At 68.3% G+C, this 57,671-nt stretch carries 52 protein-coding genes; 24 read left to right on the forward strand and 28 right to left on the reverse strand.

Features of this window, described 5'->3' with window-relative positions:
• Positions 1–94: 94 nt before the first annotated feature.
• The 11 genes from ACXMYJ_RS17745 to ACXMYJ_RS17795 form a co-directional block, all read right to left on the reverse strand.
• Complete coding sequence (locus tag ACXMYJ_RS17745) at positions 95–376, reverse strand: transposase (protein WP_460358070.1); 282 nt, start codon at positions 374–376, stop codon at positions 95–97.
• A gap of 67 nt (positions 377–443) precedes the next feature.
• Positions 444–704, reverse strand: coding sequence for a helix-turn-helix domain-containing protein (locus tag ACXMYJ_RS17750; RefSeq protein WP_152515856.1), 261 nt, complete (start codon positions 702–704; stop codon positions 444–446).
• An 80-nt stretch (positions 705–784) separates the two neighbouring features.
• Complete coding sequence (locus ACXMYJ_RS17755; RefSeq protein WP_152515855.1) at positions 785–1,060, reverse strand: helix-turn-helix domain-containing protein; 276 nt, start codon at positions 1,058–1,060, stop codon at positions 785–787.
• A gap of 163 nt (positions 1,061–1,223) precedes the next feature.
• Positions 1,224–4,322 carry a replicative DNA helicase gene (locus ACXMYJ_RS17760; RefSeq protein WP_460358073.1) on the reverse strand — a complete coding sequence of 1,033 codons (3,099 nt, stop codon included), beginning with the start codon at positions 4,320–4,322 and terminating at the stop codon, positions 1,224–1,226.
• 494 nt (positions 4,323–4,816) lie between these two features.
• On the reverse strand, positions 4,817–5,272 hold the full coding sequence (gene rplI / locus ACXMYJ_RS17765) for a 50S ribosomal protein L9 (RefSeq protein ID WP_260756081.1): 456 nt from the start codon (positions 5,270–5,272) through the stop codon (positions 4,817–4,819).
• A gap of 11 nt (positions 5,273–5,283) precedes the next feature.
• Complete coding sequence (rpsR, locus tag ACXMYJ_RS17770; RefSeq protein WP_260756082.1) at positions 5,284–5,550, reverse strand: 30S ribosomal protein S18; 267 nt, start codon at positions 5,548–5,550, stop codon at positions 5,284–5,286.
• Positions 5,551–5,586: 36 nt separating this feature from the next.
• A complete protein-coding gene (locus ACXMYJ_RS17775) occupies positions 5,587–6,096 on the reverse strand; it encodes a single-stranded DNA-binding protein (RefSeq protein WP_260756083.1) in 510 nt (169 codons plus the stop codon).
• 111 nt (positions 6,097–6,207) lie between these two features.
• Positions 6,208–6,498 carry a 30S ribosomal protein S6 gene (gene rpsF, locus ACXMYJ_RS17780; protein ID WP_260756084.1) on the reverse strand — a complete coding sequence of 97 codons (291 nt, stop codon included), beginning with the start codon at positions 6,496–6,498 and terminating at the stop codon, positions 6,208–6,210.
• A gap of 135 nt (positions 6,499–6,633) precedes the next feature.
• On the reverse strand, positions 6,634–8,247 hold the full coding sequence (locus tag ACXMYJ_RS17785; RefSeq protein WP_460358078.1) for a glycosyltransferase family 87 protein: 1,614 nt from the start codon (positions 8,245–8,247) through the stop codon (positions 6,634–6,636).
• Positions 8,244–10,865: a transglycosylase domain-containing protein gene (locus tag ACXMYJ_RS17790; protein ID WP_460358081.1), complete on the reverse strand. Its 2,622-nt coding sequence runs from the start codon at positions 10,863–10,865 to the stop codon at positions 8,244–8,246. Before ACXMYJ_RS17790 ends, ACXMYJ_RS17785 begins: the two co-directional genes overlap by 4 nt.
• Entirely contained in the window at positions 10,858–11,292 is a 435-nt protein-coding gene (locus tag ACXMYJ_RS17795; RefSeq protein WP_260756087.1) for a DUF5318 domain-containing protein, read from the reverse strand. Before ACXMYJ_RS17795 ends, ACXMYJ_RS17790 begins: the two co-directional genes overlap by 8 nt.
• A gap of 112 nt (positions 11,293–11,404) precedes the next feature.
• On the opposite strand from ACXMYJ_RS17795, the gene ACXMYJ_RS17800 reads away from it, so the two are divergent.
• The 3 genes from ACXMYJ_RS17800 (at position 11,405) to ACXMYJ_RS17810 (ending at position 14,093) form a co-directional block, all read left to right on the forward strand.
• Positions 11,405–12,283: a DUF1707 SHOCT-like domain-containing protein gene (locus ACXMYJ_RS17800; protein WP_260756088.1), complete on the forward strand. Its 879-nt coding sequence runs from the start codon at positions 11,405–11,407 to the stop codon at positions 12,281–12,283.
• 119 nt (positions 12,284–12,402) lie between these two features.
• Positions 12,403–12,948, forward strand: coding sequence for a PadR family transcriptional regulator (locus ACXMYJ_RS17805; RefSeq protein ID WP_260756089.1), 546 nt, complete (start codon positions 12,403–12,405; stop codon positions 12,946–12,948).
• A 56-nt stretch (positions 12,949–13,004) separates the two neighbouring features.
• Entirely contained in the window at positions 13,005–14,093 is a 1,089-nt protein-coding gene (locus ACXMYJ_RS17810) for an inositol-3-phosphate synthase (RefSeq protein WP_260756090.1), read from the forward strand.
• Positions 14,094–14,202: 109 nt separating this feature from the next.
• On the opposite strand, the gene ACXMYJ_RS17815 is transcribed toward ACXMYJ_RS17810, so the two are convergent.
• A complete protein-coding gene (locus tag ACXMYJ_RS17815; RefSeq protein ID WP_460358086.1) occupies positions 14,203–15,405 on the reverse strand; it encodes an enhanced intracellular survival protein Eis in 1,203 nt (400 codons plus the stop codon).
• A 65-nt stretch (positions 15,406–15,470) separates the two neighbouring features.
• Here ACXMYJ_RS17815 and ACXMYJ_RS17820 point away from each other — a divergent pair, with 65 nt between their 5' ends.
• On the forward strand, positions 15,471–16,379 hold the full coding sequence (locus ACXMYJ_RS17820; RefSeq protein WP_460358089.1) for an alpha/beta fold hydrolase: 909 nt from the start codon (positions 15,471–15,473) through the stop codon (positions 16,377–16,379).
• On the opposite strand, the gene ACXMYJ_RS17825 is transcribed toward ACXMYJ_RS17820, so the two are convergent.
• Positions 16,353–18,260, reverse strand: a complete 1,908-nt coding sequence (locus ACXMYJ_RS17825) for an Ig-like domain-containing protein (RefSeq protein ID WP_460358091.1) — start codon at positions 18,258–18,260, stop codon at positions 16,353–16,355. The genes ACXMYJ_RS17820 and ACXMYJ_RS17825 overlap by 27 nt on opposite strands.
• A 275-nt stretch (positions 18,261–18,535) precedes the next feature.
• Here ACXMYJ_RS17825 and ACXMYJ_RS17830 point away from each other — a divergent pair, with 275 nt between their 5' ends.
• From ACXMYJ_RS17830 to ACXMYJ_RS17855, 6 genes are all read left to right on the forward strand, one after another.
• A complete protein-coding gene (locus ACXMYJ_RS17830) occupies positions 18,536–20,629 on the forward strand; it encodes a PhoX family protein (protein ID WP_460358093.1) in 2,094 nt (697 codons plus the stop codon).
• Positions 20,630–20,710: 81 nt separating this feature from the next.
• On the forward strand, positions 20,711–21,517 hold the full coding sequence (locus ACXMYJ_RS17835) for an LLM class F420-dependent oxidoreductase (RefSeq protein ID WP_460358096.1): 807 nt from the start codon (positions 20,711–20,713) through the stop codon (positions 21,515–21,517).
• Positions 21,518–21,569: 52 nt separating this feature from the next.
• Positions 21,570–22,232, forward strand: coding sequence for a GntR family transcriptional regulator (locus ACXMYJ_RS17840; RefSeq protein ID WP_460358099.1), 663 nt, complete (start codon positions 21,570–21,572; stop codon positions 22,230–22,232).
• Positions 22,233–22,293: 61 nt separating this feature from the next.
• The gene (locus ACXMYJ_RS17845; RefSeq protein WP_460358102.1) at positions 22,294–24,090 is read left to right on the forward strand and encodes an ABC transporter substrate-binding protein/permease; all 1,797 of its coding nucleotides are present in this window, start codon (positions 22,294–22,296) and stop codon (positions 24,088–24,090) included.
• Positions 24,090–24,830, forward strand: coding sequence for an amino acid ABC transporter ATP-binding protein (locus ACXMYJ_RS17850; RefSeq protein ID WP_260756096.1), 741 nt, complete (start codon positions 24,090–24,092; stop codon positions 24,828–24,830). The genes ACXMYJ_RS17845 and ACXMYJ_RS17850 overlap by 1 nt, the downstream gene beginning before the upstream one ends.
• Positions 24,831–24,912: 82 nt before the next feature.
• Positions 24,913–25,353, forward strand: coding sequence for a MarR family winged helix-turn-helix transcriptional regulator (locus ACXMYJ_RS17855; RefSeq protein WP_460358105.1), 441 nt, complete (start codon positions 24,913–24,915; stop codon positions 25,351–25,353).
• Between the two features lie 4 nt (positions 25,354–25,357).
• On the opposite strand, the gene ggh is transcribed toward ACXMYJ_RS17855, so the two are convergent.
• Positions 25,358–26,698, reverse strand: coding sequence for a glucosylglycerate hydrolase (gene ggh / locus ACXMYJ_RS17860; RefSeq protein ID WP_460358108.1), 1,341 nt, complete (start codon positions 26,696–26,698; stop codon positions 25,358–25,360).
• Positions 26,699–26,753: 55 nt separating this feature from the next.
• Between ggh and ACXMYJ_RS17865 the strand changes: the two genes are divergently transcribed.
• Complete coding sequence (locus ACXMYJ_RS17865; protein ID WP_260756099.1) at positions 26,754–27,419, forward strand: SDR family oxidoreductase; 666 nt, start codon at positions 26,754–26,756, stop codon at positions 27,417–27,419.
• Between the two features lie 11 nt (positions 27,420–27,430).
• Here ACXMYJ_RS17865 and ctaD read toward each other — a convergent pair whose 3' ends face one another.
• Both ctaD and leuS read right to left on the reverse strand, forming a co-directional pair.
• On the reverse strand, positions 27,431–29,176 hold the full coding sequence (gene ctaD, locus ACXMYJ_RS17870; RefSeq protein WP_460358112.1) for an aa3-type cytochrome oxidase subunit I: 1,746 nt from the start codon (positions 29,174–29,176) through the stop codon (positions 27,431–27,433).
• An 84-nt stretch (positions 29,177–29,260) separates the two neighbouring features.
• Positions 29,261–32,161 carry a leucine--tRNA ligase gene (leuS, locus tag ACXMYJ_RS17875; RefSeq protein ID WP_460358114.1) on the reverse strand — a complete coding sequence of 967 codons (2,901 nt, stop codon included), beginning with the start codon at positions 32,159–32,161 and terminating at the stop codon, positions 29,261–29,263.
• Between the two features lie 175 nt (positions 32,162–32,336).
• On the opposite strand from leuS, the gene ACXMYJ_RS17880 reads away from it, so the two are divergent.
• Positions 32,337–33,287 carry an LpqN/LpqT family lipoprotein gene (locus tag ACXMYJ_RS17880; protein WP_260756101.1) on the forward strand — a complete coding sequence of 317 codons (951 nt, stop codon included), beginning with the start codon at positions 32,337–32,339 and terminating at the stop codon, positions 33,285–33,287.
• A 74-nt stretch (positions 33,288–33,361) separates the two neighbouring features.
• Positions 33,362–33,733, forward strand: a complete 372-nt coding sequence (locus ACXMYJ_RS17885; RefSeq protein WP_460358117.1) for a hypothetical protein — start codon at positions 33,362–33,364, stop codon at positions 33,731–33,733.
• A gap of 13 nt (positions 33,734–33,746) precedes the next feature.
• Here the strand turns inward: ACXMYJ_RS17885 and ACXMYJ_RS17890 are convergent, their stop codons facing one another.
• Complete coding sequence (locus ACXMYJ_RS17890) at positions 33,747–34,352, reverse strand: YqgE/AlgH family protein (protein ID WP_260756103.1); 606 nt, start codon at positions 34,350–34,352, stop codon at positions 33,747–33,749.
• Positions 34,353–34,472: 120 nt separating this feature from the next.
• Here ACXMYJ_RS17890 and ACXMYJ_RS17895 point away from each other — a divergent pair, with 120 nt between their 5' ends.
• Positions 34,473–35,756 (forward strand): MFS transporter, encoded by a 1,284-nt coding sequence (locus ACXMYJ_RS17895; RefSeq protein WP_460358120.1) that lies wholly within the window; start codon positions 34,473–34,475, stop codon positions 35,754–35,756.
• Positions 35,757–35,766: 10 nt separating this feature from the next.
• Positions 35,767–36,552 (forward strand): TIGR03084 family metal-binding protein, encoded by a 786-nt coding sequence (locus tag ACXMYJ_RS17900; RefSeq protein WP_260756105.1) that lies wholly within the window; start codon positions 35,767–35,769, stop codon positions 36,550–36,552.
• 18 nt (positions 36,553–36,570) lie between these two features.
• On the opposite strand, the gene ACXMYJ_RS17905 is transcribed toward ACXMYJ_RS17900, so the two are convergent.
• Positions 36,571–37,071, reverse strand: coding sequence for a pullulanase (locus ACXMYJ_RS17905; protein ID WP_260756106.1), 501 nt, complete (start codon positions 37,069–37,071; stop codon positions 36,571–36,573).
• Positions 37,072–37,077: 6 nt separating this feature from the next.
• Positions 37,078–38,529 (reverse strand): CCA tRNA nucleotidyltransferase, encoded by a 1,452-nt coding sequence (locus tag ACXMYJ_RS17910; protein ID WP_460358124.1) that lies wholly within the window; start codon positions 38,527–38,529, stop codon positions 37,078–37,080.
• Positions 38,530–38,614: 85 nt separating this feature from the next.
• Here ACXMYJ_RS17910 and ACXMYJ_RS17915 point away from each other — a divergent pair, with 85 nt between their 5' ends.
• The 8 genes from ACXMYJ_RS17915 (at position 38,615) to ACXMYJ_RS17950 (ending at position 49,300) form a co-directional block, all read left to right on the forward strand.
• Complete coding sequence (locus tag ACXMYJ_RS17915) at positions 38,615–39,400, forward strand: NUDIX hydrolase (protein WP_260756108.1); 786 nt, start codon at positions 38,615–38,617, stop codon at positions 39,398–39,400.
• Positions 39,397–41,805: a DUF6049 family protein gene (locus tag ACXMYJ_RS17920; RefSeq protein ID WP_460358128.1), complete on the forward strand. Its 2,409-nt coding sequence runs from the start codon at positions 39,397–39,399 to the stop codon at positions 41,803–41,805. Before ACXMYJ_RS17915 ends, ACXMYJ_RS17920 begins: the two co-directional genes overlap by 4 nt.
• A complete protein-coding gene (gene murJ, locus ACXMYJ_RS17925) occupies positions 41,798–45,280 on the forward strand; it encodes a murein biosynthesis integral membrane protein MurJ (RefSeq protein WP_460358131.1) in 3,483 nt (1,160 codons plus the stop codon). Before ACXMYJ_RS17920 ends, murJ begins: the two co-directional genes overlap by 8 nt.
• A gap of 86 nt (positions 45,281–45,366) precedes the next feature.
• Positions 45,367–45,951, forward strand: coding sequence for an RNA polymerase sigma factor SigM (gene sigM, locus ACXMYJ_RS17930; protein ID WP_260756111.1), 585 nt, complete (start codon positions 45,367–45,369; stop codon positions 45,949–45,951).
• A gap of 53 nt (positions 45,952–46,004) precedes the next feature.
• Complete coding sequence (locus ACXMYJ_RS17935; protein ID WP_443189222.1) at positions 46,005–46,613, forward strand: hypothetical protein; 609 nt, start codon at positions 46,005–46,007, stop codon at positions 46,611–46,613.
• 91 nt (positions 46,614–46,704) lie between these two features.
• Positions 46,705–47,700 carry a thioredoxin-disulfide reductase gene (trxB, locus tag ACXMYJ_RS17940; RefSeq protein ID WP_260756113.1) on the forward strand — a complete coding sequence of 332 codons (996 nt, stop codon included), beginning with the start codon at positions 46,705–46,707 and terminating at the stop codon, positions 47,698–47,700.
• Positions 47,697–48,026, forward strand: a complete 330-nt coding sequence (trxA, locus tag ACXMYJ_RS17945) for a thioredoxin (RefSeq protein ID WP_260756114.1) — start codon at positions 47,697–47,699, stop codon at positions 48,024–48,026. Before trxB ends, trxA begins: the two co-directional genes overlap by 4 nt.
• Positions 48,027–48,109: 83 nt before the next feature.
• The gene (locus tag ACXMYJ_RS17950; protein ID WP_260756115.1) at positions 48,110–49,300 is read left to right on the forward strand and encodes an N-acetylmuramoyl-L-alanine amidase; all 1,191 of its coding nucleotides are present in this window, start codon (positions 48,110–48,112) and stop codon (positions 49,298–49,300) included.
• Between the two features lie 9 nt (positions 49,301–49,309).
• Here ACXMYJ_RS17950 and ACXMYJ_RS17955 read toward each other — a convergent pair whose 3' ends face one another.
• The 9 genes from ACXMYJ_RS17955 to rpmH all read right to left on the reverse strand — a co-directional run bounded on the left by ACXMYJ_RS17955 (position 49,310) and on the right by rpmH (position 55,546).
• Positions 49,310–50,059 carry an acetyltransferase gene (locus tag ACXMYJ_RS17955; protein WP_460358135.1) on the reverse strand — a complete coding sequence of 250 codons (750 nt, stop codon included), beginning with the start codon at positions 50,057–50,059 and terminating at the stop codon, positions 49,310–49,312.
• 217 nt (positions 50,060–50,276) lie between these two features.
• Positions 50,277–51,281, reverse strand: a complete 1,005-nt coding sequence (locus ACXMYJ_RS17960) for a ParB/RepB/Spo0J family partition protein (RefSeq protein WP_460358137.1) — start codon at positions 51,279–51,281, stop codon at positions 50,277–50,279.
• Entirely contained in the window at positions 51,278–52,234 is a 957-nt protein-coding gene (locus tag ACXMYJ_RS17965; RefSeq protein WP_260756118.1) for a ParA family protein, read from the reverse strand. Before ACXMYJ_RS17965 ends, ACXMYJ_RS17960 begins: the two co-directional genes overlap by 4 nt.
• Complete coding sequence (rsmG, locus tag ACXMYJ_RS17970) at positions 52,234–52,920, reverse strand: 16S rRNA (guanine(527)-N(7))-methyltransferase RsmG (RefSeq protein WP_260756119.1); 687 nt, start codon at positions 52,918–52,920, stop codon at positions 52,234–52,236. The genes ACXMYJ_RS17965 and rsmG overlap by 1 nt, the downstream gene beginning before the upstream one ends.
• A gap of 87 nt (positions 52,921–53,007) precedes the next feature.
• A complete protein-coding gene (locus ACXMYJ_RS17975; RefSeq protein WP_443189226.1) occupies positions 53,008–53,574 on the reverse strand; it encodes a Jag family protein in 567 nt (188 codons plus the stop codon).
• 36 nt (positions 53,575–53,610) lie between these two features.
• Complete coding sequence (gene yidC, locus ACXMYJ_RS17980) at positions 53,611–54,654, reverse strand: membrane protein insertase YidC (protein ID WP_443189235.1); 1,044 nt, start codon at positions 54,652–54,654, stop codon at positions 53,611–53,613.
• A gap of 43 nt (positions 54,655–54,697) precedes the next feature.
• A complete protein-coding gene (yidD, locus tag ACXMYJ_RS17985; protein ID WP_260756121.1) occupies positions 54,698–55,027 on the reverse strand; it encodes a membrane protein insertion efficiency factor YidD in 330 nt (109 codons plus the stop codon).
• Positions 55,024–55,383 (reverse strand): ribonuclease P protein component, encoded by a 360-nt coding sequence (rnpA, locus tag ACXMYJ_RS17990; protein WP_260756122.1) that lies wholly within the window; start codon positions 55,381–55,383, stop codon positions 55,024–55,026. Before rnpA ends, yidD begins: the two co-directional genes overlap by 4 nt.
• Before the next feature lie 19 nt (positions 55,384–55,402).
• Complete coding sequence (gene rpmH / locus ACXMYJ_RS17995) at positions 55,403–55,546, reverse strand: 50S ribosomal protein L34 (protein WP_003930923.1); 144 nt, start codon at positions 55,544–55,546, stop codon at positions 55,403–55,405.
• 599 nt (positions 55,547–56,145) lie between these two features.
• Here rpmH and dnaA point away from each other — a divergent pair.
• On the forward strand, positions 56,146–57,633 hold the full coding sequence (gene dnaA, locus ACXMYJ_RS18000; RefSeq protein ID WP_260756123.1) for a chromosomal replication initiator protein DnaA: 1,488 nt from the start codon (positions 56,146–56,148) through the stop codon (positions 57,631–57,633).
• Positions 57,634–57,671 lie beyond the last annotated feature (38 nt).

A 57,671-nucleotide genomic window follows, 5' to 3' on the forward strand; every position in this document is an offset into this window, starting at 1 on the left:
GCTGAACCAGATACCCAGACACGGGCGTCATGAACACTAAAGATAACCATTCCATGACGAAATGCACTGACCCACAGAGGGTGTGTCGCCTACATCAAAGACAAGCCCTCAAGGGGCCGTAGATAACACGGTCCAAACGTAATTCGGCATTCTCTTTGCGTAACCGTTCTAACTCGGCACGCTCATTAGCATCGAGCACCGCGTCAGTATCCGCGCCGCCGGCGCGTTGTTGGGCCAGGCGCACCCACCGGCCCAGCAACTGCTCACCGACCCCGATCTCATGGGTATAATGGGCGATCGGCCGACCCGTCTCGATCACCAGGCGGGCAGCCTGCTCCCGGAACTCCGGGGTGTACTTCTTACGCTTGCCCGACATACGGACATTCTTCCCGCCCAGCAGTCCCACCAGTCAGGTGTCCACCCCCAGGCGTCAAGCTCAGGGGTTATTTGATGCCCTCAAGCAAGTCAGAAGCCGTCACGCCCAGCGCCTTCGCAAGGTCTCCAAGTCGCTCGTAGAGAAGCCCCCGCCGACCAAACTCGACATCGATGATGATGTTCCTGGAGACGCCGGACTTGAACGAGAGTTGCTCCTGCGTCAGCCCGCGTTCGATTCGAAGTTCGACGATGCGAGCACCTACTGCCCGCCGACGCTTCTCCCAAACTTTCACGCGTTTGGGATCGTCCTGGCTGGGGCGGGTCGGCACGTTCTTAAGTTATCAGGCGTGGCCGCTGGCGGGCGGAATCTACTCGGCGCCTCCGCGGCAAGGTTCACGCCCTCTGATTGCTACTCCATGCCCTCGACAAGTTCAGAAGCACTCACGCCGAGCTCGTTGGCGATATCGATCAAGCACTCAAAGGTGACTCCGCGCCTACCACTTTCGACAGCTTTCAGGACGCCGGCCAAGAGCCCGACTCGCCGGCCCAGTTCCTCCAGACTGAGTCCACGCTCTTCTCGCAAGCGCGTGATGCGCAATCCGACGTAACGACGTCGGCGCTCCGAAACTCCCGCGCGGCCGGTTCTCGTCGAGGAGTCCGGTTCGCCTTCGTTGACTTCGCCCACTCGCCAATCGTAGCCCTACTAGTAGGGCATTCAGCCCGCGCGGCCAACCCCTTTCGCGCCAGGCGCCCACGGGGATGTCGTCTCATAGTCGTGTCATATATGACATCGACATGACGCTCATCGCGAGAATATGACACTGGTCTTGAGAATCTACAACTACCAACTACTGCTTCGCCATGTTCGCGAACCGCGACAGATGCAGCTGATGCGCAACGGTAATCGTCTTCGTCGGGCCGTTACGGTGCTTGCCCAGAATCAGGTCTGCCTCGCCGCCGCGCGGGTCATCCCGCTCGAACGCATCCGGCCGGTGCAGCAGAATTACCATATCGGCATCCTGCTCGAGGCTGTTGTGAAGCGAAATCCCTTGTGCCACAAAGTTATGTGTGCCAGGAACGGTTCCGTCGTACACGTCGTGCTCACCGATGCTGGTGATCTCGACGATCCTGTCCCAGAACACATCGTTGGTCGCCAAATCGTGCAACTCACTGTCTTCCAACACCGCAGCAGCCCGGTGCAGCCTGCTCCGGCTCGGCGAGTGCTTCCACATGGTGGACCCACAGAACTGCGTCTTCATCGCCTCGGCGAACTTGCGGTGCGTCATGCCACGTTCCGACAGACTGGCGCGCACCTTCTGCCAAGCCTCCAGCGGGACCGTGTCCGTATTCGGGTTCCGCGTCCGGCCGGCCAGATTCTCGACGACCTCCCTTGCCGCCGAAGCCTTCACGCCATGTACACCGATGTGGTTCAGGAACCGCGTCTGATTCTCGGCCCCCGAAACGACGAGGTGCCAGCAATCGCGGTAGCCGGCCTTCTTGGTGCGCACGATCGTCGAGCCGACGCCGAACCGCAGCAGCAACTGCATGACGTCGTCGACCAGCTGCCGGCTGGTCGACGCGTAGTAGACCCGACCGATGCCCAGCTTCGCGTCCCATCGCACCGAACCGTCGGTCGCCCAAAGGTGTTTCAGGAATAACGCCACTTGATCGTCAGGGAGCGCGAAAACTTCAGCAGGCACGAATTTCTCGTAGCTGCGCTTCCCGAAGAGCCCCAGCTTGTCCAGCCACGCGGCAATCGGGTTCCGCTTGCCGTGCGTCAGCCGGTACGGCGACGGGAGCCGCAGCGTCGTCACCCGCGCAGCCGCGTACTCGTCGCGGATCGGCGTGACGCCGAAATGCGCCGCCGAGATCTCCACCGCGGCCAGATTCGCCTCGTCCACCGACGCATACCGGATCGGCTGCCGCTTGACGCACGAGCCGTCGCCGATCATGTGCGCCAGCATCACCACCTCGGAATCATGCATCCGCTGCGTCTGCACCGGCTCGGGGACCCGCCTTGGCGCCGCCACGCGGGCACCGACTGCCAACTCGCCCAGGGGCATCCAGCCGTCGAGCGTCATGAACGGGTGGTTAGCCGTCGCCTCGACCTCACGGCCGGACGCCAACCGCACTTTGAACACCTCTTTGTGCCCGCTGTAGAACACGTTGGTCATCGGCCGGGCGACCATCCGCTGGCGCTCATCCAGCGACCACACCAGCGGCCGCTCGCCCGTGCGCATCAGCTCACCGAACGTGACCTCAGCCCCGGTGTCCGCGCGCAGAATTCGCGTGTTCGCGGTCAGGCAGCCCGACTCGCGGAGGTCCGACACCTGGGGACGTTTGTCGGTGCGCTGCTCGGGACCACGGTTCAGCTGACTGATCGCGATCACCGGAACGTTGAGCTCCTTGGCCATCAGCTTGATGCTGCGGGAGAAGTCCGAGACTTCCTGCTGGCGCGATTCGTACTTCTTGCCCGAACTCATCAGCTGCATGTAGTCGATGACGATCATCCGCAGCCCGGCCTTCTGCGAGAGTCGACGTGCCTTGGCGCGGATCTCCATCATGGTCAGGTTCGGCGAGTCGTCGATGTACAGCGGCGCTTCGCTGATCTCACTCATCCGCCGCGCCAGCCGGGTCCAGTCGTCATCGCTCATCCGGCCCGAACGCATGTCGGCCAGCTTGATCTTCGCCTCGGCCGACAGCAGCCGCATGACGATCTCGGTCTTGCTCATTTCCAGCGAGAAGATGACGCTGGGCAACTGGTGCTTGATCGAGCAGGACCGCATGAAGTCCAGTGCGAGCGTGGAGTTGTGGGTGGGCACCATGCCGCGGCCGGCCAGGTACAGGTGCTCGGCGTTGTCGACCTGGACGCAGCGCACCGGCACCGTCGGGATCCGCCGGACCCCGGTGATGCCGACCGCGACGCGGCCCGGCGCCAGCAGCGCGCTGTTGCCCGGTGCACTCGCCGTCGGAGCGGCGGTCACGGTGTCGGCGACCGCGCGCAGCATGCCGGTCGTGCGGATGCCGTGGCTGGTCGGCCACTGGTGCATCTCGTCGGCGACGATCGTCGTGCCGTCCGAGAACTCGATCTCAAAGCAGGGACGGCCCAGCAGGATCTCGGTGGCCGCGACCACCCGCGTCGGCCTGCCGTCGGCGTCGAGCAGATAGTCACCGACCGAGACCGCGCCCATGGTGGTCCACCCGGACAACGTCGGCAGCGGCGTGTCCAGCGCGAGCGCTTTTCCGACACCCGGGCGGGCCGCCACGATGATCATCTGACCCGCGTGCAATCCGTTGGTGACCTCGTCGAGTTCGACGAAGCCCGTCGGCACCCCCTTGGAGATACCGCCCTCGGACGCGATCGCGTCGATCTCGTCCATCGTCGGCTGGAGGATCTCCTCCAGAATCACGAAGTCCTCGGCCGCGCGGCGCTCGGTCACGTCGTAAATCTCGGCCTGCGCGCGGTCGACGATGTCGTTGACGTCGGCCCCGTCGGCACCGGCGTAGCCGTACTGCACCACCCGGGTGCCGGCCTCCACCAGCCGGCGCAACAGCGCCTTCTCCGAGACGATCTCGGCGTAATACCCCGCGTTGGCCGCGGTCGGCACCGTCGAGATCAGCGTGTGCAGATACGGCGCCCCACCGACACGGCGCAGCAGACCGCGCCGGTCAAGCTCGGCGGCCACGGTGACCGCGTCGGCCGGCTCACCGCGGCCGTACAGATCCAGGATCGCGTCGTAGACGAGCTGGTTGGCCGGTTTGTAGAAGTCACCCGGACGCAGCTTCTCCAGCACGTCGGCGACGGCGTCCTTGCTCAGCAGCATGCCGCCCAGCACCGCCTGCTCGGCGGCGGGGTCCTGAGGAGGCTGCCGGCCGAAATCCTCACCGGGAGGCGGCTCCATCTCGCCGCGATCTCCGGGCCGACCCAAGTCATCTACGACGGCCACGCCGAGACCCACCCCCTTTTGATCGCGATCGAACGCACATTCGACAACGGCATGTCGCGACTGTAAATCCGGCCTCCGACAACTGGCTCGTCGACGGCAGATCTGCACCCGCGACGGCCAACGCTAGACGTTGCTGGGCGGGAAGCAAGTCGCCCCTGTTGATGAAGCTGTGGATGGAGTGTGGATAGCTCAGGTGGGCCATGTTGAGGCGCTGGGGAGAACCTGTTGATAACTCACTGCAACAGCCTTGTTTACGCAGATGAACGCACCATAGGACGGTCGAACAGCTGTGGATGGGAAATCGCCCGGCGTGTCGTGCTCGGTTTCGGTCTCGGGCGTGTTGCGTTGCATCGCGGGGACCAGAAGGTTAACAGCCGGTGCAGTTCGCTGGCTTTGCTTTGCCCGGAAAAGTTCGCCACCGGATACGGCTACGGCCGGGCGAAGACCCCTAGGGGTCCCCACCCGGCCGTTTGACAGCGGAGCCGGTCGGCCGGCTAGCTCGCTACCACGTTCAGCGACAGCGAGGCGTTCACCTCGGGGTGCAGCCGCACCCCGACGGTGTGCGTGCCCGTCGTCTTGATGTGCGCCTTGGGCAGGCTCACGGTCCGCTTGTCGAGGTTCGGGCCGCCGGCCTTCTTGATCGCCGCGACGACGTCGGACGCGGTGACCGAACCGAACAGCTTGCCCGAATCACCGGCCGCCTTGACCGACAGCTCGACATTGTCGAGTCCCTCGATCGCCTGCTTCAGTTCGTTGGCGTGCTCCAGGCCCTTGACGCTCTTGAGCTCCTGGGCGCGGCGGATGTCCTCGGCCTGGCGCTGGGCGCCACGGGTGGCCACGATCGCCAGCCCACGGGGCAGCAGGTAGTTACGGCCGTAGCCGTCCTTCACCTCGACAGCGTCACCGGCGACTCCGAGGTGTTCCACCTCGGCAGTGAGAATCAGTTTCATTGTCGTGGTCCTTATCGCGTCGACGAGCTGAACGGCAGCAGGGCGACCTCGCGGGCGTTCTTCACCGCGATCGCGATATCGCGCTGGTGCTGAACGCAATTGCCCGTCACCCGGCGGGCGCGGATCTTGCCGCGCTCGCTGATGTAGGTACGCAGCAGCTGCGTGTCCTTGTAGTCGATTACCTGGTTCTTGCCCTTCTTCGAGCAGAACAAGCATTTGCGAGTCTTGACCGGCTTCTCCGGAGCCGGGCGCCTCTTGGTTGAGGAGGACTTGGCCATATGTCTATCTCTTTCTGAGAATCACTGATTGGTATGTCAAAAGGGCGGTTCGTCGTCGGCGCCGCCGAACGAGCCCGATGCGGGCGCACTGCCCCACGGGTCCTCGGCCGGCGCGCTGTTGGCCGCGGGGCGCGAGTTACCGCCCCCGCCGCCGCCGAATCCGCCGCCCCCGCCGCCACTGCGGCTGGCTTTGTTGACCTTGGCGGTCGCGTAGCGCAGCGAGGGGCCGATCTCGTCGACCTCGAGTTCGACAACGGTGCGCTTCTCACCCTCACGGGTTTCGAAGGACCGCTGCTTGAGCCGACCGGACACGATCACTCGCGAACCGCGGGTGAGGCTCTCGGCCACGTTCTCGGCGGCCTCACGCCAGATGTTGCAGCGGAGGAACAGCGCTTCGCCGTCCTTCCACTCATTGGTCTGACGGTCGAACGTCCGCGGCGTGGAAGCCACGGTGAAGTTCGCAACCGCGGCACCGGACGGCGTGAAACGCAGTTCCGGGTCAGCGGTCAGGTTTCCGATAACAGTGATGACGGTGTCACCAGCCACGAGATCCTCCTGGGCGTGTAGTCAAAGCGGCGTATTCGTACAAGTGCAGTCGCAGGCGAGCCTACGGAACTGCACCGACGTACACATAGGTGTCGCCCGACGTGAAACGGACTAGTGCTTGTCGGTCCGCATCACCTTGGTGCGCAGCACGGACTCGTTCAGGTTGAGCTGGCGGTCCAGCTCGGAGACGGTCGCGGGCTCGGCCTTGACGTCGAGCACGGCGTAGATGCCCTCGGCGTGCTTGGCGATCTCGTAGGCGAGCCGTCGACGGCCCCAGATGTCGACCTTGTCGACACTGCCGCCGTCCTTGCGGATGACGTTCAGAAACGTCTCCAGCGACGGAGCTACGGTGCGCTCGTCAAGTGTGGGGTCGAGAATGACCATGATTTCGTATGGACGCATGAGAAACCCATCACCTCCTCTGGTCTTGTCGGCCACGGCGTGTCCGTGGCAGGAGGGTCGCCTGCGTCGGCAACCGGCCCAGGCTACAGGAACGGGCGCTGATCAGCGAAATCGCGTCAGTCGACCTGACCGCGGTCAGCCCGGATTCGCTGCGGCCGGCACACGATCGGGCGCGCTCCGGGGCCGTGGGCGCAGCCAGTCCGGCAGCCAGCGCGGCGGCGCGTCGGGCGCACCGTCGAACACCCCGCCGGCGGGATCGTCGACCCCGCCCTGGCGGACCAGGTCCTGCTCCGGCCGGTAGATCTGCCGAATCACCAACCCACACAAAGTGATCACCGCGACGTCGCGCAGCAGCACCGTCGCGGTGAACGCCTGCTCGGGCAGCCCCATGTTCTGCTCACCGAACAGATACAGCATCCGCGGCACCCACACGAGCATGTCCACGGTCATCCACGCCAGCAGGATCCGGCGGTGCGGCAGCGCCAGCACCGCCAGCGGCACCAGCCACAGCGAGAACTGCGGGCTCCACACCTTGTTGGTGAGCAGGAACGCCGCCACCACCAGGAACGCCAGCTGTGCCACCCGGGGCCGCCGCTCGGCGGTCAGCGCGATGTAGCCGATCACGATGCAACACGCCGCGAACAGCGCCGCGCTCGTCATGTTCAGCATCACCGGCGGTTCCCAGAACCCGAGGTCCTGGTCGAAACCGCGCCACCCGGTGAACGACTTCACCACGTTGTAGATCGAGTCCATGTCGTCGCCGCGGCGGGTGTTGAGCCGGAAGAACTCCGACCATCCGCGCGGGAACAGCACCATGATCGGCAGGTTCACCACCAGCCAGGCGGCCACCGCGGCCACCGCCGCCTTGGCGACCTCCCGCAGACGTCCGGTCCGCACCGCCAACACCGTCAGCGGGACGAGCAGCAACAGGGGGTACAGCTTGGCCGCCACACCGAGGCCGATCAGCACCCCGGCCAACACCGGTCTTCGCCGCGCCCACGCCAGCAGCGCGCACGCTGCGAAAGCCGTTGCCAGCGCGTCGAAATTGGTGAAGATCTGAAAGATCACGATCGGTGAGGCGGCCAGCAGCGCGGCGTCCCAGATCCGTCGCGTGCCCGCCAGCATCGCCGTCGCCCACAGGGTGGTCAGCCACGCCAGCGCCAGCCCGAACGCGGCGATGTTGAAGAACATCACCACCTCGGCGATCACCGGCACCGACACCAGCTTCGTCAACGCGGTATACGTCTTCGCCACCGTCATCGACAGGTACTGGTAAAGCCCCGTCAGCACCGGATACTCCATGTACCGCACGGCGGGCTCGCCGTCGTACTGCACGTGCGGCTTACCCTGCGCGTCGGTCTCCACCCAGCTGGACTTGTACGGGAACTTGCCGAGATTCAACAGCTCCGCGGTGTACAGCGGGACCGTGTCGGAGTAGCACAACTGGTAGTAGGCGCGCTGGTTCTCCCAGTTGCCCACGCGCTGATCGGCGGTCCCGGTGCCGGTGGTCTGCAGACAGGCGGCCTTGGTCGAGTAGCCCAGCGCCAGGAACACCAGCGCGATGATCATCATCACCCGCAGCGGGGTCATGAACCGCGAACGGCCGATCAGCGCGTGCCTGCCGACCGGACCGCCGACGGTTCCGGACAGGGCAGCGCCCAGGGTGTCGGTGCGGCTGGGACAGTCCCGGCAGTCGAGGCTCCGTCGGTCTTCGGCTGGCGGAGCCGGCGACTCGGGTTCGGCCGTCACGGGGGCGGCAGCGGACCCGGCGGCGGAGCGCCCGGCGGCGGCACCGGCGCACCCGGCGGCACCGGAGCGCCGGCCGGCCCCGGCGGAACAGGTGCTCCCGGCGCGCCGGCCTCTGGCGCCGGCGCTCCTGGCGGCCCGACCGGAACGGTGGTCGGCGGCCCCCACGGGATCGTGATGCCCGGCGCGATCTCCAACGTCGGCTGGATCACCGTCTCCGACGGCGTCGGCGGCGCGGTGGTGCGCGGCGGAGGCGGGGCCTGCGGCACGCCGGCGTATCCGCCGATCTCCTCAGGCTTCGGGAAGGACTCGTTGTCGGTGCCGTCGAGTGCACCGTCCATGGTCGCCTTCCAGATGTCGGAGGGCAGTCCGGAGCCGTAGACCGGCGAACCCCATTTGTTCTCCAGCGGTTTGGTGCCGTCGGTGGTGCCCACCCACACCGCGGTGGACAACGACGGGGTGAATCCCACCATCCACGCATCGCGGTTGGCGCCGGTGTCGCCGAGCTGGTTGGTGCCGGTCTTGGCCGCCGACGGCCGGCCACCGGCCAGCGCGTGGCCGTTGGAGTACGCGGCGATCGGCTGCATCGCGGCGACCGCGTTGTCGGCGACGGCCTTCTCGATGCGCTGCTCGCCGGAGTTGTCCTCCTGGCCGGCGTCAAACAGCACCGTGCCCTCGGCGTTGACGACCTTCTGCACGAAGTGCGGCTTGCGATACACCCCGGACGCGGCGAGCGTGGCGTACGCCGAGGCCATGTCGATGACGCGGGACTGGTACTGCCCCAGCACGACGCCGTTGTTCGGCGGCCCGCCCTGGCCGTCCTCGGACAGCGTGTGCTCCACGCCCGGGAAGCTCTCGGCGATGCCGGCCGCGTGCGCGGCGTCGGCGACGTCCTGCGGTCCGTTCTTGAGCTGCAGCATCAGCCGGTAGTAGCTGGTGTTCAGCGACCGCTTCAGCGCTTCGGCGATGTTGCAGGTCCCGCAGCTGCTGCCCTCGACGTTGGAGATCTCGATGCCGTTCACCTCGACGGGCGAGCTGTCGACCTGATAGCCCAGACCCATCCCCTGCTGCAGCGCCGCGACCAACGCGAACACCTTGAACGACGAACCCGTCGGCAGACCGGCCTGCGCGAAATCGAAACCGTTGGCGTCCGAGCCGCCGTAGTAGGCCTTGACGCCGCCGGTCTTCGGGTCGATCGACACGACCGCGGTGCGCATGTCGGGGTCCTGCCCGTCCATGTACTCCTCGACCGCGTCGACCGCCGCGGACTGCATCTGCGGGTCGATCGTCGTGGTGATCTGCAGACCCTCGGTGTTCAGGGCCTGCTCGTTGATGTCGAAGATGTCCATCAACTCGTTGACCACCTGGCGTTCGATCAGCCCGTTCGGTCCGGTGGTCTGGTTCTGGTTGACGGCCTGGTCGGGCGGGATCGTCGGCGGGAACACCTGCGCGGCCCGGTCCTGTTTGGACAACGCGCCGATCTCCACCATGCCGTCGAGCACCCAGCTCCAGCGCACCGCCGACGCATCCGGATCCACCGCCGGGTCGAGCACCGACGGCCGCTGGATCAGAGCCGCCAGAAGCGCACCCTCGGACACGTTGAGCGCCTCGACGGGCTTACCGAAGTAGGCCTGCGCGGCGGCGGCCACCCCATAGGCCCCGCGGCCGAAATAGATGATGTTCAGGTACGACTGCAACACCTGGTCTTTGGACCACTCGCTGGACATCTTCGTCGAGATGACCAGCTCCTTGGCCTTGCGGATCAGGCCGCCGACCCCGGATCGGGCGTCGCCGACGAGCGCGTTCTTGACGTACTGCTGCGTGATCGTCGATCCACCCTGCAGATCGCCGCCGAAGATGTTGTTCTTGGCAGCGCGCAGGAAGCCGGTGAACGAGAAGCCCGGGTTGGAGTAGAAGTCGCGGTCCTCGGCGGCCATCACCGCGTCGCGCACGTGCACCGGGATCTGGTCGATGTTGACGTCGACGCGGTTGCCCTCCGGCGGGACGATCTTGGCGATCTCACTGCCGTCGCCGGCCAGGATCGTCGACACCTGCGCGGTGCGGATGTCACCGGGCTTCGGGACGTCGACGATCATGTACGCCATCCCGAACGTCAACAGCGGCAGCACGATCAGCAGCGCCGCGGCCACGATCGACCCACGGCGCACCCAGGTCCAGTTGATCTGCTCGCGCAGGCTGCGGCGCGGGCCGGTCGGGCCTCCGCCGGCCGGACCGTACGCGCCCCCGGGTGGCGGGGGCGGCGGTGTATTCGGCGGGCCGGAGCTGTGCCGCGCCGAGCGTCCGCCGGGCCTGTTCTGCTCCTGTCCGCCGGGCCTGTTCTGCTCCTCGCGTCCGGGGGCGGGTCTGCGTCGTCCGTCCAGCGCGCGCTTGACGTCGTCGATCGGGTCCCGCAGCGGCGGGGCGCCGTCCCGCACCGGCGGCAGCACGGTGGTACGGCGGTCGTCGGGGGTCGGCGCGCGGCGCACGCCGCCCTGACCGGCCGGCCGCGGCGGAGCGTCCCGACGGGGCGGCGGCGGTCTGCGTGCGCCCAGACTCTCAGCCGCCCTCTGCCCGTCGCGAGGGCTGTCGGGAGACCGGTCGTGGCGCCCGTCGCTATTCACTGGCGGTGCGCGCAGTGCCGCGCGCGGTCTGGGTGCGACGCGGACCGCGGGAGCCCTTGGGGGGCGGTACCGCGCCGAGCACATACGACTTGACCAGGTGATTCCAGCTGCACGTGCGGCATACCTCCACCACGTGTACGGAGAATTCGTCGAAGCGGGTCGCGAGCAGGACGAGCTCCTCGGCGGTCCGCGCGGAGCCGGACACCGCGCCGAGGTGGTCACCGAACACCCACGACACCAGGGTGAGTTGTTCCTTGCGGCAGATCGGGCACATCACCGAACTGGGCTTGCCGTGGAACTTTGCAGCGCGCAGCAAGTAGGGGTTGGCGTCACAGACCTCCGAGACGCCGGTGCGGCCCGAGTACACCTCGGCCAGCAGGGACCGCCGCCGCAGGGCGTAGTCCACCACCTGTCGCTGCAATCGCACGAAGACCAGAGTACGTCGGCGGCTCGGGCACCGAGGCTCGGCGTGCGCCCCGCGACGGCGTCAATCGTGTCCGGCCTGCGCTGTCGACGGCTCAACTCTTACGATCTTGGTCGTGGCTTCGGGGAGCTCTGGACGACGGACGTCGTGGACACGGGCAAAAGACAGCGACCGCAACGAGACATGCCAGATCCTCGACACCGCGCTGGCCGAGGGCCAGCTGTCGATGGCCGAGCACGGCGAGCGGGTGAAGTCGGCAACCACGGCGTCCACGCTGGGCCAGTTGCAGGACCTGGTGTCGGATCTTCAGACCGGCAAGTCCCTCGATGTGCCGGTGATCACCAAGATCGTCAACCGTGCCGACCCCGGCGTGCGGATCAACTGGGGTATCAAGGCCGCGATCGCCGGCGTGCTGGTGATACTCGGGATGGCGATCGGCTGGGGGCTCTACGGCAACACCCCGTCGCCGCTGAACTTCACCTCCGATCCGGGCGCGAAGGCCGACGGCATCCCGGCCACGGTGCTGACCCCGCCGAAGCAGCTGCAGTCCCTGGGCGGGTTCAACGGACTGTTCGAGCAGATGCGCAAGAAGTTCGGCAGCACGATGGGCTACGAGCTCGACATCCACTCCGACATGGCCTACCTCGACCGGCCGGATCCGCAGGACAATCGGCGCAGCCAGACCTACTACTACCGCGGCGGGTGGGGCGAACCCTCGGGATCGCCGTCGACCGTCGACGCCGACGACAGGCTGGTCGACCTCGCCAAGTTCGACTTCGAGAAGACCCTGGGGGTGCTGCGCGGCGCACCCGACACCGTCGGCATCTCCCGCGCCGACGTCACCGACACCTGGTTGCGGATCAGCCCGTCGGAGGACCCGGCCACCCCGGATGCGGTGATCGTCGAGATCATCGTCAACAGTGACTTCGGCAACGGCCGTATCGAGCTGTACCCGGACGGCACACCGCTGGCCATCTGGCCCGCGAACCGCTGACCAGCACGAACCGTGTTTTGGGTGGCTCGCTATAGCGCTCAATATATCGGCGCGATACACTCGCCCGAGGTGTTGAACCGTCGTAGCGACGCATCAGAATTGCTGGAGGAGGTGCCTGGATGCTCGAGCTCGCCATCCTGGGCCTGCTGCAGGAGTCCCCGATGCACGGCTATGAGCTGCGCAAGAGATTGACGGGCCTCCTGGGAGCGTTTCGTGCGTTCTCCTACGGCTCGCTGTACCCGGCGCTGCGCCGCATGCAGGCCGACGGGCTGATCGTGGAGGACGCCGCCCCCGAGGGCACCGTGAAGGTCCGGCGGGCGCGCCGGGTGTATCAGCTGACCGAGGCCGGGAAGCAGCGGTTCACCGAGCTGGTCGCCGACACAGGTCCGCAGAACTACTCGGACGACGGTTTCGGAGTTCACCTTGCATTCTTCAACCGCACCCCGGCCGAGGCCCGGATGCGGATCCTGGAGGGTCGCCGCCGCCAGGTGGAGGAACGTCGCGAAGGCCTGCGTGAAGCCGTGGCGCGGGCGAGCAGCTCATTCGATCGGTACACCCGACAGCTCCACCAGCTGGGGCTCGAGTCCAGCGAGCGTGAAGTCAAGTGGCTCAACGAGTTGATCGCGGCGGAGAGATCGGCGCAGGGACGCGCCGAACAGACGTGAGCATTACGCGCAGCCACCAGTAATACGAAAAACAGTAGGACAGAGGAGAAGCCGTCATGACCGCAAGCAATGACGTCCGGGTCGCGATCGTCGGCGTGGGCAACTGCGCGTCCTCGCTCGTACAGGGCGTTCAGTACTACAAGGACGCCGACGAGAACGCCACCGTTCCCGGCCTGATGCACGTCAAGCTCGGCCAGTACCACGTGCGCGACGTGAAGTTCGTCGCCGCGTTCGACGTGGACGCCAAGAAGGTCGGCTTCGACCTGTCCGAGGCGATCTTCGCCTCCGAGAACAACACCATCAAGATCGCCGACGTACCGCCGACCGACGTCGTCGTGCAGCGCGGCCCGACGCTGGACGGCATCGGCAAGTACTACGCCGACACCATTGAGATCTCCGACGTCGAGGCCGTCGACGTGGTCAAGGTGCTCAAGGACGCCGAGGTCGACGTGCTGGTGTCCTACCTGCCCGTGGGTTCTGAAGAGGCCGACAAGTTCTACGCCCAGTGCGCCATCGACGCCGGCGTCGCGTTCGTCAACGCACTGCCGGTGTTCATCGCCTCGGATCCGGTGTGGGCCAAGAAATTCGAAGACGCCGGCGTCCCGATCGTCGGTGACGACATCAAGAGCCAGATCGGCGCCACCATCACCCACCGCGTGATGGCCAAGCTGTTCGAGGACCGCGGCGTCACGCTGGACCGCACCTACCAGCTCAACGTCGGCGGCAACATGGACTTCCTGAACATGCTGGAGCGTTCGCGGCTGGAGTCCAAGAAGGTCTCCAAGACCCAGGCCGTCACCTCGAACCTGTCCGGCTCGCTGGCCGGCAAGATCGAGGACAAGAACGTCCACATCGGCCCGTCCGATCACGTGGCCTGGCTCGACGACCGCAAGTGGGCCTACGTCCGCCTGGAAGGCCGCGCCTTCGGTGACGTGCCGCTGAACCTGGAGTACAAGCTCGAGGTGTGGGACTCCCCCAACTCGGCCGGCGTGATCATCGACGCGGTGCGTGCCGCCAAGATCGCCAAGGACCGCGGCATCGGCGGCCCGATCGAGGCGGCCTCGGCCTACCTGATGAAGAGCCCGCCCAAGCAGCTCGCCGACGACCTCGCCCGCGTGCAGCTCGAGAAGTTCATCGAGGGCTGACCCCTCCTTTCGCCGAAATCGCATTCCACGCGGCCTCCACTCGGATTTCGCCGCATGGAATGCGATTTCGGCGTTTGAGGGCGGGGCAGAAGCCGGCGAGAAGTTCTGGCTAGAAGTTGAAGCCGAGTTCGGCGGGCACCTCCGTGGCGAACGCCGCGTCCAGCGCGGCGAGGAGCGCGGGATCGCCGCACCGCAACCGCCCGGCGGCGACGAACGCCGAAGCCCGGTGTGCGCCGAGATAGAGACTGCCGAGCACCGACAGGTCCAACTGCACGTCTGCGGCGGCATCGGTGGGCACACAGTGGGCGCTACCGTCACGCACCTCGAGGGCGAACCTGCCGCCACCGCCCAGCCCGTCGTCGGAAACCTCAAGCACCACAGCCAGATCCGCGGAGTACGTGCGCGCCCGCAGCACCTCGGGGATGTCGAGCATCCGCAACCACAGCCCGTCGTGGCTGCCGCGCTGATGCACCAGACGCGGATTGGTCAGCAGGTACGGCAGCAGCTGGTGCGGGTGTCCCTCGACGTCCACGGTCGCCATCAGGTCCAGTCCGAGCAGCACCCGCCACACAGCGATGTACGCGTGCTCGGTCACGGCCGCCAGTTTGGTGACCTCGACGCGGTCCTTGCCGTCGCCGCTGTGCACCCGGTACATCGCGAAACCGTCGGGGTGCAGCAGACAGAACAGTGCGCTGCCCCCGTTGCGGGCATGCTCCCGGTCGGCGAACACCTCGTCCCACAGCCGGGTCGGCGTGCGCAGCCCGCCCGGTGTCTGCAACCGCCACCGCTCGTAGACGTCCTCGATGTCGGCGCGGTGCTCGGACGCGCGCACGATCCGGACGCCGCCCGGATCGGGCACGTCCCGATGGACGCGCGCCCGGGTGCGGTCGACGGACAGGCTCTGCCACACCGTGGCAGGTCCGTATCCGAACCGGCCGTAGATCTCTGCCTCGCTGGCCTCCAGCCCGGCGATCGGGTATCTGCCCATGCGCCGGTGCAGCTCACCGAACATGCCGGTCAGCACACCGCGGCGGCGGTGCGTCGGCGCGACCGCAACGAACGACACTCCGGCCATCGGCAGCACCGCGCCGCCGGGGACGGTCAGCTCGAGGTCCAGGATCAGGGCGACACCGACGACGTCGGGACCGTCGCACGCGACCACGGCGCCGTCCGCGGGCACCAGCGAACGCCACACCTCGGAGCTCTCCGGCGGCTGCCAGACACCGAAGCCCGTCGCGCCGATCAGGGCCATCGCCGGCCAGTCGGCGTCGTGCGCGGTACGGAACGTCAACGCGGTCGGTGAATGCGGCACTGCCCGACGGTGTCACACCGGCACCTTCTGTCGCACCCGAATTTTGCGGGTCGTACTGTCAGGCCATGGCAGAGATCCCCGACGAAGCGTTCCTTACTGCCGTCACCGACCTCGACGAGTTCGCGCTGCTGCCCGAGAACGCCGAGCAGGTCGGTGCGACGACGGTGCCGTCGGCCGAGCGTATCGACGCCGGGCCCGTGAGCGCGATCCGGTACGGCGACGGCGCACCGCGCGTGGTCTTCCTGCACGGCGGCGGGCAGAACGCGCACACCTGGGACTCGGTGATCGTCGGCCTCGGCGTCCCCGCGCTGGCCATCGACCTGCCCGGCCACGGCCGGTCGGCGTGGCGGGAGGACGGCGACTACGGCCCGAAACTCAATGCGATCGCCGTCGAGCCGGTGATCCGCGACCTCGCCTCCGACGCCGACCTGGTGGTCGGGATGTCGCTGGGCGGGCTGACCGCGCTGCGCGTGGCGGTGACCGCGCCCGAGCTGGTGCGCCGCCTCGTGCTGGTCGACGTGACACCGTCGGCGCCCGAGCGGCACACCGAGATGACCGACGCGCAGAAGGGCACCGTCGCGCTGGTGCAGGGCGACCGGACGTTCCCGTCGTTCGAGGCGATGCTCGAGGTGACGGTCGCCGCCGCCCCGCACCGTGACCGGAACTCGTTGCGGCGCGGGGTGTTCCACAACGCCAAGCGCCTCGAAGACGGCACCTGGACGTGGCGCTACGACAGCATCCGCCGGGGCGAAGGTTTCGAGAACCTGTGGGACGACGTGCCCCGCCTGACCACCCCGACCACCCTGATCCGCGGCGCGAACTCGTTCTTCGTCAACGACGACGACGCCGACGCGTTCGCCAGGACCGCACCCGGCTTCCGGCGGGTGCACATCGTCGAGAACTCCGGTCACTCGGTGCAGAGCGACCAGCCGGTGGCGTTGATCGAGCTACTGCGCGGCGTGCTCGCCGGCTGACTTCCTGCGCAGCCGGCCCAGGAACACCACACCGAGCAGCGCCATCGCGAACGGTGATGTCTGCGGGTCCAGCTCATCCACCTGGTAACCGAGGTCGCGCAGGATGCCGAGCTCGATCGCGCTCAACACCCGGACGCCCGGGCCGGTGTCCGTCTGGGCATTCATCATCAACTGGTCGTCGCCGCTGAATGTGAAATCGTCGAGGTGGCTTCCCGAACTGCCCTCGTTCCACGGATCCGGGCTGAAGATCGGGACCAGCCCCCCGTACGCCTTGACGGCGTGGTACCCGCCGAACCACATGCCGCCGTCCTCGCCGGTGAGAATCGGGTCGAAGTCGCTGTCGAAACGGTAGCGGCGGTTGATCGGCCGCCGGCCGTCCTCATTCACGACGAAGCTGTCGAAGACAGTCCAGTAGGTGTTGTCGTTGTCGCCGGCCTCGCCGATCAACGACAGGAACCCGAACGAGTGCAACAGCTCATGCATCGCCGTCGAGGCGAAGTCGAAGTCGCCGTCGTCGACGTCCTCACCGAGCCCCCACCCCGCGCCGAAGTTCCAGGTGATCCGGCCATCGGCGGCACTGCCGTTGGAGTCGTAGCCGGTGAGCAACTTGTTCTGCACCACCGTGCGCCAGAAGCCGGCGCCGGTCCGGATCAGGTTGCTGCCCGCCGAGGCCAGCGTGGACGACTCGGCGTCCTCCATCCCGGTGACGTTGTAGGTGAGCACCACCGGCTTACCCACGACGAAGTACACGATCAGCGCATCGGCCGCGTCCTGCAGGGCACCGCGACGGTCCTCGGTCCAGTACTCGGCGCCGGTGTTGTACTGGAAGTCGAACTTGATCGCGCCCTGGTTGATCAGCGGGCTGACCCGGGTGCCGATCGGGCGGAACAGATCGAGCAGGTTCATGTGCAGGCCGACGTCGATCGCCACGACGCGGAACGTGTCGACACCGTCGAAGTCCGAATCCGGTGTGTAGGTGTAGGTTCCGTCCTGGTTGAGCTGCAACGAGCCTTCCCGCGGCGCGCGCACGACCCGGTACACCAGGCGGTCGCCGTCCGGGTCGACCGCTGCCAGCGTGCCGGTGATCGCCCCGGTCAGCTTGCCGGTGATCTGGATCGGCTCCACCGTGGGTGCCTGGTTGAACAAGGCGCGTCGCATCGCGAGGAAGTTGGCCTCCATCCGCGCCTTGGTCTCGCCGTCGACGTCCCGCGAGTCGATCCAGGCCCGGGTGTCCGCCGTCCACTTGTCCAGGAAGTCGCCGACGATCTCGCGCCACGTGCGCCGAGGTGCGGGCACCGTGGGCGCGGACAACTGCGCGCTGACGAACTGTGCCGACGAATCGTGTTGCGCCGCTCCGGTTTCCACGGCCGGTGCATCGTCGGTGGGCGCGGGCGATGCCGGCGCCACTGATTCATCGGCTGCCTGGCGATCGGACCCCGGCACCGGCTCGGCGGGTGCGTCAACGACGACGGAATCGGAGTCCGCGACGGTGTCGGAGGCGGCGTCCTGGGCGTCGGTGTCGTCGCTCGCGGTGCCACCGGTGGTGTCACCGTCGGGGATCTCGGCGGTGTCGTCGATGACGGCCTCGTCGTCGTCTTCACCGGCCGGCCCCTCGACGTCGGTGTCGACGTCGGTGTCGTCGGTGTCGTCGGTCGCGGTCTCGGTGTCCGTGCCCGTGCCCGTGCCCGTGCCCGTGCCCGTGGTATCGCTCGCGGTGCCGTCGCGTTCAGCCGCGTCCGACGTCGACGCGCCCGCGGACACCGCGGACGTGTCGCCGGTCTCCGCGCCGGCGACGCCGACCTGCGGGCTCAACAGCGAGTACCCCAGCAATGCGGCGCCCATCCCTGCGGATGCGGCGCCGAGCTGCAGCCACCGGCGCACCGCGAAGCCCTCGGCTCGGCGAGCGTGGCGAGAGCGCCGTCCTGGCTTCTGGTTTCCCCGCGCAACAGTCACTATTTACCCCCCCGTTATTTGAGTCGGCAGGAACGATACCCGGTTGTGAGGCCGGGTGGAGCAAATTCGGCTGCCATATCGCGCCACGCGTCGTCGAGTGTTCACCTGCGCGTTGCCTTCCGCTGGCCCGGTTCCAGTAACTTCCCGCTGGTCCGGCCGCCCAGCCCGCGGCCGGAGTTCACGTCGAAGGGATACCCGAGGCCATGGCGCTCGTGCCGCTGAACCTTTTCCTCACCCACAACGGGAAGTCCAAGCGCCAACGCGTGACCTGCGTGCACAAATGCGGCGACGCGTGCTCCAAGCCGGTGCCGAACACGAGCGACAACGAGTACTTCGGCGACATCGCCGCGGCCGTGTCGCGGCGGTCGCTGCTGCACGCGGGCGGAGTGGCGGTGCTGGCCGTGGGCACCGGCTCGGTTCTGGCCGCGTGCTCGAACACCTCCGCGCCGGCGCCGACCTCCTCCTCGGCGACCGCGGCGCCGTCCGCACCACCGGCCGGGATGAACTTCGCGTCCGTCGCGCCCAACAGCGACGACGCCGTCGTCGTCGCCGACGGCTACCGGCAGGCCGTGGTGATCAGCTGGGGCGACCCCGTCCTGCCCGGCGCACCCGAGTTCGACGTCCGCAACCAGAGTGGCGCCGCCCAACGCGGCCAATTCGGATTCAACAACGACTTCGCCGGCCTGCTGCCCATCGAGGGGCAGCCCGGTCACTTCCTGCTCGTCACCAACTTCGAATACGCCACAGCGCAATTCATGTTCCCCGGCTACGACGCGGATGCTCCGACCCGCGAGCAGTTCGACATCGAGATCGCGTCGATGGGGATGGGCGTCGTCGAGGTGCAGCGCATGCCCGACGGCGGTCTGCGGCCGGTGATGGGCCGCTACAACCGGCGCGTCACCGCCGACACCCCGTTCACGATCACCGGTCCCGCCGCGGGCACCGATTTCGTCAGGACCGCCGCCGACCCCGAGGGACGCACCGTGCTGGGCACCATCGCGAACTGCGCCGGCGGTGTCACCCCCTGGGGCACCGTGCTTTCCGGGGAGGAGAACTTCCACACCTACTTCGGCGCACCCGAAGGGACCGCGGCTTTGGGACCGGTCGACGCCGATCGCCACGACCGCTACGGCGTCACCCTGGAACCGTCGGAATTGCGTTGGGAGAACTTCGATCCCCGGTTTGATCTGGCCGCGACACCCACCGAGGTGAACCGCTTCGGCTACGTGGTCGAGCTGAACCCGTGGGATCCGGAATCCACACCGGTCAAGCATTCGGCGTTGGGGCGGTTCAAGCACGAGGGAGCCAACATTCACGTCACCGCGGACGGCACCGTGGTCGCCTACACCGGCGACGACGAGCGCTTCGACTACATGTACAAGTTCGTCTCGAGTCGCAAGATGCGGGGCGGCGCAGGAGCGGCAGGAGGTGGGTACGACCCGGCCGCGATGGCGCACAACATGGGGATCCTGGACGAGGGCACGCTGTATGTCGCGAAACTCTCCAGCGACATCCCCGCCGGTGACATCGACGGCTCCGGGGACCTCCCGGCGACGGGGGCGTTCCGCGGCACCGGGACGTGGATTCCGTTGCTGCGCTCCGGACCTGACGGTGCCGAGTCGCTGATCGAGGGCATCACTGCCGCGGAGGCCGCGGTGTTCACCCGGATGGCTGCCGACAAGGCCGGCGCCACCAAGATGGACCGCCCGGAGGACTTCGAGGCCAACCCCGCCACCGGCAAGGTGTATGTCGCGCTGACCAACAACAGCAAGCGCGGGGCATCCGGTGAGGCGCCCGCAGACGCGGCGAATCCCCGTAACGACAACAAGAGTGGGCAGATTCTGGAGATCACCGACAACCACGCCGGCACCGACTTCACCTGGGAACTGCTGCTGGTCTGCGGTGACCCGGCCGCGGCCGACACGTATTACGGCGGCTTCGACAAGTCGAAGGTCAGTCCGATCTCCTGTCCGGACAACCTCGCTTTCGACAGTCACGGAAACCTGTGGATCTCCACCGACGGCAACGCGCTGGACTCCAATGACGGCCTGTTCGCCGTCGCGCTGGACGGACCGCACCGCGGTGAGACCAAACAGTTCCTGACCGTGCCGCTCGGCGCGGAGACCTGCGGGCCCGTCGTCACCGACGAACTGGTCACGGTGTGCGTGCAGCACCCCGGCGAGAGTGACGAGAACAGCATCGACAGCCCGCAGTCCCGCTGGCCCGAGGGCGGCAACGGAACCGCGCGGCCATCGGTGGTGGTGGTGTGGAAGGACGACGGCAATATCGGTGTGTAGGGCGGCTTTCGGCGCGCCGCGTACCGGGGCCCGCTGGGGCCGTGAGTTTGTGTCCTCTCGTCGCGGGAAACTCGGGAGGCCATGACCTCCCCGAACCGCTCGCTCCGTATCGGCGTGCAACTGCAGCCCCAGCATTCCCGGCGTTACGACCATCTCCGCGACGCGCTGCGCCGCTGCGAGGACATCGGCGTCGACGTCGCCTTCAACTGGGACCACTTCTTCCCGCTCTACGGTGATCCCGACGGCGCGCACTACGAATGCTGGACCATGCTCGGCGCGTGGGCCGAGCAAACCTCGCGTATCGAGATCGGCGCGCTGGTCAGCTGCAACTCCTACCGCAACCCGGAGTTGCTGGCCGACATGGCCCGCACCGTCGACCACATCTCCGACGGCCGGCTCATCCTGGGTATCGGCTCCGGCTGGAAACAAAAGGACTACGACGAATACGGCTACGAGTTCGGCACCGCGGGCAGCCGGCTCGACGACCTCGCAACCGCGATGCCGCGAATCGAAGCCCGGATGGCCACGCTCAACCCCCAGCCCCTCCGGGATATCCCGGTCCTGATCGGAGGCGGCGGGGAGAAAAAGACCCTGCGGTTGGTCGCCCAGCACGCCGACATCTGGCACTCGTTCTCCGACAGCGAGAGCTACCCGCGCAAGGCCGACATCTTGGCGCGCCACTGCGCCGACGTCGGCCGCGACCCGGCGGCCATCGAGCGGTCCGCCGGTGTCGAGGGGCGTGACCACGAGGCGTTGGTGAACAACGCCGAGGCGCTGCGCGCACTGGGCATCACGCTGCTCACGGTCGGGGTGAACGGCCCCGACTACGACCTCGGCCAGGCCGAAGCACTGTGCCGCTGGCGCGACCGGACCGACGCCGGGGCCTGAAGCTGCGGATCCGCCCCAGCGGGGGTGGGCGCCGTGAGACACTGGCGCCGCCATGCCCAAGAAGTACGGGGTGAAGGAAAAGGATCTCGTGGTGTCCCACGTGGTCAACATGGTGCTGACCGGCCGGCTCAGGTCCGGAGATCGCCTGGACCGCAACGAGATTGCCCACGAGCTCGGATTGAGCAGGGTTCCGGTCCAGGAGGCCGTCGTACAGCTCGAACACGACGGGATCCTGTCCACCCGCTACCACCGCGGCGCGTACGTCGAGAGGTTCGACGAGGCCACGCTGCGGGAGCATCACGAGCTCTACGGACTCCTCAGCGGCGCGGCATCCGCGCGCGCGGCGGCCGCCGCCGACCCCACGGTGCTCGCAGAGCTGGAAACCGAACTGGCGCAGATGCGCGACGGCCGGGACGCCCGGCAGTTCGACCTGCACGCCAACAGGTTCCGCACCATGATCACCGACACCTACGCCGGTCCCCGGCTGCAGGCCACGATCGAGTCCTCGCAGACCTTCATCCCACACGCGTTCTGGCAGTCCTACACGCAAGGCCGCGACCGGCTGCTGCCGTCCTACGAGGCCGAGCTGGCCGCGATCCGCGCCGGCGCACCGGACGCCGCGCGGGCCGCATGCGCCGGACGCGCGGAGGTGATGGCCGCGATCCTGCTAGCTGAGCTGGTACGGCGCGGCGTTTTCGGTTGCGGGCTCGTCTAGAGACGGCTCTCGCTGAGCCGAATCCGCCGCCCCGCTCGGGCTGGGCGCTACGTTGCTTGGAATGAACTGCTTGCGGGTACTGCGCACGACCGTGAAGAGTTTCGTCCTGGCGTTGATCATCGGAATGGTCGCAGCGATGGCCATGGCCGCGCCGGCCGGGGCGCAGGTGGACCAGTGCACCCCGCCGGGCATCGAGAGCGCCAGCGCGCTGCCCACCAACCTCGCCGCCGCCGCGAGCGGACCCGCGGCGGACAAGTACACCACCGCGACCGTGCAGCCGCTGGAGTCCGTCGACGTCAACGCGCTCGGCCTCGGGCAGCCGGGCGTCCTGACCGTAGGCACCCTGTCCGACGCACCGCCGAGCATCTGCATCAACTCTGCCGGGCAGTTCACCGGCTTCGACAACGAGCTGCTGCGAGCCATCGCCGGCAAGCTCGGCCTGCAGATCAACTTCGTGGGCACGGAGTTCTCCGGGCTGCTGGCGCAGGTGGCCTCCCGCCGGTTCGACGTCGGATCGTCGTCGATCACCACCACCGAGGCCCGTCGCCGCACCGTCGGTTTCACCAACGGCTACGACTTCGGCTACTTCTCCCTCGTCGTCCCGAGGGGTTCGGCCATCACCGGGTTCGACCAGTTGGCGGCCGGACAACGCATCGGCGTCGTGCAGGGCACCGTGCAGGAGGCCTACGTCATCGACACGCTGGGCCTGCAGCCGGTGAAGTTCCCCGACTACAACACCGTCTATGCGAGCCTCAAGACCGGGCAGATCGACGCGTGGGTGGCGCCGTCGCAGCAGGCGCAGGGCACGGTCCAAGCCGCCGATCCGGTGGAGATCATCGAAAACACCTTCAGCCTGGACAATTTCATCGCCTGGGCGGTGGCGTCTGACAACCAGCCGCTGATCGACGCGTTGAACTCGGGCCTGGACGCGATCATCGCCGACGGCACCTGGGCGCGGCTCTACACCGAGTGGGTGCCGCGCGCACTGCCGCCGGGCTGGAAACCGGGATCCAAGGCCGCACCGATACCGCAGCTGCCCGACTTCAACACCATCGCCGCGGAGCGCCAGAACGCGCAGGGCCCGGCGGCCCCGGTGCAACCGAAATCGACGCTGTCCCAGCTGGCGGCGTCGTTTCTGGATTGGGATCTGTACAAGCAGGCCATCCCGGACCTGTTCAAGACGGGTCTGCCCAACACCCTGATCCTGACCGTCGCGGCGAGCGTCATCGGGCTGATCCTCGGCATGGCGCTGGCCATCGCGGGCATCTCGAAATCACGATGGCTGCGCTGGCCCGCGCGGGTCTACACCGACATCTTCCGGGGCCTGCCCGAGGTCGTGATCATCCTGCTGATCGGGCTCGGCCTCGGCCCCGTCGTCGGTCATTTGACCGGGAACAATCCGTTCCCACTCGGTATCGCCGCCCTCGGGCTGATGGCGGCCGCCTACGTCGGTGAGATCTTCCGGTCCGGTATCCAGAGCGTGGATCCCGGGCAGCTGGAGGCCTCCCGCGCACTGGGTTTCAGCTACGCGACCTCGATGCGGCTGGTGGTGGTGCCCCAGGGTGTGCGGCGGGTACTGCCGGCGCTGATGAACCAGTTCATCTCGCTGCTGAAGGCGTCCTCGCTGGTCTACTTTCTCGGTCTGGTCGCCCACCAGCGTGAGCTCTTCCAGGTGGGCCGTGACCTCAACGCCCAGACCGGCAACCTGTCACCCCTGGTGGCCGCGGGGTTGTTCTACCTTGCGCTGACGATCCCACTGACCCATCTGGTGAACTACATCGACACCCGATTGCGCCGTGGCCGCAAGCGTGACGAAGAGGACCCGCTGGTGCTCGCCACCTCCCAGGAGATGAACTGATGCAGACCGAGACGCAGCCGGTCTCGTTGACCGCCAAGGACATTCACCTGTCATTCGGTAAAACCGCGGTGTTGCGCGGCGTCGACCTGGACGTGGCCGCGGGATCCAGCACCGCGGTGATCGGACCGTCCGGATCGGGCAAGTCCACGTTGCTGCGCACCCTGAACCGGCTCTACGAACCGGACCGGGGCGACATCCTGCTCGACGGGCGGTCGGTGCTGCGGGACAACCCGGATCAGCTGCGGCAGCGCATCGGCATGGTGTTCCAGCAGTTCCAGCTCTTCCCGCACCGCACGGTGCTCGACAACGTCACCCTGGCCCCGCGCAAGCTCAAGCGGCTCAGCGCCGAACAGGCCCGCGAACTCGGGCTGGCGCAACTGGATCGGGTAGGGCTGCGCAGCAAGGCCGACGCCCGTCCCGCCACGCTGTCGGGCGGGCAGCAGCAACGTGTGGCCATCGCCCGTGCCCTCGCGATGTCGCCTGAGGTGATGTTCTTCGACGAGGCCACCTCGGCCCTGGATCCGGAGCTGGTCAAAGGGGTGCTGGAACTGATCGCCGACCTCGCGGCCGACGGGATGACGATGGTGGTGGTCACCCACGAGATGGGCTTCGCGCGGTCGACCGCCGACACCGTCGTGTTCATGGACCACGGTCAGGTCGTCGAAACCGGGCCTCCTGAGCAGCTGTTCGAAAGCGCCGAGACCGACCGGCTGCGACGGTTCCTGTCCCAGGTCCTCTAAGCGATCCGGCTACATCGACACGTTCGTCAAATCCCGCGACACCTCAACCTGTCGGACCCGTAGCGGTTAGACTGCCTGAATTATGGTGCCGACCGACGCCCGCGTCAGCGAGCTCGCCAGCGAATTGCAGCGAGTGCTGTCCAAGGTGCTGTCGGTCATGCGTCACACCGGCCGCACCGCGACCTCCGGGGACCTGACCCTGGCCCAGTTGTCGATCCTGCTCACGCTGTTCGATCAGGGCCCGATGCGGATGACCGAGCTCGCCGCCCACGAGAAGGTCCGCACGCCGACCACCACGGTGGCGATCCGCCGGCTGGAGAAGCTCGGGCTGGTCAAGCGGGACCGCGATCCGTCCGACCTGCGGGCCGTGCTCGTCGACATCACCCCCGAGGGCCTCGAGCAGCACCGGGAAGCGTTGGAGTCCAGGCGCGCTCACCTCGCGGCGCTGCTGAGCAAGCTCAGCGATGAGGAGCTCGACGCGCTGTCCAAGGCGCTGGCACCCCTCGAGCGCATCGCCGAATAACGGTTCAGCCCAGCCAATCCAGGACCGCCGCGGCGGTCCACGACTGCTGCATGCTGCCCAGCGGCTCGCCGGTGAACGGTTCGTAGTACTCGGCGAAGGTCCCGTCACTGGCCTGGCGCAGCCCTTCCCGCCGCAGCGTCGCCGCCCGTTCCGCCCAGCCGCGGCGCGCGAAACACCACGAGAACAGCCACGTCATCACCGGCCAGACCGGGCCTCGCCAGTACTCGCGCGGGCGGAAGTCCCGCGACACCGGTGAGGTCGACGGGATCAGCGCGTACGCCAGGTCGGGATGGCCACAGAACCGCGGCCCCTCGAGCAGCCTCAGTAGCGCCCGTTCCCGCTCGTGCGGCAGGCCGCCACACAGCAGCGGAGCGAACTGCGCCACCGTCTCGGTCGCGATCCACTTGTCCGCGCGGACATCGTAATCCTTTGCCGCACCGGTCCTTTGGTCGGTAGTGGCGACCACTCCGGACCGGAAACGCTCGGCCCACGCATACAGGTCCTTGACGTCGGCGTTGGGCCGCTTGTGGTCCTCCCCGATCTCGGCCAGCACCTGGCACGCCACTGCCAGAATCGCGGAGACGAAGACGTCCTCGACGGCGAAACTCACGGTCTTGGACAGCAACTGGTCGTCGTAGCGGGCAGCCTTCATCTCCTCGAGCAGCCACAGGTAGCGGTCGTACTCCATGTCCGACGGCCGCTGGGTGGCGTCGGTGTTGATCTTGTTGTCCTCGCGCTGGTACTCCGGCACTTCCCCCGCAATCACGTTGGCGTACGGGCCATCCCAGCGCGGCGAGTTGTCCATCCCGGATTCCCAGCCGTGGTAGAGGGTCACCCGGCCGCGCTCATTCTGGTCGCGGCACTCCGCCAGCCAACGGTGCCAGCGCACCAGGTTGTTCCACCGCCGGTCCAGGAACGCCTGCGCGACCGCCCGCGTCGAGCGCCCCCGGTTGCGCGCGTGGTCGAGGATGCGCTGCACCGCGATCGCGTGCACCGGCGGCTGGGTGATGCCCGAGGTGTGCCGGTTGCGCGGTGCGTCGGCCGCCAGCGCCGAGCAGGCCCAGCGGGCCGGGCCGGGGAAGTACCCGTCGACGCCGTTGGCGAACACGATGTGCGGGATCATGCCGTTGCGCCACTGGGCGGACAGCAGCGTGTCCAGCTCCACCACCGCGCGCTCCACCGACAGCGGCGCCAACCCGATCGCCACGAACGCCGCGTCCCAGCTCCACATGTGCGGGTACAGCAGCGGAGCGGCGGTGGTCATCACGCCGAGGTCGTTGCCGCGCAGCAAGTAGGCCGCGCGGGCGGCCAGTTGGGTGGAGGTGAAGCTCGGATCGTGCGGCATCGCCCCCCATGATGCGACGACTTCGCCCGGTCCGCAGGTCGGTAGGGTCGTCGGTGTGCCGACCGCCATGATCACCGGGGCCTCCGGCGGCCTCGGAGCCGCCCTCGCCGACGCGCTGGCGCCCACGCACACCTTGTTCCTCGCGGGGCGGCCGTCGTCCCGGCTCGACGCCGTCGCCGAACGACTCGGCGCCACCACCTGGCCCGTCGACCTCGCCGATCCCGACTCGATGGCCGCGGTCGTCGAACCGATCGTCGAGCTCGACGTGCTGATCCACAACGCCGGGGTGTCCTACCCCGGCCGGGTCGGCGAATCCCACATCGACGAATGGCGCGCCACCATGACCGTCAACGTCATCGGCACGGTGGCGCTGACGCTGGAACTGCTGCCCGCGCTGCGCGCCGCCGGCGGGCATGTGGTGTTCATCAACTCCGGTGCGGGCATCAAGGCCTCGCCCGGACTTGCCTCGTACACGGCCAGCAAGTTCGCGCTGCGCGGCTTCGCCGAGTCGTTGCGCGCCGACGAGCCGGCACTGCGCGTGACGTCGGTGCATCCCGGTCGGATCGCGACCCCGATGCAGGAGGACCTGGTCGCCTACGAGGGCCGCCCTTACGAACCGGACCAGTTCCTGCGCCCGCAGACGGTCGCGAAGGTGACCGCCGACGCGATCAACGCCCCGCCCGACGCGCACATCCACGAGGTCATCGTCCGGCCCCGCTGACGCCGGAATCGCTAGCGGTCGGGCTCGGTGCGCGGGCCGAAACCCTCCCCGGATTCCAACGCCGTGGCGTGCGGGCCCACGTGGGCCTCGGAGCGCATCCGCTGCACCATGTGCGGGTAGTGCAGTTCGAACGCGGGACGCTCGGACCGGATCCGGGGCAGCTCGGTGAAGTTGTGCCGCGGCGGCGGGCTGCTGGTGGCCCACTCCAGCGAGTTGCCGTAGCCCCACGGATCGTCGACGACGACCGGCTCACCGTAGCGCCAGCTTTTGAACACGTTCCACAGGAACGGCAGCATCGACAGGCCGAGGATGCACGCGCCGATGGTCGACACCACGTTGAGCGGGGTGAACCCGTCGCTGGGCAGGTAGTCGGCGTAGCGGCGCGGCATGCCGTCGTCACCGAGCCAGTGCTGCACCAGGAACGTGGTGTGGAAACCGATGAACGTCAGCCAGAAGTGCAGCTTTCCCAGCCGTTCGTCGAGCAGCCGGCCGGTCATCTTCGGGAACCAGAAGTAGATCCCGGCGTACGTGGCGAACACGATGGTGCCGAAGAGCACGTAATGGAAATGGGCCACCACGAAATAGCTGTCGGTGACGTGGAAGTCCAGCGGCGGGCTGGCCAGCAGCACGCCGGTCAGGCCGCCGAGCAGGAACGTCGCCAGGAAACCGATCGAGAACAGCATGGGTGTCTCGAACGTCAACTGGCCCTTCCACATCGTGCCGAGCCAGTTGAAGAACTTGATACCGGTCGGCACCGCGATCAGATAGGTGCTGAACGCGAAGAACGGCAGCAGCACGGCGCCGGTGGCGAACATGTGGTGGGCCCACACGACCACCGACAACGCGCCGATACCGAGGGTGGCGTAGATCAGCGTGGTGTAGCCGAAGATCGGTTTACGACTGAACACCGGGAAGATCTCGCTGACGATGCCGAAGAACGGCAGCGCGACGATGTACACCTCGGGGTGGCCGAAGAACCAGAACAGGTGCTGCCACAGGATCGCCCCGCCGTTGGCCGGGTCGTAGACGTGGGCGCCGAGATGGCGGTCGGCCGCGAGCCCGAACAGCGCCGCGGTCAGGATCGGGAACGCCAGCAGCACCAGCAGCGAGGTGACCAGGATGTTCCAGGTGAAGATCGGCATCCGGAACATCGTCATGCCCGGCGCGCGCATGCACACCACGGTGGTGACCATGTTGACCCCGCCCAGGATGGTGCCGAGGCCGCTGAGCGCCAGGCCCATGATCCACAGGTCTCCGCCCGGGCCGGGCGAGTGGATCGCGTCGGACAGCGGCGCGTACGCCGTCCAGCCGAAGTCCGCCGCGCCGCCGGGCACCAGGAACCCGCTCATCGCGATCAGCGCACCGAACAGGAACAGCCAGAACGAGAACGCGTTGAGCCGCGGGAACGCCACGTCGGGGGCGCCGATCTGCAGCGGCAGCACCAGGTTCGCGAAGCCGAACACGATCGGCGTCGCATAGAACAGCAGCATCACCGTGCCGTGCATGGTGAACAGCTGGTTGTACTGCTCGTTGGACAGGAACTGCAGACCCGGCGACGCCAGCTCGGTCCGCATGAACAGCGCCATCAGCCCACCCACCAGGAAGAAGGTGAAGCACGCGACGCAGTACATGATGCCGATCAGCTTGTGATCGGTGGTGGTGATCAGCTTGTAGACCAGGTTGCCCTTGGGTCCCAGTCGGGCCGGGAACGGCCGCCGCGGCGTGATATTGACGAGGTTCGGGGCTTCGACGGCCATGGCTTCTCCTCCGGCATCCGGCAGCGGCCAGATACCCAAGGATGCGCGCTCTACTCCCGATTCCGCACCTGTTTTGAGCGCTTCTCAGGCGACGACGTTGACCAGCCGGCCGGCGACGACGATGACTTTCTTCGGGGTCTTTCCGTCCAGAAAGGCAATCACCTTCTCGTCGGCCAGCGCGGCGGCCTCCACCGCGTCCGCGGGCGCGTCGGCGGCGACGGTGACACGGCCGCGCACCTTGCCGTTGACCTGCACCGGGTACTCGACGGTGTCCTCGACGAGATAGCGCTCGTCGGCCACCGGGAACGGGCCGTGCGCCAGCGAGGTCTCGTGTCCCAACCGGCTCCACACTTCCTCGGCCAGGTGCGGCGCCAGCGGGGCCACCATCAGCACCAGCGGCTCCAGCGCCGCCCGCGCCGTCACCGACTGCTTGGTCAGATGGTTGGTGTACTCGATCAGCTTGGCCGCGGCGGTGTTGTTGCGCAGTGCCGCATAGTCATCGGCCACCCCGGCGATGGTGCGGTGCAGCAACCGCAGGGTCTCGTCGTCCAGCCCGGCGTCCGACACCCGGGTGGCTCCACTTTCCTCGTCGACGACCAACCGCCACACGCGTTGCAGGAAGCGGTGCGCGCCGACGACGTCTTTGGTCGCCCACGGCCGTGATGCCTCCAGCGGGCCCATCGACATCTCGTACACCCGCAACGTGTCGGCGCCGTAGTTGTCGCAGATCTCGTCCGGCGACACCGAGTTCTTCAGGCTCTTGCCGATCTTGCCGAACTCCTGGTTCACCTCGATTTCTCTCGGGGTGCCGCCGCTGGTGTCGAGCCAGTAGAACCTGCCGTCGCGCTCGGTGACCTCGGCGGCCGGCACGTAGGCTCCCCGCGAGTCGGTGTAGGCGAACGCCTGGATGTAGCCCTGGTTGACGAGCCGACGGTAGGGCTCACGGGAGCTGACGTGCCCCAAGTCGTAGAGCACCTTGTGCCAGAACCGCGAATACAGCAGGTGCAGCACGGCGTGCTCGACCCCGCCGACGTACAGGTCGACGCCACCCGGATCGTCCGGACCGTGCTCGGCCGGCCTAGGCCCCATCCAGTACGCCTCGTTCTCCTTGGCGCACATGGCTTCTGCGTTGTGCGGGTCGGTGTAGCGCAGCTCGTACCAGGAGCTGCCCGCCCATTGCGGCATCACGTTGGTGTCGCGGGTGTACTTCTTGAGCCCGTCGCCGAGGTCGAGTTCGACGTTGACCCAGTCCGTCGCCTTGGCCAGCGGCGGGGACGGCTCACTGCCGGCGTCCTGCGGGTCGAACAGCACCGGCGAGTAGTCCGGCACGTCGGGCAGTTCGACGGGCAGCATGTGCTCGGGCAGCCCGTGCGCCCGCCCGTCCTCGTCGTAGACGATCGGGAACGGCTCGCCCCAGTACCGTTGCCGGGCGAAAAGCCAGTCTCTCAGCTTGTATTCGACGCGCGCCCGTCCCCGCCCGTGCGCGGTCAGCCGCTCGGTCATCGCCTGCTTGGCGGCGGCCACGTCAAGACCGTCGAGGAAGCCGGAGTTCACCATCACCCCGTCGCCGGTGTAGGCCTCCTTCGAGACGTCGCCTCCGGAGACCACTTCCACAATCGGCAGCCCGAACTCGGTCGCGAAGTCCCAGTCACGCTGATCGCCGCTGGGCACCGCCATGATCGCACCGGTGCCGTACCCGGCCAGCACATAGTCGGCAATGAACACCGGAACTTGTTGTCCGTTGGCGGGATTCGTCGCGTAGGCGCCAACGAACACGCCGGTCTTGGTCTTGTTCTCCTGCCGCTCCAGATCGGATTTCGCCGCGATCGACGCCCGGTAGGCCGCGACCGCCTCACGCGGGGTGGCCGCGCCGAACGTCCAACGCTCATCGACGCCGGCGGGCCACTCGTCGGCGACCAGCAGGTCCACCAGATCGTGTTCGGGGGCCAGCACCATGTATGTCGCACCGAACAGCGTGTCCGGACGGGTGGTGAACACCTCGATGTCACCGGCGTCAGTGCCGAAGAGCACGGAAGCGCCGGTCGAGCGGCCGATCCAGTTGCGCTGCATGGTCTTGACCTTGTCCGGCCAGTCCAGCACGTCGAGGTCTTCCAGCAGCCGGTCGGAGTACGCGGTGATGCGCATCATCCACTGCCGCAACCGTTTCCGGAACACCGGGAAGTTGCCGCGCTCGCTGCGCCCGTCGGCGGTGACCTCCTCGTTGGCCAGCACCGTGCCCAGGCCCGGACACCAGTTGACGACCGAGTCGGTGAGGTACACCAGGCGGTGGGCGTCCACCACGTCGGCTCGGTCGGCGGCATCGAGTTCCGCCCAGGCGCGCCCGTCGCCGACCTGCCGGGTGCCGTTTTCGAACTCGGCGATCAACTCCGCGATGGGGCGGGCCTTGCCGGCCTCTGGATCGAACCACGCGTTGAAGATCTGCAGGAAGATCCACTGGGTCCACTTGTAGTACTCCACATCGGTGGTGGAGAAGCTGCGCCGCGAGTCATGGCCCAGACCCAGCCGCCCGAGCTGGCGGCGGAAGTTGACGATGTTGGCCTCGGTACGCGTGCGCGGATGCGTGCCGGTCTGGATCGCGTACTGCTCGGCGGGCAAGCCGAAAGCGTCAAAACCTAACGCGTGCAACACGTTACGGCCGGTCATCCGGAAGTACCTGGCGTACACGTCGGTGGCGATGTAGCCGAGCGGGTGCCCGACGTGCAGGCCTTCACCCGACGGGTACGGGAACATGTCCTGAACGAACATCTTGTCGGCGGGCACCTCACCGCCGTCGGCCGGCGCCAGGGATCCGACCGGGTTCGCGACGTTGAACGTGCCGTTCTTCGACCACCGCTGCTGCCAGGCCTGTTCGATCTCCCCGGCGAGCTCCGCGGTATAGCGGTGCACCGGGGTGTCAGTGTCACCGGACGAGCGCTCGCGCGAGGACTCTGTTGCAGCGGGCTGTCCAGTCGGCGTTTCAGTCACCCCACCAGGGTATAAGCACCCGCTTCGCCGATTTCCCGGCCACGGGCAGGTCTCGGTTCCGTTGCGGATGTATCAGAGGTTGATCCCAGGTCGATTCCAGCCCTGGTGGGGCTTGATCGGCCATGGATACATTGCTCGCCTGACAACCCTCAAGCGTTGGGAAGGATTGCACTCGATGAGCGAAATCGCCCGTCACTGGCGGGTTCTGGCAGGTGGCCTCGGTGCCTGCGCCGTCGGCATCGCCGGGGTGCTGAGCATCACAGCCACGACGGCGTCGGCCCAGCCGATGCTGCCGCAGCCCCCGCTGCCCGCGCCTGCCACAGTGACGCAGACCGTCACGGTTACGCCCAACGCCGCACCCCAGCCCCTCCCGACCCCGGGTGTGACGCCGGCCACCGGCGGCGCGGCCGCTGTGCCCGCCGGCATCAGCGCGCCGTCGGCCCCCGCGGTGCCGCCGCGTCCGGTCTCGACGATCGCCCCGGCCACCTCGGGCACGCTGAGCGAGTTCTTCGCCGCCAAGGGCGTCACGATGGAGCCCCAGTCCAGCCAGGGCTTCCAGGCGCTCAACATCGTGCTGCCCAAGCCGCGGGGCTGGGAACACATCCCGGACCCGAACGTTCCGGACGCGTTCGCCGTGCTCGCCGACCGGATCGGCGGCAACGGCCTGTACTCCTCGAACGCCCAGGTGGTGGTGTACAAGCTGGTCGGCGCGTTCGACCCCAAGGAGGCCATCAGCCACGGCTTCATCGACAGCCAGAAGCTGCCCGCCTGGCGCACCACCGACGCGTCGCTCGCCGATTTCGGCGGTATGCCGTCCTCGCTGATCGAAGGCACCTACCGCGAGAACAACATGACGCTGAACACATCCCGCCGCCATGTCATCGCCGCCGCGGGCCCCGACCACTACCTGGTGTCGCTGTCGGTCACCACGAGCGTCGACCAGGTGGTCGCCGCTGCGGACGCCACCGAGGCCATCGTCAACGGCTTCAAGGTCAGCGTGCCGGGCTCGGCCCCGGCCGCACCGCCTGCCGGCGCACCTGCGGCCCCGCTGCCCGCGGCGCCGCCCCCGGCTCCCGCCGTTCCTGCCGTGGCGCCCGCGCCACAGTTGCTGGGACTGCAGGGATAGACGGCGTCGTCCCCCGGGCGAAGCCTGGCGCCCGGGGGACGACGGCCCATCGCCGGCACCGTATTCTGAAGCCCATGTTCGTCGCTGCCGTGTTGAGTCTGTGCGCGGCCGTGGGGACCGCGGCGCTGGGCGCATGGTCGCTGACGCGTCGCCCGTCCACCGATTACGTCCAGCAGGTGCTGCGCGCCGTGGCGCCCACCCAGTTGGCCGCCGCCGTGATGCTGGGCGCCGGCGCCGTGGTGGCCCTGACGGCGACCGCCCCGCTGTCGGTGGTGATCCTGGTGGTCTGTGTGGCCGGCGCGATCGGCACCGTCGCGGCAGGGTGCTGGCAGGCCGCGACCGCCGTCGCGCGGCGCAACGCGCAGCAGGCCGCGGTGGCCGGGGGTGGCTGCGGCAGCGGCGGTGGCAGCGGATGCGGGACGTGCACGCTGGCCTGCGACCGCTAGAGCACCCGAGAGGCTAGTTGCGCGACAGGTCGATCGGGTGGGTCGCCAGCAGTGAGAGCGGCAGCGGCTGCCGGCGCAGGATGCGGGCCCACAGATCCACCTTCGGCTCGGACAGAACATCAGAGGGCAACGCCGACAACACAATCCAGTCGTCGCGCTCGATCTCGCCCTCAAGCTGGCCGATGGTCCAGCCCGAGTAACCGGCGAAGATCCGCACCCCCTCGACCATCGGTGCGATCGAGTCGGGATCCGCGTCGAGGTCGACCATCGCCACCCGGCCCTGCACATGCCGCAGTCCGGGCGCCGCACTCGGGTCGACGCCCACCCGCACCGTCGCCAGGCACAGTGCGGCGTCCCGCTTGACCGGGCCTCCGATGAACATCGTCTTGGGTTTGGTCGCGAGCTTGGCCCACTGCGGCAGCACGTTGTAAACCGCGGTCTCGCTGGCCCGGTTCAGGACCACGCCCAGGGTGCCGCCGTCGTTGTGCTCGACCACGTAGATCACGCTGCGCCGGAAGGTGGGCTCCAGCAGATCGGTGTTGGCCAACAGCAGTGTGCCCGCGCGAACCCGGTGTGCCGCAGGTGCGACGAAGTCCTCCGGATCCTCGGGTTGCGCCATTCGACCATCATGTCACCACGGCCGCGTGATGGTGGCAGACCAGCGCACCGCATCTCGATATTTGTACTGTGGTCGGGTTGCCCTCAGATTCCGCTTCAGCCCGCCAACAGGACGTGATCCGTGCCCGACGACCGTGCCGCCCGGACGTTGTGGCGTACGGTGCGGACCCTGCCCGAGTTCCGCAGACTGCTCGAGCTGCGCGCGGTCAGCCAGTTCGGTGACGGCCTGTTCCAGGCCGGGATCGCGGGGGCGATTCTGTTCAACCCTGAGCGTGAGGCCGAGCCGTGGGCGATCGCGGCCGCGTTCGCGGTGCTGTTCCTGCCGTACTCGCTGCTCGGCCCGTTTGCCGGCGCACTGCTCGACCGCTGGGACCGCCGGCTGGTGCTCATCGGCGCCAACCTGGGCCGGCTGGTGGTGGTACTCGGCGTCGGGACGCTACTGGCCGCCGGCCGCTCCGACATCCCGATCCTGTTGAGCGCGTTGCTGGCCAACGGTTTCACCCGCTTCGTGTCCTCAGGGCTGAGCGCGGCGCTGCCGCACGTGGTGCCCCGCGAGCAGGTGATCGCGATGAACTCCGTGGCGACCGCGACTTCGTCGGTGGCCGCATTCGCGGGCGCGATTTTCATGCTGTTGCCGCGCTGGTGGTTCGGAGCCGGCGATGTGGGCGCGTCGATCATCATCTTTCTGGTCGCCGTGCCGGTCGGGGTGGCGCTGTGGCTGTCGATGCGGTTCCCGCCCCGGCTGCTGGGGCCCGACGACAGCGTGCGCGCGGTGCACGGCTCGGTGCTCTACGCGGTGGCCACCGGCTGGCTGCACGGCGCCCGCACCGTCGCGGCCGTCCCGTCGGTCGCGGCGACGCTGTCGGGGCTGGCCGCGCACCGCATGGTGTTCGGCATCAACACGCTGCTGGTGCTCGTGATGGTGCGCCACACGGACGCGACCACGGTGGCCGGCTTCGGCACCACGGTTCTGTTCGTCACGGCCGGGGGCGCCGGGCAGTTCCTCGCCACGATCCTCACGCCGGCGCTGGTGCGCAAGTGGGGACGCTACGCCACCCCGAACGGCGCGCTGGCCTTCGCCGCGGCCGTTCAGCTGGTCGGCGCCACGCTGCATCTGCCGGTGATGATCGTGTGCGGCTTTCTGCTGGGTGCGGCGGGCCAGGTGGTCAAGCTGTGCGCGGACACCGCGATGCAGATCGACGTCGACGACGCGCTGCGCGGTCACCTGTTCGCGGTGCAGGACTCGTTGTTCTGGGTGGCGTTCATCCTCGCGATCACGGGGGCGGCGTTCGTGATCCCGCCCGGCGGGCGTTCGGTAGGACTGGCTCTGGCCGGGGTGGCCCTCTATCTGGTGGGGCTGGCCCTGCACGCGATCACCGGTCGGCGCGGGCGGCTGCCCGGCTAGGGTGAGCCGCATGGCCGGAGCAGCCCCGATGGTCAGCGACCTGCGCGACGAGAGCGATGAGCTCGACGTGCTGGTGGCGTCACTGCCGCCGCAGCAGTGGTCGCTGGCCACGCCCGCTGCGGGCTGGACGATCGCCCATCAGATCGCGCACCTGCTGTGGACCGACCGGGTGGCTCTGTTGTCGGTGACCGATGAGCCCGGCTTCGCGTCCGTCCTCACCGAGGCGTCGAAGAATCCGGCCGGCTTCGTCGACGCTGGTGCCGAAGAGCTCGCGGCGACCCCGCCGGCCGAGCTGCTCGTCGACTGGCGTGCGACCCGTACCGCACTGCACGATGCGCTGCTGACGGTGCCCGACGGCCGCAAGCTGCCGTGGTTCGGACCGCCGATGAGCGCGGCGTCGATGGCCACCGCACGGCTCATGGAGACCTGGGCGCACGGCCTGGACGTCGCCGACGCGCTCGGCGTGACACGCCCCCCGACGGCGCGGCTGCGGTCGATCGCCCACATCGGGGTGCGGACCCGGGATTTCGCGTACACCGTGCACGGTCTGACCCCGCCGCCGGAACCGTTCCACGTGAAACTATCCGCACCGCCCGGAGCCGACGAGCCCGAGTGGACGTGGGGACCCGAGGACGCCGCCCAACAGGTGACGGGCTCGGCGGAGCATTTCTGCATGCTCGTCACCCAGCGGCGGCCCCGGTCGGCGCTCGACATCGTCGCGGTCGGACCGGACGCGCAGAAGTGGCTGACGATCGCGCAGGCCTTCGCCGGACCGCCGGGAGCCGGTCGGGGCTGACGCCATGCGCGGTGCGGGTCACAGGTACTCGGCGGAGTCGGCGCCGCCGTCGCCGTCCGCATCGGTGAGCCGCACGTCCCATCTGCCGTCACCGTCGGTGTCCACCCACGCGTGCCGGGCGCCGATTGCCCGGTCGGCCACCCCGTCGCCGTCGGCGTCGGCCAGCCGCTCCGGCGTGCTGTCACCGTCGAGATCCACCGTCGTCGCGGTCGCGGGATGTTCGGCGCCGTCCAGGCCGAACCACCGCAGCGCCGCACCGCCGCGGTCGGCGGCCACCGTCCACGTGCCCATGCCGTCGTCGGTGAAGTAGGCCTCCGGAACACCGTCGCCGTCCAGATCGAGCACGGCGTGATCGGCGGTGCCGTCCCCGTCGAGGTCGGCCAACACGTCGTCGGTCAGACCGTCGTGGTCGAGGTCGAGTGCGACCGAATCGAGCAGACCGTCACCGTCGAGATCGCCGTCGGGGTCGACCGTCCACATGGCGGCCGAGCCGTCGGCGTCACCCAGGCAGTACTCCATACCTGATCAGACGCCGGTGCCGCCCTTCTCGTTCCACCACTTCAGTAGTTCGGCGACGGCCTCGTCGTGGTCGAGCGGACCGCGATCCAGTCTGAGCTCCTTGAGGTGGTTCCATGCCTGCCCCACCTCCGGGCCCGGCGGGATGCCGAGGATCTGCATGATCTCGTTGCCGTCGATGTCCGGACGCACCCGCGCCAGGTCCTCCTTGGCGGCCAGCTCGGCGATCCGCTGCTCCAGGTCGTCGTAGTTGGCCTGCAGCCGCGCCGCGCGGCGCTTGTTGCGGGTGGTGCAGTCGGCGCGCACCAGCTTGTGCAGCCGGCTCAGCAACGGTCCGGCGTCGGTGACGTAGCGGCGCACCGCCGAATCGGTCCAACGCCCGTCGCCGTATCCGTGGAACCGCAGATGCAGATACACCAGCTGGGATACGTCGGCGATCATCTGCTTGGAGTACTTCAGCGCCCGCATCCGCTTGCGGGTCATCTTGGCGCCGACCACCTCGTGGTGGTGGAAGCTGACGCCGCCGTCGGGTTCGTGCCTGCGAGTCGCCGGCTTGCCGATGTCGTGCAGTAGCGCCGCCCAGCGCAGCACCAGGTCCGGACCGTCGGGCCCTTCCAAGTCGATCGCCTGCTTCAGCACGGTCAGCGAATGCTGGTAGACGTCCTTGTGCTGATGATGCTCGTCGATCGCCATCCGCATCGCGCCGACCTCGGGCAGCACCACCTCGCCGAGACCGGTCTGCACCATCAGGTCCACGCCGGCGACCGGGTCGGCGCCGAGCAGCAGCTTGTCGAGTTCGGCCGCCACGCGTTCGGCGGTGATGCGCCCCAGCGCAGGAGCCATCTCCTCGAGGGCCTGCCGCACCCTGGGCGCCACCTCGAAGCCGAGCTGCGACACGAACCGGGCCGCGCGCAGCATGCGTAACGGGTCGTCGCCGAACGACACCTCCGGTTCGGTGGGGGTGTCGAGCACCGCGCGGCGCAACGCGGCCAGCCCGTCGAGCGGATCCAGGAACTCGGCCGGACCGTCGGGGGTGATGCGGACCGCCATCGCGTTGACGGTGAAGTCGCGGCGCACCAGGTCGTCGGCGAGGTTGTCGCCGTAGCGCACCTCGGGATGGCGGGTCACCTGGTCATACGTGTCGGCCCGGAACGTGGTGATCTCGAGCCGGTCGCCGCGCTTGCCGACGCCGAGGGTGCCGAAGTCGATACCGGTGTCCCACAGCGCGTCACCCCAGCCGCGCAGGAAGGGCAGCATCTGGTCGGGCCGGGCGTCGGTGGTGAAGTCCAGATCGGAGCCGAGCCGGCCGAGCAGCGCGTCCCGCACGCTGCCCCCGACCAGATAGAGCTCGTGGCCGTGCTCGGCGAACAGCCGGCCCACCTCACGCAGCACCGCGGCGTGGGCGTTCAGCGCAACCTGCGCTGCCGCCAGCAGTTCAGCATCTGAGGTGGGGTCGGGCACGTCCGCTGAGCCTACTGGTCACGGCGATGTCACCGACCGGCGAGTGCGGCGAGAACCGCCGTTCATGCCAGCTACTATCGCTTGGGTGTCGGACGGCGAGCAGGCCAAACCACGACGGCGCCGCGGGCGCCGCCGGGGCCGACGCGCGGCAGGTCCTCCCGAAGCCGCATCCGAACAGAACCCCAATCGCCGCCTGCAGGGCTCCCCGGCCGCCGGGGCCGCCCAGCCCGGGCAGTCCCCCAAACCGCAGAAGACCAAGGTCCGACGCCCTCCGGAACGTCTGCGCACCGTGCATGAGACCTCGGCGGGGGGCCTGGTCATCGACGGCATCGACGGCCCCAAGGACCGGCAGGTGGCCGCGCTGATCGGCCGGACCGACCGGCGCGGCCGGATGTTGTGGTCTCTGCCCAAGGGCCACATCGAGATGGGCGAGACGGCCGAGCAGACCGCGATCCGCGAGGTCGCCGAGGAGACCGGCATCCAGGGCAGCGTGCTGGCCGCCCTCGGCAGCATCGACTACTGGTTCGTCACCGAGGGCCGCCGCGTACACAAAACCGTGCACCACTATCTGATGCGGTTCTCCGGCGGCGAGCTCTCCGACGAGGACGTCGAGGTCACCGAGGTGGCCTGGGTGCCGGTCAAGGACCTGCCGTCCCGGCTGGCCTACGCCGACGAGCGCCGGCTGGCCGAGGTCGCCGACGAACTGATCGACACACTGCACAACCACGGGCCGGGCGCGCTGCCGCCGCTGCCGCGCACCACGCCGCGCCGCCGCGGACAGACGCACTCCCACACCCGACGACAACGACCTGACCCCACCGCTCAACCCCAGCCCGGCCGGCGGACGAACGGCTGCGGTCAAGGGCCGTGACTCTGCGACGCCTGCTCGTCGCGCTCGTCGCGCTGCTCCTGGCCGTCGCGCCGGGCGCGGTCCTTCCCGTCGCGGCCGCCCAGCCCGCCTCGGCGCAGTTCCTGCGGGTGCAGATCGACTCCGTCTCCCCCGACGTCGTGACCACCACCAGTGACCCGATGGTGACCGTCACCGGCACCATCAGCAACATCGGGGACCGCGCCGTACGCGATGTTGTGGTCCGGCTGGAACGGGCGCCGGCGGCCGCGGCGTCCAGCACGCTGCGCACCGACCTGGCCGGAAACGTCGATCAGTACCAGCCGGTGGCCGACTTCGTCACCGCCGCACCGGAATTGACACGCGGTGATGAGGTCCCGTTCCGGCTCAGCTATCCGCTGCGCGCCACCGGGCAGCCGTCGCTGCGGGTCGAGCGCCCGGGCGTGTACCCGCTCATGGTCAACGTCAACGGCACCCCCGACTACGGGGCTCCGGCCCGGCTGGACGACTCGCGCTTCCTGTTGCCGGTGCTGGGCGTGCCGCCGGAGAGCGGTGGGGACTCCGCGGGTGACGCGGTGGACTCCGCGGTGCCGCCCGACACCACCCGGCCCGTCGGCCTCACCATGTTCTGGCCGTTGGCGGACCGGCCCCGGTTGGCGGCCGGAGCGCCCGGGGGCACCACCCCGGTGCGGCTGATCGACGACGAGCTCGCGGTGTCGCTGGCCCCCGGCGGACGCCTGGACACGCTGCTCGGCTCCATCGATTTCGCGACCAACCCCGAGGTCGATCCCGGCGGCAACGTCACGCGCGCCGTGTGCCTGGCCGTCGACCCCGACCTGCTGGTCACCGTCAACGCGATGACCGCCGGCTACGTCGTCAACGACGGCGCCGACGCCGGGCCGGGCACCCCCACCCACCCGGGCACCGGGCAACAGGCCGCGGTGGACTGGCTCAACCGGCTCAAAGCGCTCGCACAGCGGATGTGCATCACCTCGACCGTCTACGCGCAGGCCGACCTCGACGCGCTGCAGCGGGTCGCGGACCCCGGCCTGGCGTCGATCGCCACCACGGGCGCCGCCGCGATCGTCGACCAGATCCTCGGCGTCGTCTCGGCGCGCGGGGTCAGTCTCGTGGGTGACGGGGCGCTGACCGGCCCGGCGATCCAGCTGCTGTCGGAGAGGGGCCCGACCGTCGCGGTCGCGGCCGCCGACCTGATCGGTCCCGGCGAGACGAGCAGCACCGCCGAGACCGCGGCCACCGAACCCGTGCGCTACACCCCCAACGTGGTGGCCGCCCCGTTCGACCCCGCGGTGGGCGCCGCGCTCGCCGCGATGGGCCCGGCCCCGGAATCCCCGTCGTACCTGGATCCGTCGCTGGACGTGGCCGTCAAGCAGGACTCGGAGGTCGCTCGTCGCCAGGACGCGCTCGGAGCCATGCTGTGGCGCGTTCTGCGCCCTGACGTCACCCCCCGCGCCGAGGTGGTGATGCCGCCGCTGATGTGGAACGTGTCCCCCGCCGACGCGGAGGCCGTGCTGTCGACGGTGGCCACCGGCATCCGCGCCGGGCTGGCGGTGCCGCGCCCGCTGCCCGCGCTGGTCAACGACGCGAATGCGGCCGCCCGGGACGCGACGCCGCCGGCGGGCCCGCTGGGGAATCCGCGGGGACGATTCGACGACGGCGTGGTATCGGGGATCTCGGCCGCGACCGGACGGCTGTGGGGATTCACCGCGGCGCTGAGTACCGACGAACGCACCGGGCTGACCGGCAACCAGTACACCGCGCCGCTGCGGGAGGATCTGCTGCGCGCGCTGAGCCTGTCGGTGCCGCCCGACGCACGCAGCGGGTTGGCCCAGCAGCGGCTGACCCGCGTCGGGCGCACGGTCGAGGATCTGTTCAAGGCGGTCACGATCGTCAATCCGGGCGGGTCGTACACGCTCGCCACCGAACGCAGCCCGATACCGCTGGCGCTGCGCAACAACCTGCCGGTGCCCATCCGGGTCCGGCTGGACATCGACGCCCCACCCGGCATGACGGTGACCGACCTGGGCGAGATCGTGCTGCCGCCGGGATTTCTGCCGCTGAAGGTGCCGATCGAGGTGCACTTCACCCAGCGGGTCGCCGTCGACGTCGCGTTGCGCACCGCCGACGGCCTGCCGCTGGGCGAACCGGTCCGGCTGTCGGTGCACTCCAATGCGTACGGCAAGGTGCTGTTCATCATCACGATGACCGGTGGCGCGGTGCTGGTATTACTCGTCGGACGGCGGCTGTGGCACCGGTTCCGCGGTCAACCCGACCGGGCCGACCTGGAGGCCGACCCCACCCGACCCGACCCGGTGGACGTGGCGCTGGCCTACGGCGACGAGGAACCCGCCGACGTGCGCACCGGCAGGCGCCGGGCCCGGACCTCGTCCGGCGGTGGCGATGCGTGACGCGCGGCCGCACCGCCCGCCCCCGCCGAGCCGTCCCGCCGACCGTCCGGAGCTGTCCGATGCGGCCGTGGTGTCGCGATCGTGGGGCATGGCGCTGGCCACGTTGGTCAGCCGGCTCACCGGGTTCGCGCGCATCGTGCTGCTCGCCGCGATCCTGGGCGCCGCGCTGTCGAGCGCGTTCACCGTCGCCAACCAGTTGCCCAACCTGATCGCGGCGCTGGTGCTGGAGGCGACGTTCACCGCGATCTTCGTTCCGGTGCTGGCCCGCGCCGAACGCGATGACCCCGACGGCGGAACCGCATTCGTCCGACGGCTCCTCACGCTCGCGACGACACTGCTGTTGGTCGTCACGATCGTCTCCACGCTGGCGGCGCCGCTGCTGGTCGATCTGATGCTGGGCTCGGATCCGCTGGTGAACCGTCCCCTGACGACGGCGTTCGCATTCCTGCTGCTGCCCCAGATCATCTTCTACGGCCTGTCCTCGGTGTTCATGGCGATCCTGAACACCCGCAACATCTTCGGACCGCCGGCCTGGGCGCCGGTGGTCAACAACGTCGTTGCGATCGTCACGCTCGGCCTGTATGTGCTTGTCCCCGGCGAACTCTCGATCGACCCGGTCCAGATGGGCAACGCCAAGCTGCTGGTGCTCGGGATCGGCACCACCCTCGGTGTGGTCGCGCAGGCCGCCGTGCTGTTCGTGGCGCTGCGCCGGGAGCGGATCAGCCTGCGGCCGCTGTGGGGCATCGACGACCGGCTCAAGAAGTTCGGGATGATGGCGCTGGCGATGGTGCTGTATGTGCTCATCAGCCAGATCGGGTTGATCGTCGGCAACCAGGTGGCCAGCGGCGCCGCCGCGTCCGGACCGGCCATCTACAACTACACGTGGCTTGTGCTGCAGCTTCCGTTCGGCATCATCGGCGTCACGGTGCTGACCGTCGTGATGCCGCGACTGTCCCGCAACGCGGCCGCCGACGACGGCTCGGCCGTGCTCGCCGACCTGTCTCTGGCGACCCGGCTGACGATGCTCACGCTGATCCCGATCGTGGCGATGATGACCGTCGGCGGGCCCGCCATCGGCAGTGCGCTGTTCGCCTACGGCAACTTCGGCGCCGTCGACGCCGGCTACCTCGGCATGGCGATCACGCTCTCGGCGTTCACGTTGATCCCGTATGCGCTGGTGCTCCTGCAGCTGCGGGTCTTCTACGCCCGACAGGAACCGTGGACACCGATCGCCCTCATCCTCGTCATCACCGTCGTCAAGATCGCCGCATCGCTGGCCGCGCCGCACCTGACCGACGATCCCGAGCTCGTCGCCGGCTACCTTGGCCTGGCCAACGGGCTGGGGTTTCTGGCCGGCGCGACCGTCGGGCACGTGCTGCTGCGCGCGCGTCTCGATCCGCCGGGTGGGCGACTGATCAACACCGAGGTCATCCGCACCATCCTGGTCACCATCACCGCCTCCCTGGCGGCGGGCCTGATCGCCCACATCGCGGACCGGCTGCTCGGTCTGGAGGACCTGACCGCGCACTGGGGTGCGGCCGGCTCGCTGCTGCGGCTGCTGGGCCTCGGCATGGTGATGGTGCCGATCATCGTCGGGGTGATGCTCGCCGCCCGCGTCCCGGAGGCCCAGGCCGCGCTCGCAGTGGTGCGCCGCCGGTTCGGACTGGGCGGAACGGGTAAGCCCACCGTGACCGCCGAGGCGCTCACGTACCCTGATCCCAGAAATCAATCCCCGTTACGCCGGCGTCAGCTTCCCAGGTCGGCCGCGCGGGGAACAGTGGCCGAGGCAGCCGACGACGGGAGGCGGAAAGGATTCGCGGTGAGCGACAAACCCACCGGCGGTTCCCCGACGGAGCACGATTCCCTGCCCGACTCCATGCACGACTCTTTGGCCACCACACGGATCAACCGGCCCTCCGCTGACGACTTCCAGCCCGACGTGCCGGAGTCGGTCGGCAGCGCCGCCGAGACCGTCGTCGAGCCGTCCCCCGGCGACGACGTCCACCTCATCCCCGGCGCAACGGTCGTCGACGGCCGCTACCGGCTGCTGGTGTTCCACGGTGGCCCGGCCACCCTGCAGTTCTGGCAGGCTCTGGACACCGCGCTGGACCGGCAGGTCGCGCTCACCTTCGTCGACCCCGACGGCACCCTGCCCCCACGGCAGGTGCAGGAGATCCTGGACCGCACCCAGCGGCTGAGCCGCATCGACATGCCCGGCGTCGCGCGCGTGCTGGACGTCGTCCACAACGGCGCCGGCGCTCTGGTGGTCTCGGAGTGGATCCGCGGCGGCTCACTGGCCGAGGTCGCCGACACCAATCCCTCCCCGATCGGCGGCGCCCGCGCCGTCCAGTCGCTGGCCGCCGCGGCTGAGGTTGCCCACCGCAACGGCGTGGCGCTGTCCATCGACCACCCCAGCCGGATCCGGGTCAGCATCGACGGCGACGTGGCACTCGCGTTTCCCGGGACCCTGCCCGACGCCTCCCCGGACGACGACATCCGCGGTATCGGCGCGTCGCTGTACGCGCTGCTGGTCGCCCGGTGGCCGTTGCCCGAGACCGGAGAGCCCAGCGGTCTGCAACCGGCCGACCTCGACGCCGCGGGCCATCCGGTCGAGCCCAAGACCGTCGACCGCGACATCCCGTTCCAGATCTCGGCGGCCGCCGCGCGGGCGGTCGAGAAGGACGGCGGTATCCGCAGCGCGCCCACGCTGCTGAACCTGCTCCAGCAGGCCACCGCGATCGCCGACCGCACCGACCACATCGCCCCGGTCGACGAGCCCACGCCCGAGGCCGGCGCCGGCGACTACGCCGCCGAACTCGACCCCGAGGCCGCGGCCCGGCGCCGCAAGGGCTTGATCGTGGGGCTCTCCATCGCCGGTGCCATCGCCGTCGTCGCGGTGATCCTGCTCGGCACCGCCCTCAGCCGCATCTTCGGTGACGTCGGCAGCGGACTCGGCGGTGACGAACTCGGGCTCAACGCACCGTCGGCGTCCAGCGATGACTCCTCCCCACCGACCCAGACCGTTTCGGTGGTCAAACCCACTGCGGTGACGGTGTTCTCGCCTGAAGGTGAGGCCGACGCCCCCGATCTGGCCGACCTGGCGATCGACGGGAACCCGGCGACGGTGTGGCCGATCGACACCTACTCCGACGCGGTGCCGTTCCCGAACTTCAAGAACGGTGTCGGGCTGATGCTGCAGCTTCCGGAGCCGACGAAGCTCGGCTCGGTCACCGTGAACCTGAACAGCACCGGAACCTCCGTACAGATCCGGTCATCGTCGACGCCCACGCCGTCGTCGCTGGAGGCCACCACGGCGCTGACCGATCCGACCCCGCTCAAGCCGGGCTCGAACACCATCGAGATCTCCGACGCCGAGCCGACCTCCAACGTGCTGGTCTGGGTGTCGACCCTCGGGCAGGTCAACGGACAGAGCCGCTCAGACATCGCCGAGATCACGCTCAACGCCGCATCCTGACCTGGCCGGTACCGGCGAGCCCGCGTCCGTGGCGGCCGCCGAAACTGGTGTCCGGGCCCTCCCCCGGCGCCGATTACTGTTCGGCTGTGGGGATTTTCGGGGGCACGCCGGAGCCGACGAGGCGGCAGACCCGCTCGTCGCGCACCGACGCCGAACTGCTGACCGCCCACGTCGACGGTGACCGCTACGCGTTCGAGGAACTCTTCTACCGGCACCATCGGCAGCTCTACCGGCTGGCGCAGCTGACCAGCAGGGACCCCGATGACGCGGCCGACGCGCTGCAGGACGCGATGCTCGCCGCGCACCGCACCGCCCGCGCTTTCCGGCACGACTCGGCGGTCACCAGCTGGCTGTACCGCATCGTCGTCAACGCCTGTCTGGACCGGCTGCGGCGCAACAAGACTCGCGCCTGTGAGGAACTCGACGACCAGCTCTGCGGGGGCGTCGACCCGACCGGCGACGTCGACACCGCGATCGTCGTCGAGCGGGCGTTGATGCGGCTGCCGGTCGAGCAGCGGGCCGCCGTGGTCGCGGTGGACATGCAGGGTTACAGCGTCGCCGAGACCGCGCGCATGCTCGGGGTCGCCGAGGGCACCGTCAAGTCGCGTTGTTCGCGGGCGCGCTCCAAACTCGCCGGCTCGCTGTACTACTTCGCCGCCGCCGCGGAGTGAGGCCGGTCCGATAACCTCGAACGATCTGTCAGGCGAGGATTGACGGGGGCGGGATGGACGGCGGCGCTGGCCAGGATCCCGACGCCGCGCTGCGCCGGGCCCTGCAGCGGCTCGGCGACGACGCCGCCAGCGCTCCGGAGGTTCCCGCCGACGTGACCGCCCGCATCGGTGCGGCGCTGCGGGACGCCTCCCGCGCCGGCGCGCACACCGTGACCCGTCCGAAGCTGACCGGATGGCAGCGCGCGGCTCTGATCACCGGTGTGACGGCGCTGGCAGCCGGCGTCGTGCTGGGCGCGGTGATGATCGGCCGCGACTCCGAGCCGGCGTTTCCGGCGGGGCCGACCGCGTCGCCGATCACCGTCGCCGGGCTCGCCGACCGTTTCCCGCTGCCGGAAGCCGACCTGCTGCCCCTGCTGGGCTCCGCGCCGGAGCTCGGCCCGCTGACCGACCCTGTGCGCCGCGGCTCATGTCTGGCCGGACTCGGGTACTCCCCCACCCTCGACGTGCTCGGCGGACGGCAGCTGGAGGTGTCCGGCCTGCCGGCCGTCGTGCTGCTGCTGCCCGGCCCGGACCCGGCGCAGATGGCGGCGGTAGCCGTGCGGTTGACCTGCAGCGGCGCGCACACCGGGCTGCTCGCCGAGACGGTGGTCGCCCGCCCGTGAGCGCCGTCGGGAACACCCGGGCCTACCCTGTTGTTGAGAGAACGCGGTTGTTTACGCGGCTGCGGTTCCGGCCGCAGGCAGAAAGGCACGCATGAACTCCTCAGAGACCGTCCACGACGTCATCGTCATCGGGTCCGGCCCAGCCGGCTACACCGCGGCCGTCTACGCCGCCCGCGCCCAGCTGAATCCGCTGGTGTTCGAGGGCAGCCAGTTCGGCGGTGCGTTGATGACCACCACGGAGGTAGAGAACTACCCGGGCTTTCGGGACGGCATCACCGGACCGGAATTGATGGACCAGATGCGCGAGCAGGCCCTGCGCTTCGGCGCCGATCTGCACATGGAGGACGTCGAGGCCGTTGACCTGAGCGGCCCGGTGAAGTCGGTCACCGTCGGTGACGAGACGTATCGCGCCCGCGCGGTGATCCTGGCGATGGGCGCCGCGGCCCGCCACCTCGGGGTGCCGGGCGAGGAGGAGCTGATCGGCATGGGGGTGAGCACCTGCGCCACCTGCGACGGCTTCTTCTTTCGCGACCAGGACATCGCCGTGGTCGGTGGTGGGGACTCCGCGATGGAGGAGGCCATCTTCCTGACCCGGTTCGCCCGCAACGTGACTCTCATCCACCGCCGTGACGAGTTCCGCGCGTCCAAGATCATGCTCGAGCGTGCACAGGCCAACGAGAAGATCACCATCTTGACCAACACCCAGGTCACCGCGATCGAGGGCAACCCGAAGGTGAGCGGTATCCGGTTGCGCAACACCGTGACCGGTGAGGAGTCCACGCTGCCGGTGACCGGTGTCTTCGTGGCGGTCGGACACGACCCGCGTTCCGAGCTGGTGCGCGGTCAGGTCGAGCTCGACGACGGCGGTTACGTCAAAGTGCAGGGGCGCACCACCTACACGTCGGTCGAAGGTGTCTTCGCCGCAGGCGATCTCGTCGATCACACCTACCGCCAGGCGATCACGGCCGCCGGAAGTGGTTGTGCCGCTTCAATCGACGCAGAGCGTTGGCTGGCCGAGCACGCCCATCCGGGCGAAAGGACCTCCACCACAACCGATGACAGCGATCTGATAGGAGCCAAGCAGTGAGCGATTCCAACACGGTCACAGTGACTGACGATTCGTTCTCCGACGACGTACTGTCGAGCGGAACGCCGGTTCTGGTTGACTTCTGGGCCACCTGGTGCGGGCCGTGCAAGATGGTCGCGCCGGTGCTCGAGGAGATCGCTTCGGAGAAGGCCGGCGCCCTGACGGTCGCCAAGATCGATGTTGACGAAAATCCGGCCACGGCGCGGGATTTCCAGGTGGTGTCGATTCCGACGATGATCCTGTTCAAAGACGGCCAGCCGGTGAAGCGAATCGTCGGCGCCAAAGGCAAGGCGGCCCTGCTCCGCGAACTGGCTGAGCTCGACTAACTACCTTGGCGCACCGCGAATCGCGTTGCCGCGACTCGCCTGGGGTTTTCTCGAATCCCCAGTCGGTCTGAGACAATCTGGCTATGTCGAGTCTGCGTCGCGGTGACCGCGGGGGGGCGGTCGCCGAGATCCGGGCCGCTCTCGCCGCGCTCGGCATGGTCGCGAACAGCGACGACGAGGACCTCACCACCGGCAAGCACGTGGTCGCCGATATGTTCGACGACGACCTCGACCATGCCGTGCGCGCGTTCCAACAGCACCGCGGCCTGCTGGTCGACGGCATCGTCGGAGAGGCGACCTACCGCGCCCTCAAGGAAGCCTCTTACCGGCTCGGCGCCCGCACCCTCAATCACCAGTTCGGCGCCCCGATGTACGGCGACGACGTCGCCACCCTGCAGGCTCGCCTGCAGGATCTCGGGTTCTACACCGGCCTGGTCGACGGCCATTTCGGGCTGCAGACCCACAACGCGCTGTCGTCCTACCAGCGTGAGTACGGGCTCTACCCCGACGGCATCTGTGGCCCGGAAACGTTGCGCTCCTTGTACTTTCTGGGATCCCGCGTCACCGGCGGATCACCGCACGCGATCCGCGAGGAGGAGCTGGTGCGCCGCTCCGGCCCGCGGCTGTCGGGTAAGCGCATCATCGTCGACCCGGGCCGCGGTGGCGCCGACCACGGTCTGATCATGAACGGGCCCGCCGGTCCGATCAGCGAGGCGGACATCCTGTGGGACTTGGCCTCTCGCCTTGAGGGTCGCATGACGGCGATCGGCATCGAGACGTTCTTGTCCCGGCCGGCCAACGCTTCCCCGTCTGACGCCGAACGTGCCGCCACCGCCAACACCGTCGGCGCCGACATGATGATCAGCCTGCGGTGTGCGACGCAGCCCAGCCCCGCGGCCAACGGCGTCGCCTCATTCCACTTCGGCAACTCGCATGGTTCGGTGTCCACGATCGGACGCAACCTCGCCGACTTCATTCAGCGGGAAGTGGTCGCGCGCACCGGATTACGTGACTGCCGGGTGCACGGGCGCACCTGGGACCTGCTGCGGCTGACCCGGATGCCCACCGTTCAGGTCGACGTCGGATACATCACCAATCCCGACGATCGCGCGAAGCTGGTGTCGCCGGCCTCGCGTGACGCACTGGCCGAGGGCATCCTTGCCGCGGTCAAACGGCTCTATCTGTTGGGCAAGAACGACCGTCCCACCGGCACTTTCACGTTCGCCGAGCTGCTGGCGCACGAACTCGCTGTCGAACAGTCCCGCCGCGCCTGACCCCGTCGGCTATCCATAAAGGCCCGCACCCGCACCCACCGGTTGTTCGAGCTGCGCGCTTTCCAGCAGTCGCTCCAGCGCGGCTTCCACACCGGCCTTCCAGCCCAGGCCCTGCTCCAGCTCGAGCCGCAGCCGTGGGAAATAGGTATGTGGTGAGACCACGACGAACCCGGCGTCCAGCAGCAGATCCGCGCTGAGCACACACTGGTCTACCGAGCAGTCTCCGAGCGCCTCCGTCACCGGACGGACATCGGGCGTCACGGTCTCCATCTCGGCCAGCTCGCCGACCTGGCTCGTCCGGCCGAACGCTTCGAGCGCGCGTACGCCGCGGCGAACGAGATCATTGACCACTGCCATCAACAGAGTGTGCGACAACTCAGCGGCGTCTTGGCCGGCCTCCACACCCAGCGTCGTCAGTAGCACCGCGTCCGCGCTCACCGGTCCGGTCGGGAATCGCGTCGCCCGGGGCACCGACCGGGGCGGCGCGTAGAACACGTAGCCGAGGCATGGATCGTCGTTCGGATCGTCGGCAACAGCCTCCCCCGCGTGCGCGGTCCGGTACTCAACGGCGAGCTGGCCGCACGACCCCCACTCGAGCATGACCATTGACAGCCACGCTTCCTTCTCGAACTCGGGGTCGGACAGCTGGTCGCCGCGTCCGACGATGCCGGGATCGACCTCCCAGTACACGCAGCGCCGCGCGTGCTTCGGCAACTGCTCGAACGCTTCGAGCCGAAGGGGCGTGATACGTGCGGCCACTAGACTCCCCGGTCTCTTCGCCGTCCCGATGCGTACGGCTGCCCCTCCAGAATAGAAGGCCGCCCGCGCAGCGGCTCCTTCTGGCCGTGCTCCCCGCGGCCCATCCGGGCGCTCAGCGAATCCTGCTGCGCGACATGGCGTTTGCCCGGACCCGCAGGCGTACCGGCGAACATCGCGCCACCTGTGTCACAGTGACGTAATTCGTCGGTGTGGTGGGTCATTGCGCGGACGCGTTCATCAACTCCACGATGCGCTGCAAATCGTCCACCGAACCGAACTCGACGACGATTTTGCCCTTGCGCTTGCCCAGGCTGACGGTGACGCGGGTGTCGAACGCCGTCGACAGCTGCTCGGCGACATCCTGCAGCCCCGGCATCTGGATCGGCTTACGCCGCGGCGCGGCCGGTGGGGTCTCCCCGTTGCGGTTGGCCAGGGTGACCGCCTCTTCGGTGGCACGCACCGACAGCCCCTCCGCCACGATGCGCGCGGCGAGCTCCTCCTGAGCCTCCGGGCCCGCCTCGAGGGACAGCAGGGCGCGGGCATGACCGGCCGACAGTACCCCGGCGGCGACCCGGCGCTGTACCGGAATCGGTAGGCGCAACAGTCGGATCATGTTGGTGATCAGCGGACGTGACCGGCCGATTCGCGAGGCGAGTTCATCGTGGGTGACACCGAATTCCTCGAGCAGCTGCTGGTACGCCGCCGCCTCTTCGAGGGGATTGAGCTGTACCCGGTGGATGTTCTCCAACAGCGCGTCACGCAGCATGCTGTCGTCCGCCGTCTCGCGCACGATGGCGGGGATCGTCGCGACCTCGGCCAGTTGGGCGGCACGCCACCGGCGCTCCCCCATGACCAGTTGATAGCGCGGCGCGGACTGTCCGTCCTCTGCGGGCACCGCCCGCACCACGATCGGCTGCATCAATCCGAATTCGCGGATCGAGTGCACCAGCTCGGCCAGCGCTTCCTCGTCGAACACCTGACGCGGCTGGCGGGGGTTCGGATCGATCTGCGACGGGGGGATCTCGCGGTACACCGCACCCACCGGATTCGCGTCCTGCGCGGGGGGCGCGGCCGGTGGTGCACCGCCGAGCACGACGTCGGCAGCGGCGGCGCCCATCTTCGGCCCGAGTGTGGCAGGCTCGCCGTTCTCGGCCGGGCCGGTCGGGATCAGGGACGCCAGTCCGCGTCCCAGACCACTGCGCTTGCGTGCCGGATTGTTCATCGGTCCCCTCTTCCGTCGTCGCCACCGCGGACTGCCAGCTCGCGGCTGGCATCGAGATAGCTCATCGCCCCGCGCGAGCCGGGGTCGTAGTCGATGATCGTCATCCCGTAGCCCGGGGCCTCCGACACCTTCACACTGCGGGGGATCACCGTTCGTAACACCTTCTCACCGAAGTGGGCACGAACATCCGATGCCACCTGGTCGGCGAGCTTGGTGCGCCCGTCGTACATCGTGAGGACCACGGTGGTGACATTGAGTTCGGGGTTCAGGTGCGCCTTCACCATCTCGATGTTGCGCAGCAACTGACCCACACCCTCCAGTGCGTAGTACTCGCATTGGATCGGGATCAACACCTCTGGTGCGGCGACCAGAGCGTTGATCGTCAACAGCCCGAGCGACGGCGGGCAGTCGATGAACACGTAGTCGAAGTCGTAGTGCTTCAGCTCGCCGAGCGCGGTGCGCAGTCGGCCCTCGCGGGCGACCATGCTGACCAGTTCGATCTCGGCGCCGGCCAGATCGATGGTTGCCGGGATGCAGAACAGGCGCTCGCTGTGCGGACTGCGCTGCAATGCCGTCTCCACCGAGATGTCACCGATGAGCACCTCGTAGGACGAGGGCGTGCCCGGGCGGTGTTCGATACCGAGCGCGGTGCTCGCATTGCCCTGCGGATCGAGATCGATCACCAGTGTCTTCAATCCCTGCAGCGCCAGCGCCGCGGCGATGTTGACCGCGGTCGTCGTCTTGCCGACACCGCCCTTCTGGTTGGCGACGGTGAACACCCGCTGCCGCTCGGGCTTCGGCAGCTGTCCCCCGACCGCCGCCTGCATGAGCCGGACCGCCCGGGCCGCTTCGGCGCCGATCGGGGTGTCGGCGTCCTGTGCGGTCCATGTTTCACGTGAAACATCGGCAGGCGGGATGGTCTTGGGCGCTTGGGCATCACGGGGTGCTGACATCACTTCGGCCTTCTTCCGGGGCGCGGGTGCTGATGATTCCTCGCCGTCTCTTGAACCCCCACGACCACCGTCGCGGGCGGCTGCACGTAGTGCGCGCCACATCTCTCCACTTTCACCTTCGACATTCCAAGTGCTGCCATCGCGCGCCGATGCTCCTCGACTTCCGCATCGGCGCGCTCCCCTTTGATGGCCAGCATCCGTCCGCCGGCCCGCAGTAGCGGCGAACTCCACTTGGTCAGCTTGTCGAGCGAGGCGACGGCTCGAGAAACCACGACGTCCGTCGCCCCCACCTCCTCGCGTACCGCTCGGTCCTCGGCGCGGCCGCGCACCACCGTGCAGTCGATACCCAGCTCCTCGATCGCCTCGCGGAGAAACTCGCTGCGTCGCAGGAGGGGCTCGATGAGCACCACATGGACGTCCGGCCGAACCAGAGCCAACGGTATCCCGGGTAGGCCCGCGCCACTACCGATGTCGGCGATCCGCTCGCCCGGATGAAGCAGCTCGCCGATCACGGCACAGTTCAAAAGATGGCGGTCCCACAGCCGGTCCACCTCGCGGGGACCGAGCAGACCGCGTTCCACGCCGGCACCGGCCAGGATCTCGGCATAGCGCCTCGCACCGGGGAGCGCCGCTCCGAACAGTTCCGCAGCGGCGTGGGGCGGCGGTGGCACCTCCGCATGTTTCACGTGAAACATCCTCCGACTGTGCGCGGCGTGACCACGACCGACTCCCCTGGGCTACGACGAACTACATGGGTGTAACTCTGCGCTGGGTCAGTCGACCAGAACGACAACTCGGCGCGACGGCTCCACGCCCTCGCTCTCGCTGTGCACGCCCTGCACTCCGGCGACCGCGTCGTGGACGATCTTGCGCTCGAACGGGGTCATCGGGGCGAGCTCTTCTCGCTCCCCGGTTTCCAGCACGCGGTGGGCCACCTTCTCCCCCAGCGCGGCGAGTTCGTCACGGCGGCGGCGGCGCCACTGGGCGATGTCGAGCATCAGCCGGCTCCGCTCGCCGGTCTTCTGGTGCACGGCCAGCCGGGTCAGCTCTTGCAGCGCGTCGAGCACCTCGCCCTTGCGCCCGACCAACTTGTTCAGGTCCGTGCCGCCGTCAATGCTGACGACCGCCCGGTCGCCCTCGACATCCAGGTCGATGTCGCCGTCGAAGTCCAACAGGTCGAGCAACTCTTCCAAATAGTCGCCGGCGATCTCGCCCTCGGCTACCAACCGCTCTTCCAGGTCGTCGCCCGAGTCGGCCGCATCGTTGTCGACGCGCTCCTCCGTCACCTCCGACACGGTCTCGGTCGTCGTGCTGGTTGCGTCGTTCTCTGTGTCAGTCATTGCCACACCTCTCTTTCGGTCGCGGTCGCCCGCGCGTCAACGTTTCCGCTTCTTGGGCCGCGCGCCGGGTTTCGGGGTCCGGTTACCGGCCCCGTTCGGCGCTGCGGAAGGCGCTGTGCTCTGCTCGGTGGCGGACGGCTCGCCGGCTGTCGGCGCATCGCCGGGTTCCTCGGAATCCGCAGTGTCGGTCGCCGTCTTCTTCTTGCGGCTCGGCTTGGCACCCGGGGCCGGGGCGTTCTGGGCTCGCCGTTCGAGGGCTTCGAGCTTCTTCTGTTCCTCTTCTTTCTCGATCTTCCCGAACACGTAGTGCTGCTGACCGAAGGTCCAGATGTTGTTGGACAACCAGTACAGGATGATCGCGAGCGGGAGGAACGGGCCGCCGACGACGACGCCCAGCGGGAAGACGTAGAGCGCCAACTTGTTCATCATCGCGGTCTGCGGGTTGGCCGCCGCTTCGGGACTCTGCCGCGCCACAGAGGCCCGACTGTTCAGGTAGGTCGCGATACCGGCCAAGATCATGATCGGCACACCGACCAGGATTACCGCCAGGCGGTTGAATTCGGTGAACGCATCCAACCCGTGCTGCTGGATCATCGTCGCGCCCAGCGGAGCCCCGAACAGGTTGGCGTCCAGGAAGTGGCCGACGTCGGTGGCGCTGAAGACGTAGTTCGGCAGGCTGCGGTTCTCCTCCACCGACAGCCCGAGCCGTCCAATCCCGGTCTGGGTCCGGTTGAAGGACATCAGCACGTGGTAGAGGCCGAGGAACACCGGGATCTGCGCGAGCATCGGGAGGCAACCGAGAATCGGATTGAACCCGTGCTCCTTCTGGAGCTTCTGCATCTCCAGCGCCATCCGCTGGCGGTCCTTGCCGTACTTCTTCTGCAGCGCCTTGATCTGGGGCTGCAGTTCCTGCATCTGCCGGGTGGTCCTGATCTGCCGAACGAACGGCTTGTACAGGATCGCGCGCAGGGTGAACACCAGGAACATCACCGACAGCGCCCACGCGAAGAAGTTGGACGGTCCGTCGACGCCGGGAATGAGTCCGATCAGGAACGCGAACGCCTTGTACCAAACCCACATGATCGCCGACACCGGGTAGTAGATGATGTCGAGGCTGAACCAATTAAACGACACTCGTTTGACTCTTCCCTTGCTGTACCGGATCGGGCCGGTGATCGGCTACGTCACAGCTGTGTTCACCCGTTGCGTCACTGTGACTTTCGCGCTCGGGTATCGGGTCCCATCCTCCGTTATGCCATGGCCCGCATTTGAGGAGACGGATCAGGGCCAGCCAGCTACCGCGGAAGAAGCCGTATTCGGTCAGCGCGTCGACCGCATACTGACTGCAGGTGGGCGTGAACCGGCATGTGGGCAGCCGCAACGGAGAGATGGTGTGGCGGTAGAGCTGGATGAGGTAGACCGCGCCGCGGACGGCTCGTGAGCGCGCGTTCACGGTCTCGTTCCGTTCCGGTCCTTGATCCGCTGTAAAGCGGTCCGCAGTTCCTGCTCCAGCCGGGGCGAGTGCGCATCCCGGCTTCGCGGGAGTGCGCGGATCACGACCCGATCGGACGGATCCAGATCATCGAGGACCGCCCGGGCGGCGTGGCGGAGCCGGCGCGACACCCGGTGACGCTGGACGGCGTTGCCGACTGCTTTGGAAACGATCAGGCCGACCCTCGGTCCGGGGTCACCTGTCTGGTCAGAACGCAGCGTGTACACCACAAGATCGGGCTGGGCCGCCCGCGTCCCGCGACTCACTGTGGCACCGAACTCGGTCGACCGCGTCATCCGGTTCTGGGCCGGAAGCACCGCGACAGACCTGGCCGGGTCACGCAGTCAGTGAACGACGGCCCTTAGCGCGCCGGGCCGTGACGATCGCACGACCCGCGCGGGTGCGCATCCGCAACCGGAATCCGTGCACCTTGGCGCGGCGACGGTTGTTCGGCTGGAAGGTCCGCTTGCCCTTGGCCACGGCAGTCACTCCTTGTTCTGGCCCTCCACGCCTGCCCGACATGCCTGTGCATGACGGGCGTGACGCAGTCGGCCGTTGGTAAGCTCGATCGGTCTCGCAAAGCTAGCCGGCGCGGTCCCCGGCCGGGGCCGGTCGCAGCCGTATCGCCACGTGCGGGCGACTGTTCGAGGGTACTGACGAGAAATCGCTGGGTCAAACCTGCTAGATCACCGTCATGTGGCATTGCCGGCACGGTTGTGGCCCCGTCGGTTTCATCACATCAACCACAGCCGTCACGTTGGTCAGGAACTATTGGGCCGGACCATGATTGCGCGTCCCGCAATGTTGCAGAACTGTTGGCACCCGGAGAGAAAACTGTTAGCTTCTGGCAGTGCCGATTCCACGCCGGATCGGCGCAAGACAACCAAGCGAGGACGCCAACCCTCCGTCGCGAGCCCACTGACCGCACCGTGATGAGCTCCGGCACCCAGGTGTCCTGGCCGCGAGACAACAAGACGGCGACGAGCTTCCTCTTTCCACAACCTGTGGATAACTTTGTGGACAGTTTGTCGCCGTCCTATGGCACGTCCCCGCAGGGACCACAAAGGGGGTGAGCGTCGGTGAGCACTGACCCCGACCCCCCCTTCGTCTCGATCTGGGACAACGTCGTCACCGAACTCAACGGCGCCGACGGCGTCGGGAACGGGTCGCTGACCCCGCAGCAGCGGGCCTGGCTGAAGTTGGTCAAACCGCTGGTGATCACCGAGGGCTTCGCGTTGTTGTCGGTACCGACACCGTTCGTCCAGAACGAGATCGAACGTCACCTGCGCGAGCCGATCGTCGCGGCGTTGAGCCGCCAGCTCGGACAGCGGGTGGAACTCGGTGTCCGCATCGCCGACCCGGTCCCCGACGACATTGACGACGACGGGTTCGCCGCAACCACGGCTCCGGTCTCTGCGCCCGACCCCGACGAGGACGTCGTCGACGACGATCTCGCGGCCCGGGCCAGCGCCGAGGAAAGTTGGCCGACGTACTTCTCCAACCGCGCCAACCGGGCCGCCGAGGACGACAGCACCTCGGTGAACCTGAACCGTCGCTACACGTTCGACACCTTCGTCATCGGCGCATCCAACCGTTTCGCGCACGCGGCCACCCTGGCGATCGCCGAGGCGCCGGCCCGTGCCTACAACCCGCTGTTCATCTGGGGTGAGTCCGGACTGGGCAAGACCCACCTGCTGCACGCCGCGGGTAACTACGCGCAGCGGCTGTTCCCCGGCATGCGGGTCAAGTACGTCTCCACCGAGGAATTCACCAACGACTTCATCAACTCCCTCCGCGATGACCGCCGCGCATCGTTCAAGCGCACCTACCGCGACATTGACGTGCTGCTGGTCGACGACATCCAGTTCATCGAAGGCAAGGACGGCATCCAGGAGGAGTTCTTCCACACCTTCAACACGCTGCACAACGCCAACAAGCAGATCGTGATCTCGTCCGATCGGCCGCCCAAACAGCTAGCCACGCTGGAGGACAGACTCCGCACCCGGTTCGAGTGGGGCCTGATCACCGACGTGCAACCACCCGAGCTTGAGACGCGAATTGCGATCTTGCGCAAGAAAGCTCAGATGGATCGGCTCGACGTGCCCGGCGACGTGCTGGAACTCATCGCCAGCCGGATCGAGCGCAACATCCGCGAACTGGAGGGTGCGCTGATCCGCGTCACCGCGTTCGCCTCGCTGAACAAGACACCGATCGACAAATCGTTGGCCGAGATCGTGCTGCGGGACCTGATCTCCGATCCCACCACGATGCAGATCAGCACCGCCGCGATCATGGCCGCCACCGCCGAGTACTTCGAAACCAGCGTCGAGGAACTGCGCGGTCCCGGCAAGACCCGCGCGCTGGCTCAGTCCCGGCAGATCGCGATGTACCTGTGCCGCGAGCTCACCGACCTCTCGCTGCCCAAGATCGGCCAGGCGTTCGGCCGCGACCACACCACGGTGATGTACGCGGAGAAGAAGATTCGCGCCGAGATGGCCGAACGTCGCGAGGTCTTCGACCACGTCAAAGAACTCACCACCCGCATCCGGCAACGCGCGAAGCGCTGACGGGTTCTCTGCGCTCTTCTCTCGCCGTCTACTTCGTG

The organism is Mycobacterium sp. ZZG (assembly GCF_054786995.1).

Excerpts from the sequence above, each read along its gene's own strand:
- ACXMYJ_RS17850 (WP_260756096.1), top strand. The coding sequence starts at position 24,090 with ATGCAGACCGAGACGCAGCCGGTCTCGTTGACCGCCAAGGACATTCAC.
- ACXMYJ_RS17805 (WP_260756089.1), top strand. The coding sequence starts at position 12,403 with ATGCTCGAGCTCGCCATCCTGGGCCTGCTGCAGGAGTCCCCGATGCAC.
- rpsF (WP_260756084.1), bottom strand. The coding sequence starts at position 6,498 with ATGCGTCCATACGAAATCATGGTCATTCTCGACCCCACACTTGACGAG.
- ACXMYJ_RS17905 (WP_260756106.1), bottom strand. The coding sequence starts at position 37,071 with ATGGAGTACTGCCTGGGTGACGCCGACGGCTCGGCCGCCATGTGGACG.
- ACXMYJ_RS17745 (WP_460358070.1), bottom strand. The coding sequence starts at position 376 with ATGTCGGGCAAGCGTAAGAAGTACACCCCGGAGTTCCGGGAGCAGGCT.
- ACXMYJ_RS17840 (WP_460358099.1), top strand. The coding sequence starts at position 21,570 with ATGCCCAAGAAGTACGGGGTGAAGGAAAAGGATCTCGTGGTGTCCCAC.
- ctaD (WP_460358112.1), bottom strand. The coding sequence starts at position 29,176 with ATGGCCGTCGAAGCCCCGAACCTCGTCAATATCACGCCGCGGCGGCCG.
- ACXMYJ_RS17975 (WP_443189226.1), bottom strand. The coding sequence starts at position 53,574 with ATGACTGACACAGAGAACGACGCAACCAGCACGACGACCGAGACCGTG.
- rplI (WP_260756081.1), bottom strand. The coding sequence starts at position 5,272 with ATGAAACTGATTCTCACTGCCGAGGTGGAACACCTCGGAGTCGCCGGT.
- ACXMYJ_RS17965 (WP_260756118.1), bottom strand. The coding sequence starts at position 52,234 with ATGTCAGCACCCCGTGATGCCCAAGCGCCCAAGACCATCCCGCCTGCC.
- ACXMYJ_RS17845 (WP_460358102.1), top strand. The coding sequence starts at position 22,294 with ATGAACTGCTTGCGGGTACTGCGCACGACCGTGAAGAGTTTCGTCCTG.
- ACXMYJ_RS17820 (WP_460358089.1), top strand. The coding sequence starts at position 15,471 with ATGGCAGAGATCCCCGACGAAGCGTTCCTTACTGCCGTCACCGACCTC.
- ACXMYJ_RS17950 (WP_260756115.1), top strand. The coding sequence starts at position 48,110 with ATGTCGAGTCTGCGTCGCGGTGACCGCGGGGGGGCGGTCGCCGAGATC.
- ACXMYJ_RS17890 (WP_260756103.1), bottom strand. The coding sequence starts at position 34,352 with ATGGCGCAACCCGAGGATCCGGAGGACTTCGTCGCACCTGCGGCACAC.
- ggh (WP_460358108.1), bottom strand. The coding sequence starts at position 26,698 with ATGCCGCACGATCCGAGCTTCACCTCCACCCAACTGGCCGCCCGCGCG.
- ACXMYJ_RS17880 (WP_260756101.1), top strand. The coding sequence starts at position 32,337 with ATGAGCGAAATCGCCCGTCACTGGCGGGTTCTGGCAGGTGGCCTCGGT.
- trxB (WP_260756113.1), top strand. The coding sequence starts at position 46,705 with ATGAACTCCTCAGAGACCGTCCACGACGTCATCGTCATCGGGTCCGGC.
- ACXMYJ_RS17960 (WP_460358137.1), bottom strand. The coding sequence starts at position 51,281 with ATGAACAATCCGGCACGCAAGCGCAGTGGTCTGGGACGCGGACTGGCG.
- ACXMYJ_RS17935 (WP_443189222.1), top strand. The coding sequence starts at position 46,005 with ATGGACGGCGGCGCTGGCCAGGATCCCGACGCCGCGCTGCGCCGGGCC.
- rpsR (WP_260756082.1), bottom strand. The coding sequence starts at position 5,550 with ATGGCCAAGTCCTCCTCAACCAAGAGGCGCCCGGCTCCGGAGAAGCCG.
- murJ (WP_460358131.1), top strand. The coding sequence starts at position 41,798 with ATGCGTGACGCGCGGCCGCACCGCCCGCCCCCGCCGAGCCGTCCCGCC.
- ACXMYJ_RS17855 (WP_460358105.1), top strand. The coding sequence starts at position 24,913 with ATGGTGCCGACCGACGCCCGCGTCAGCGAGCTCGCCAGCGAATTGCAG.
- ACXMYJ_RS17835 (WP_460358096.1), top strand. The coding sequence starts at position 20,711 with ATGACCTCCCCGAACCGCTCGCTCCGTATCGGCGTGCAACTGCAGCCC.
- ACXMYJ_RS17900 (WP_260756105.1), top strand. The coding sequence starts at position 35,767 with ATGGCCGGAGCAGCCCCGATGGTCAGCGACCTGCGCGACGAGAGCGAT.
- ACXMYJ_RS17830 (WP_460358093.1), top strand. The coding sequence starts at position 18,536 with ATGGCGCTCGTGCCGCTGAACCTTTTCCTCACCCACAACGGGAAGTCC.
- ACXMYJ_RS17885 (WP_460358117.1), top strand. The coding sequence starts at position 33,362 with ATGTTCGTCGCTGCCGTGTTGAGTCTGTGCGCGGCCGTGGGGACCGCG.
- ACXMYJ_RS17810 (WP_260756090.1), top strand. The coding sequence starts at position 13,005 with ATGACCGCAAGCAATGACGTCCGGGTCGCGATCGTCGGCGTGGGCAAC.
- yidC (WP_443189235.1), bottom strand. The coding sequence starts at position 54,654 with ATGTGGGTTTGGTACAAGGCGTTCGCGTTCCTGATCGGACTCATTCCC.